This window comes from Streptococcus sanguinis (genome assembly GCF_008329445.1).
Classification (GTDB): Bacteria; Bacillota; Bacilli; order Lactobacillales; family Streptococcaceae; genus Streptococcus; species Streptococcus sanguinis_O.
In genome coordinates this window covers 403,700-460,983 of record NZ_VIBR01000001.1, presented here as the reverse complement: position 1 = coordinate 460,983, position 57,284 = coordinate 403,700, and the positions used below count along the sequence as shown (strand labels likewise).

Annotated in this window: 55 protein-coding genes and 3 pseudogenes (1 of these 58 cut by a window edge); 8 read left to right on the top strand and 50 right to left on the bottom strand. The window is 42.9% G+C overall.

From position 1 onward, the window contains the following. The 8 genes from FKX92_RS02365 to FKX92_RS02330 all read right to left on the bottom strand — a co-directional run. Positions 1-947, bottom strand: partial view of a serine hydrolase domain-containing protein gene (locus FKX92_RS02365; protein WP_125382372.1) — the 5' portion only. 832 nt of this gene lie to the left of the window's left edge; only the first 947 of its 1,779 coding nucleotides appear in the window; its start codon is at positions 945-947; its stop codon lies off the left edge, out of view. 64 nt (positions 948-1,011) lie between these two features. Then, positions 1,012-2,790 (bottom strand): serine hydrolase domain-containing protein, encoded by a 1,779-nt coding sequence (locus FKX92_RS02360; protein WP_149565411.1) that lies wholly within the window; start codon positions 2,788-2,790, stop codon positions 1,012-1,014. Between the two features lie 64 nt (positions 2,791-2,854). Next, entirely contained in the window at positions 2,855-4,636 is a 1,782-nt protein-coding gene (locus tag FKX92_RS02355) for a serine hydrolase domain-containing protein (protein ID WP_149565410.1), read from the bottom strand. 64 nt (positions 4,637-4,700) lie between these two features. Beyond that, positions 4,701-6,488, bottom strand: coding sequence for a serine hydrolase domain-containing protein (locus FKX92_RS02350; RefSeq protein WP_149565409.1), 1,788 nt, complete (start codon positions 6,486-6,488; stop codon positions 4,701-4,703). Positions 6,489-6,590: 102 nt separating this feature from the next. Beyond that, complete coding sequence (locus FKX92_RS02345; RefSeq protein ID WP_149565408.1) at positions 6,591-7,403, bottom strand: CPBP family intramembrane glutamic endopeptidase; 813 nt, start codon at positions 7,401-7,403, stop codon at positions 6,591-6,593. 234 nt (positions 7,404-7,637) lie between these two features. Beyond that, positions 7,638-9,422, bottom strand: coding sequence for a serine hydrolase domain-containing protein (locus tag FKX92_RS02340; protein ID WP_149565407.1), 1,785 nt, complete (start codon positions 9,420-9,422; stop codon positions 7,638-7,640). 64 nt (positions 9,423-9,486) lie between these two features. Beyond that, complete coding sequence (locus FKX92_RS02335) at positions 9,487-11,277, bottom strand: serine hydrolase domain-containing protein (RefSeq protein WP_149565406.1); 1,791 nt, start codon at positions 11,275-11,277, stop codon at positions 9,487-9,489. 113 nt (positions 11,278-11,390) lie between these two features. After that, entirely contained in the window at positions 11,391-11,582 is a 192-nt protein-coding gene (locus FKX92_RS02330; RefSeq protein WP_149565405.1) for a hypothetical protein, read from the bottom strand. Between the two features lie 620 nt (positions 11,583-12,202). On the opposite strand from FKX92_RS02330, the gene FKX92_RS02320 reads away from it, so the two are divergent. Next, complete coding sequence (locus FKX92_RS02320) at positions 12,203-13,729, top strand: ATP-binding cassette domain-containing protein (RefSeq protein ID WP_149565404.1); 1,527 nt, start codon at positions 12,203-12,205, stop codon at positions 13,727-13,729. A gap of 281 nt (positions 13,730-14,010) precedes the next feature. Here FKX92_RS02320 and FKX92_RS02315 read toward each other — a convergent pair whose 3' ends face one another. Continuing rightward, positions 14,011-14,739, bottom strand: coding sequence for a TraX family protein (locus FKX92_RS02315; protein WP_149565403.1), 729 nt, complete (start codon positions 14,737-14,739; stop codon positions 14,011-14,013). 333 nt (positions 14,740-15,072) lie between these two features. Beyond that, entirely contained in the window at positions 15,073-15,708 is a 636-nt protein-coding gene (locus tag FKX92_RS02310; protein ID WP_009755063.1) for a TetR/AcrR family transcriptional regulator, read from the bottom strand. A 191-nt stretch (positions 15,709-15,899) separates the two neighbouring features. Here FKX92_RS02310 and FKX92_RS02305 point away from each other — a divergent pair, with 191 nt between their 5' ends. Then, complete coding sequence (locus FKX92_RS02305; RefSeq protein WP_149565402.1) at positions 15,900-17,303, top strand: MFS transporter; 1,404 nt, start codon at positions 15,900-15,902, stop codon at positions 17,301-17,303. Continuing rightward, positions 17,290-17,877: a DUF4097 family beta strand repeat-containing protein gene (locus FKX92_RS02300; protein WP_149565401.1), complete on the top strand. Its 588-nt coding sequence runs from the start codon at positions 17,290-17,292 to the stop codon at positions 17,875-17,877. The genes FKX92_RS02305 and FKX92_RS02300 overlap by 14 nt, the downstream gene beginning before the upstream one ends. Positions 17,878-17,996: 119 nt before the next feature. On the opposite strand, the gene FKX92_RS02295 is transcribed toward FKX92_RS02300, so the two are convergent. From FKX92_RS02295 to FKX92_RS02245, 11 genes are all read right to left on the bottom strand, one after another. After that, positions 17,997-19,733, bottom strand: coding sequence for an ABC transporter ATP-binding protein (locus FKX92_RS02295; RefSeq protein WP_149565400.1), 1,737 nt, complete (start codon positions 19,731-19,733; stop codon positions 17,997-17,999). Then, entirely contained in the window at positions 19,723-21,465 is a 1,743-nt protein-coding gene (locus FKX92_RS02290) for an ABC transporter ATP-binding protein (protein ID WP_149565399.1), read from the bottom strand. The genes FKX92_RS02295 and FKX92_RS02290 overlap by 11 nt, the downstream gene beginning before the upstream one ends. A gap of 96 nt (positions 21,466-21,561) precedes the next feature. After that, complete coding sequence (locus FKX92_RS02285) at positions 21,562-22,749, bottom strand: MFS transporter (protein ID WP_125341388.1); 1,188 nt, start codon at positions 22,747-22,749, stop codon at positions 21,562-21,564. 155 nt (positions 22,750-22,904) lie between these two features. After that, entirely contained in the window at positions 22,905-24,251 is a 1,347-nt protein-coding gene (gene asnS / locus FKX92_RS02280; RefSeq protein ID WP_002909527.1) for an asparagine--tRNA ligase, read from the bottom strand. A 21-nt stretch (positions 24,252-24,272) separates the two neighbouring features. Continuing rightward, positions 24,273-24,638: a VOC family protein gene (locus FKX92_RS02275; RefSeq protein ID WP_002906354.1), complete on the bottom strand. Its 366-nt coding sequence runs from the start codon at positions 24,636-24,638 to the stop codon at positions 24,273-24,275. A gap of 179 nt (positions 24,639-24,817) precedes the next feature. Further along, positions 24,818-25,168, bottom strand: coding sequence for a hypothetical protein (locus FKX92_RS02270; RefSeq protein ID WP_125407832.1), 351 nt, complete (start codon positions 25,166-25,168; stop codon positions 24,818-24,820). Between the two features lie 9 nt (positions 25,169-25,177). Then, a complete protein-coding gene (locus FKX92_RS02265) occupies positions 25,178-25,771 on the bottom strand; it encodes a hypothetical protein (RefSeq protein ID WP_125407834.1) in 594 nt (197 codons plus the stop codon). A gap of 14 nt (positions 25,772-25,785) precedes the next feature. Next, on the bottom strand, positions 25,786-26,205 hold the full coding sequence (locus tag FKX92_RS02260) for a hypothetical protein (protein ID WP_125407836.1): 420 nt from the start codon (positions 26,203-26,205) through the stop codon (positions 25,786-25,788). 232 nt (positions 26,206-26,437) lie between these two features. Continuing rightward, positions 26,438-26,911, bottom strand: coding sequence for a hypothetical protein (locus tag FKX92_RS02255; protein ID WP_149565398.1), 474 nt, complete (start codon positions 26,909-26,911; stop codon positions 26,438-26,440). A gap of 250 nt (positions 26,912-27,161) precedes the next feature. Further along, positions 27,162-28,343: a pyridoxal phosphate-dependent aminotransferase gene (locus FKX92_RS02250; protein WP_149565397.1), complete on the bottom strand. Its 1,182-nt coding sequence runs from the start codon at positions 28,341-28,343 to the stop codon at positions 27,162-27,164. After that, entirely contained in the window at positions 28,340-28,828 is a 489-nt protein-coding gene (locus tag FKX92_RS02245) for a cell wall elongation regulator TseB-like domain-containing protein (RefSeq protein ID WP_149565396.1), read from the bottom strand. Before FKX92_RS02245 ends, FKX92_RS02250 begins: the two co-directional genes overlap by 4 nt. Positions 28,829-28,942: 114 nt before the next feature. Between FKX92_RS02245 and FKX92_RS02240 the strand changes: the two genes are divergently transcribed. Beyond that, positions 28,943-29,389, top strand: coding sequence for a MarR family winged helix-turn-helix transcriptional regulator (locus tag FKX92_RS02240; protein WP_002900138.1), 447 nt, complete (start codon positions 28,943-28,945; stop codon positions 29,387-29,389). Positions 29,390-29,474: 85 nt separating this feature from the next. Beyond that, positions 29,475-30,023 (top strand): NADPH-dependent FMN reductase, encoded by a 549-nt coding sequence (locus FKX92_RS02235; RefSeq protein ID WP_002895223.1) that lies wholly within the window; start codon positions 29,475-29,477, stop codon positions 30,021-30,023. Between the two features lie 106 nt (positions 30,024-30,129). Here the strand turns inward: FKX92_RS02235 and FKX92_RS12000 are convergent. The 10 genes and pseudogenes from FKX92_RS12000 to FKX92_RS02185 all read right to left on the bottom strand — a co-directional run bounded on the left by FKX92_RS12000 (position 30,130) and on the right by FKX92_RS02185 (position 37,010). Further along, positions 30,130-30,656: pseudogene (locus FKX92_RS12000) on the bottom strand (thiol-disulfide isomerase). 21 nt (positions 30,657-30,677) lie between these two features. Continuing rightward, the gene (locus FKX92_RS02225; RefSeq protein WP_149565395.1) at positions 30,678-31,166 is read right to left on the bottom strand and encodes a hypothetical protein; all 489 of its coding nucleotides are present in this window, start codon (positions 31,164-31,166) and stop codon (positions 30,678-30,680) included. A gap of 39 nt (positions 31,167-31,205) precedes the next feature. Next, a complete protein-coding gene (locus FKX92_RS02220; RefSeq protein WP_149565394.1) occupies positions 31,206-31,871 on the bottom strand; it encodes a hypothetical protein in 666 nt (221 codons plus the stop codon). 302 nt (positions 31,872-32,173) lie between these two features. Then, positions 32,174-32,689 carry a hypothetical protein gene (locus FKX92_RS02215; protein WP_149565393.1) on the bottom strand — a complete coding sequence of 172 codons (516 nt, stop codon included), beginning with the start codon at positions 32,687-32,689 and terminating at the stop codon, positions 32,174-32,176. A 240-nt stretch (positions 32,690-32,929) separates the two neighbouring features. Beyond that, positions 32,930-33,427 carry a hypothetical protein gene (locus tag FKX92_RS02210; RefSeq protein ID WP_149565392.1) on the bottom strand — a complete coding sequence of 166 codons (498 nt, stop codon included), beginning with the start codon at positions 33,425-33,427 and terminating at the stop codon, positions 32,930-32,932. Next, positions 33,424-35,058, bottom strand: coding sequence for a polymorphic toxin type 44 domain-containing protein (locus FKX92_RS11995; protein WP_187759362.1), 1,635 nt, complete (start codon positions 35,056-35,058; stop codon positions 33,424-33,426). The genes FKX92_RS02210 and FKX92_RS11995 overlap by 4 nt, the downstream gene beginning before the upstream one ends. Further along, a complete protein-coding gene (locus tag FKX92_RS02200; protein ID WP_149565391.1) occupies positions 35,049-35,408 on the bottom strand; it encodes a hypothetical protein in 360 nt (119 codons plus the stop codon). Before FKX92_RS02200 ends, FKX92_RS11995 begins: the two co-directional genes overlap by 10 nt. Next, positions 35,408-35,671: pseudogene (locus tag FKX92_RS02195) on the bottom strand (TIGR04197 family type VII secretion effector). Before FKX92_RS02195 ends, FKX92_RS02200 begins: the two are co-directional and overlap by 1 nt. Before the next feature lie 9 nt (positions 35,672-35,680). Then, on the bottom strand, positions 35,681-36,409 hold the full coding sequence (gene yaaA / locus FKX92_RS02190) for a peroxide stress protein YaaA (RefSeq protein WP_149565390.1): 729 nt from the start codon (positions 36,407-36,409) through the stop codon (positions 35,681-35,683). Between the two features lie 16 nt (positions 36,410-36,425). Further along, complete coding sequence (locus tag FKX92_RS02185) at positions 36,426-37,010, bottom strand: VanZ family protein (protein WP_149565389.1); 585 nt, start codon at positions 37,008-37,010, stop codon at positions 36,426-36,428. Positions 37,011-37,139: 129 nt separating this feature from the next. On the opposite strand from FKX92_RS02185, the gene FKX92_RS02180 reads away from it, so the two are divergent. Then, a complete protein-coding gene (locus FKX92_RS02180; RefSeq protein ID WP_149565388.1) occupies positions 37,140-37,601 on the top strand; it encodes a DUF1836 domain-containing protein in 462 nt (153 codons plus the stop codon). After that, positions 37,585-38,232: a PAQR family membrane homeostasis protein TrhA gene (gene trhA / locus FKX92_RS02175; protein WP_002913457.1), complete on the top strand. Its 648-nt coding sequence runs from the start codon at positions 37,585-37,587 to the stop codon at positions 38,230-38,232. Before FKX92_RS02180 ends, trhA begins: the two co-directional genes overlap by 17 nt. A 64-nt stretch (positions 38,233-38,296) precedes the next feature. Here the strand turns inward: trhA and FKX92_RS02170 are convergent, their stop codons facing one another. Beyond that, positions 38,297-38,863: an ECF transporter S component gene (locus FKX92_RS02170; RefSeq protein ID WP_149565387.1), complete on the bottom strand. Its 567-nt coding sequence runs from the start codon at positions 38,861-38,863 to the stop codon at positions 38,297-38,299. After that, positions 38,844-39,710 (bottom strand): pyridoxamine kinase, encoded by an 867-nt coding sequence (locus FKX92_RS02165; RefSeq protein WP_149565386.1) that lies wholly within the window; start codon positions 39,708-39,710, stop codon positions 38,844-38,846. The genes FKX92_RS02170 and FKX92_RS02165 overlap by 20 nt, the downstream gene beginning before the upstream one ends. A 39-nt stretch (positions 39,711-39,749) precedes the next feature. Between FKX92_RS02165 and FKX92_RS02160 the strand changes: the two genes are divergently transcribed. After that, positions 39,750-41,069: an aminotransferase-like domain-containing protein gene (locus FKX92_RS02160; RefSeq protein WP_149565385.1), complete on the top strand. Its 1,320-nt coding sequence runs from the start codon at positions 39,750-39,752 to the stop codon at positions 41,067-41,069. 49 nt (positions 41,070-41,118) lie between these two features. Here the strand turns inward: FKX92_RS02160 and FKX92_RS02155 are convergent, their stop codons facing one another. The 17 genes and pseudogenes from FKX92_RS02155 to metA all read right to left on the bottom strand — a co-directional run bounded on the left by FKX92_RS02155 (position 41,119) and on the right by metA (position 57,237). Continuing rightward, complete coding sequence (locus tag FKX92_RS02155) at positions 41,119-42,858, bottom strand: ABC transporter ATP-binding protein (protein ID WP_149565384.1); 1,740 nt, start codon at positions 42,856-42,858, stop codon at positions 41,119-41,121. A gap of 1 nt (position 42,859) precedes the next feature. Then, a complete protein-coding gene (locus tag FKX92_RS02150) occupies positions 42,860-44,602 on the bottom strand; it encodes an ABC transporter ATP-binding protein (RefSeq protein ID WP_149565383.1) in 1,743 nt (580 codons plus the stop codon). A gap of 87 nt (positions 44,603-44,689) precedes the next feature. Continuing rightward, positions 44,690-45,361 carry an MmcQ/YjbR family DNA-binding protein gene (locus FKX92_RS02145; protein WP_002920907.1) on the bottom strand — a complete coding sequence of 224 codons (672 nt, stop codon included), beginning with the start codon at positions 45,359-45,361 and terminating at the stop codon, positions 44,690-44,692. Between the two features lie 32 nt (positions 45,362-45,393). Then, complete coding sequence (locus FKX92_RS02140) at positions 45,394-46,026, bottom strand: copper homeostasis protein CutC (protein WP_187759387.1); 633 nt, start codon at positions 46,024-46,026, stop codon at positions 45,394-45,396. Positions 46,027-46,090: 64 nt separating this feature from the next. Further along, positions 46,091-46,951, bottom strand: coding sequence for a GNAT family N-acetyltransferase (locus FKX92_RS02135; protein WP_149565381.1), 861 nt, complete (start codon positions 46,949-46,951; stop codon positions 46,091-46,093). Positions 46,952-47,041: 90 nt separating this feature from the next. Further along, on the bottom strand, positions 47,042-47,641 hold the full coding sequence (locus tag FKX92_RS02130) for a hypothetical protein (RefSeq protein WP_149565380.1): 600 nt from the start codon (positions 47,639-47,641) through the stop codon (positions 47,042-47,044). A gap of 203 nt (positions 47,642-47,844) precedes the next feature. Then, positions 47,845-48,891: a dTDP-glucose 4,6-dehydratase gene (gene rfbB, locus FKX92_RS02125; RefSeq protein WP_149565379.1), complete on the bottom strand. Its 1,047-nt coding sequence runs from the start codon at positions 48,889-48,891 to the stop codon at positions 47,845-47,847. 213 nt (positions 48,892-49,104) lie between these two features. Next, positions 49,105-49,698 carry a dTDP-4-dehydrorhamnose 3,5-epimerase family protein gene (locus FKX92_RS02120; protein ID WP_149565378.1) on the bottom strand — a complete coding sequence of 198 codons (594 nt, stop codon included), beginning with the start codon at positions 49,696-49,698 and terminating at the stop codon, positions 49,105-49,107. Between the two features lie 4 nt (positions 49,699-49,702). Then, positions 49,703-50,572, bottom strand: a complete 870-nt coding sequence (gene rfbA, locus FKX92_RS02115) for a glucose-1-phosphate thymidylyltransferase RfbA (protein WP_125337089.1) — start codon at positions 50,570-50,572, stop codon at positions 49,703-49,705. 135 nt (positions 50,573-50,707) lie between these two features. Next, positions 50,708-51,531, bottom strand: a pseudogene (gene tmpA / locus FKX92_RS02105) (ZIP family manganese transporter TmpA). A 22-nt stretch (positions 51,532-51,553) separates the two neighbouring features. Continuing rightward, complete coding sequence (locus FKX92_RS02100) at positions 51,554-52,024, bottom strand: 8-oxo-dGTP diphosphatase (RefSeq protein WP_149565377.1); 471 nt, start codon at positions 52,022-52,024, stop codon at positions 51,554-51,556. A 1-nt stretch (position 52,025) separates the two neighbouring features. Further along, entirely contained in the window at positions 52,026-53,120 is a 1,095-nt protein-coding gene (locus FKX92_RS02095; RefSeq protein WP_149565376.1) for an NAD(P)/FAD-dependent oxidoreductase, read from the bottom strand. Between the two features lie 11 nt (positions 53,121-53,131). Then, positions 53,132-53,929 carry a Nif3-like dinuclear metal center hexameric protein gene (locus FKX92_RS02090; protein ID WP_149565375.1) on the bottom strand — a complete coding sequence of 266 codons (798 nt, stop codon included), beginning with the start codon at positions 53,927-53,929 and terminating at the stop codon, positions 53,132-53,134. Beyond that, on the bottom strand, positions 53,916-54,605 hold the full coding sequence (locus FKX92_RS02085) for a tRNA (adenine(22)-N(1))-methyltransferase (protein WP_149565374.1): 690 nt from the start codon (positions 54,603-54,605) through the stop codon (positions 53,916-53,918). The genes FKX92_RS02090 and FKX92_RS02085 overlap by 14 nt, the downstream gene beginning before the upstream one ends. Positions 54,606-54,750: 145 nt before the next feature. Further along, positions 54,751-55,539, bottom strand: coding sequence for a glutathione-dependent disulfide-bond oxidoreductase (yghU, locus tag FKX92_RS02080; protein WP_149565373.1), 789 nt, complete (start codon positions 55,537-55,539; stop codon positions 54,751-54,753). 67 nt (positions 55,540-55,606) lie between these two features. Next, a complete protein-coding gene (locus tag FKX92_RS02075) occupies positions 55,607-56,287 on the bottom strand; it encodes a DnaD domain-containing protein (protein ID WP_149565372.1) in 681 nt (226 codons plus the stop codon). A gap of 8 nt (positions 56,288-56,295) precedes the next feature. Beyond that, the gene (gene metA, locus FKX92_RS02070; RefSeq protein ID WP_149565371.1) at positions 56,296-57,237 is read right to left on the bottom strand and encodes a homoserine O-acetyltransferase MetA; all 942 of its coding nucleotides are present in this window, start codon (positions 57,235-57,237) and stop codon (positions 56,296-56,298) included. Positions 57,238-57,284 lie beyond the last annotated feature (47 nt).

Sequence of the window (57,284 nt, the reverse complement as noted above, 5' to 3'; positions counted from 1 at the left end):
CTGGCCCAGAAGCCATGAGCATTACGAACGATGTCTGTATTAGGATAGGTTGCTGTCGTTGAATAAAGAGTCGTCCAAGTCTCCGACCGAGTAAAGAGACTTTTACGACTTAGCAGGGCCTGAGCAAATTTTTGAAAATCACTCAATGTTCCTGTTGCCCGACCAATAGGATACAGTCCGACTTCATAAAGTGCATCGCCTAACAGGCTGCCATCTGTCGCATATCCTTTTACTTCCTTGCGCTTGGCTTGGACATAAGCATTGTCAGACAAGTCTTGAGCTATAGCCGTTCTCTCCATGTCCAGAGGCTGGAAGATATGCTCATGAACATAATCAACAAAGAATTGCCCAGAAATTCGCTCCACAATATAGGCTGCTAACCCCGTACTGTAGTTGGAATAAGCTGTCGTTGTTCCCGGCTCAAAGGACTGAGCGGGCTGATATTGGAGCAGCAAATCCTCTAAACTCTTGCCCCCTTGCATATAGAGAGGGGCTTCATCAAAACCTGACTGATGGTTCATCAAATCTAGCATAGTAATGGGCTTGTTATAGCGGAGATTTCTAAGAAAGCCTTCTGGCAGATAGGTGCGAATATCTTCTTCTAAGTCAATCTTACCTTGCTCCCAGAGCTGCATAACAGAGACCCAGACAGTCAGCTTAGTCACGGAGCCCCATTCAAAAACGCTGTCATCATCGGCTTTGATTCCCTTTTCCTTATCCATATAGCCGAAGTTTCCTTGATAGATAGTGCCGTCTTTGTCAAAGACAGCTGTCGCCATGCCGGCTGTTGTCTTTTCGTGCTCTTTGACATAGTCTTGAATCTTCTGGCCAATTTTGTCTCGGTCTGTACCAGACGGCAACTTCTGCTCTTCAGCTAGCGCAGTGACTGGGCGAAAAAGCCCCAATGTCAAAATAGTTAGCAGTGTGAAAATAAATATTTTTTTCATGAGAGACTCCTTTGCAGAATTATGCAAGCAAAGCCCGCCTTCCCAAAGGAAGACAGGCAACTTATCACATCACCCACCACTGGTAAAGAGACCAGTAAAGGATGTTAGCTACTATGGCGAGTGCAGATAGACTAGTCAGAACTGTCAGGAAGAGGCGACCTTTTCCGAGGCCTTTTCGCACTTTGCTAAAGAGCGGATAAACCGCACAGCCTGCTAAGAATAGGCCCAGACCTGCAAAGACCATATAGCGCCACTGAGCAATCTCGCTAAAATCTCCTGAAGCTTGCGCCACGAACATTAGAAAGAGATTAATCGGAAAAACCAAAACCCCAACAGCTGTTAGAATGTTCCAGACTTTCCACACGTGGTCTGGCTGTTCTTGTTTTTTACGGAAGATGAGTCGATAGGCTCCTAGAATCAGACTAATGAGGAGTAGACCGAGGGCATAGATGATACCAAGTCCACCAGAGCCAAGAACAATAAAGTCTTTATAGAAATCAAAGTCAGAGATTTTCTCATAGTCTGCGACACCTAATGCAATATGGGGCTTGCCTTTGCTCTGATAAATGGTCCAGAAGTTATTTAACAATCGTTGATCTTCAGATGGTTTTTGCCAATTATTTGCAAAGCCTGAAACTATTTTAAAGATAGCCAGCGGTCCTTGATTAAAGTTGCGTAGAGTGCGGTAATAGCCTGGACTGAACTGCTCTTGGGTTTCCTTGCTGGCCGTTTTACGTGGCCCAAAGACGAGCTCTGGCATTTGGAAATTATAATTTTGCTCTGTACTCTGATTAGTCATGACGACATAGCCGATACCATGCTCCAAGTCCAATATCATCCGTGAGCTAAAGCCAAGTGTATTACCACCGTGTCCTAGCACTGTAGTGCCATATTCGTTAGCCCAAAAGCCATGAGCGTTACGGGCAGTATCTGTTCCAGGATAGGTCAGGCTTGGGCTGTAGAAGGTACTCCAAGTCTCTGGACGCTCAAAGAGCGTCTTGCGAGCCAGCAGGGCTTGGGCGAACTTCTGTAAGTCTTTCAAGGTACCGGTAGCCGCACCGATAGGATAGAGGCCAACGATGTAACTATCCTTGCTCAGAACTTTTCCTTGGATGTCATATCCTTTGGCTGCTTGACGTTTTTTCTGGACGTAGGAATTGTCTGATAAATCTGGTAAAATAGCTGTCTTGTCCATGCCCAGCGGTTGGAAAATATGCTCATGGGCATAATCAACAAACTTCTGACCGGAGATCCGCTCGACAATCAATGCAGCCAAGCCAGTACCGTAATTTGAATAAGCTGTGACTGTACCGGGTTCAAAGGACTGGATAGGTTGTTGTTCTTTAAGGATTTCTTCGATACTTTTATCGCTTCGCATGTACAAGGTAGCTTCGTCAAATCCAGACTGATGGTTCATCAAATCTAGCATAGTAATGGGCTTGTCATAGCGGAGATTTCTAAGAAAGCCTTTTGGCAGATAGGTGCGAATATCTTCTTCTAGGTTAATCTTACCTTGCTCCCAGAGCTGCATGACAGAGACCCAGACGGTCAGCTTAGTCACGGAGCCCCATTCAAAAACGCTGTCATCATCGGCTTTGATTCCCTTTTCCTTATCCATATAGCCAAAGTTTCCTTGATAGATAGTGCCATCCTTGTCAAAGACAGCTGTTGCCATGCCGGCTGTTGTCTTTTCATGTTCCTTGACAAAACTTTCGATTTTTTGACCGATTTGGCTGCGCTCTGTACCAGACGGCAACTTCTGCTCTTCAGCTAGCGCATTGGCTGGGCGAAAAAGTCCCAATGTTAAAATAGTTAGAAGTGTGAAAATAAATGTTTTTTTCATGCGATTCTCCTTTGCAGATTTATGTAGACAAAGCCCGCCTTCCCAAAGGAAGACAGGCAACTTATCACATCACCCACCACTGGTAAAGCGACCAGTAAAGGATATTAGCTACTATGGCCAGGGCAGATAGACTAGTCAGAGCCGTCAGGAAGAGGCGGCCTTTTCTGAGACCCTTTTGAGCCTTGCTAAAGAGCGGATAAACCGCACATCCTGCTAAGAATAGGCCTAGTCCTGCAAAGACCATGTAACGCCAAGATTGAACAATTGAGTAATCCTGATTCATGGCAGCCAGTAAAAGCAGAATGAGATTGCCAGCAAACAGCAGCATCCCTAGAGAAGTCAGGAAATTCCAAATCTTCCAAGAGCGAGGAGCCGAACTTTTTGCTTTACGCAGAATGAGACGGAAACCGCCAATCAAAGAACTAATCAAGACATTTCCCAAAGCAAACACGAGCGCCAGAGCTCCGAGAAACACGACCAGATAATGCCTAAAGAGAACTGAATCGGAAATCCTTTCTGCATTAAGGACACCGAATTCGAGGCGGTCAGCACCTTGGCTTCGGTCAATAGTCCAGAAAGTGCTCAGCAGATCCGGCTGATCTGAGACTTTGTTGATCTTTTGGATAGCCCCGGGAATCATGAGCATGAAGGACAGCGGCCCCCTATTATAGCTTCTCAGATAGTGGTAAGAGCCAGGCTTGAATTGCTTTTTAGTAGCTTCGCTGACAGTCTGCATCTTGCCAAATATCAGCTCCGGCATTTGAACATTGTAAACTTGTTCATACAGTTGATTGGTTAAGATGACTTGGCCGATGCCATTTTTCAGATCTAAGTAGAGATAGCTAGAAAAGCCATCAGCATTACCACTGTGTCCCAGCAAGGTAACACCGTAGTGACTGGCCCAAAAGCCATGAGCATTACGAACAATATCCGTACCAGGGTGGGTAGAGGTTGTTGAGTAAAGCTCGGTCCAAGTTTCTGGACGATGAAAGAGCGCCTTACGTTCCAGCAAGGCCTGGGCGAATTTCTGCAGGTCTCCTAGAGTCCCCACAGCCCCTCCGACTGGGTACATCCAGAGCTTAAATGGTGTATCACCCAAGAGCTTACCTTGGTCATCATAGCCCTTGTCCTCCTTGCGCTTTTCCTGTACATAAGCGTTGTCCGATAAGTCAGGCAAGATAGCAGTCCGATCCATGTCCAGCGGCTCAAAAACATGCTCATGGACATAGTCTACATACTTCTGCCCAGATATCCGCTCCACGATATAAGATGCCAAAGCCGTGCTGAAGTTAGAGTATGATGTCGTCGTACCCGGCTCAAAGGACTGAATAGGCTGGTAATCGCGGAACTGCTCTTCCAAGTCGCTCTTGTCTCCCTTTTTATAGAGTGGCATTTCATCAAAACCAGCCTGATGGTTCATCAGATCCAGCATGGTGATAGGCTTATCATAGCGAAGATTGCGGAGAAAGCCTTCTGGCAGATAAGTTTTGATGTCTGCTTCCAGGTCTATTTTGCCCTCTTCCCAGAGCTGCATGACCGATACCCAGACCGTCAGCTTAGTGATTGAAGCCCATTCAAAAACACTGTCATCGTCAACTTTGAATTTGTTTTCCTTGTCCACATAGCCAAAATTTCCCTTGTAGATTGTTCCGTCTTTATCAAAGATTGCTGTTGCCATGCCGGCCGTTGTCTTTTCATGTTCCTTGACAAAGTCTTGGATTTTCTGACCGATTTGGCTGCGCTCCGTACCAGATGGCAGCTTCTGCGAGTCAGCTAAAACAGCGCTCGGTCGGAAGATTCCTAACGTCAAAATGGTTAAAAGAATGATTAGAATAGATTTTTTCATGAGATGCTCCTTTGTAAAATTATGCAGACAAAGCATACATACCTTCAAGAAGACGGGCAACTTATCACATCACCCACCACTGGTAAAGAGACCAATAGAGAATATTGGCGACAATAGCCGACGCAGATAGACTAGTCAGAACTGTCAGGAAGAGGCGGCCTTTTCCGAGACCCCTTCGAGCTTTGCTAAAGAGCGGAAAAACTGCACAGCCTGCTAAGAATAGTCCCAAACCGGCAAAAGCTATGAAGCGCCAAGACTGAATCATTGAATAATTTTGAAATGGATTCATGGCAGACAGTAAAAATAGAATGAGATTGCCCCCGAAAAGGATAATACCAATAGAGGTCAGGTAATTCCAGATCTTCCAAGAGCGAGGTGCCGAACTTCTTGCTTTACGCAGGATGAGACGGAAACCGCCGATCAAAGAACTAATCAAGACATTCCCCAGTGCAAAGACAAGACCCAAAGCTCCGAGAATCAGAACCAGATAATGCTGGAAAAGCTCCGTATCCGAAAGCTTTTCTGCATCTAGGACACCGACTTCTATACGATCAGCACCCTGACTCTGGTCAATTGTCCAGAAAGTAGTCAGTAGGCCCGGCTGGTCAGTTAGCTTACCAAACTTCATGATAGTGCCGGGCATCATGAGCAGGATGGACAAGGGGCCATTATTATAGCTGCTCAGATAGCGGTAAGAGCCAGGACTGAACTGCTTCTTAGTCTCTTCGCTGGCAGTCTTCATCTTGCCAAAAATCAGTTCTGGCATTTGCATATTGTAAATTAGTTCATATTGTTGATTGGTCAGGATGACTTGACCGATACCATTTTCAAGATCCAGATAGAGATTGCTAGAAAAGCCATTTGAATTGCCGCTATGTCCTAGCAAGGTGACGCTATAGTGGCTGGCCCAAAAGCCATGGGCATTACGGGCATTGTCCGTACCTGCATAGGTGGATGTCGTTGAGTAAAGGGTAGACCAAGTCTCCAGACGCTTGAAGAGGGTTTTGCGGCCCAGCAGGGCTTGGGAAAATTTCTGCAGGTCATCCAGAGTTCCCACTACTCCCCCTTCTGAGTAAAGACCAACTTTATACGGTACATTGCCTATAAGCTTGCCTTGACTGTCATACCCCTTAGCTTCCTTGAGCTTGGCTTGGGCATAGGCATTGTCCGATAAGTCCGCCAGAATGCCAGTCCGATCCATGCCCAAGGGCTGGAAGACATGCTCATGGACATAGTCCACATACTTCTGCCCGGAAATCCGCTCCACTATATAGGAGGCCAGAGATGTGCCATAGTTAGAATAGGCCGTCGTCGTTCCCGGCTCAAAGGACTGGATAGGCTGGTAGTCCAAGAGCAACTCCTCAATCGTTTTGTTATCACCTTTATTGTAGAGCGGTGTCTCGTCAAAACCGGGCTGGTGATTCATCAGATCCAGCATGGTGATAGGCTTATCGTAGCGAAGATTTCGCAGAAAACCCTCCGGAAGATAGGTTCGGATGTCTTCTTCTAGGTTAATCTTGCCCTCTTCCCAGAGCTGCATGACGGAAATCCAGACGGTCAGCTTAGTGATGGAAGCCCATTCGAAAACGCTGCCATCATCAGCCTTAACCTTGTTTTCCTTGTCCATATAGCCAAAGTTGCCCCGGTAAATAGTATTGCCCTTGTCAAAGACAGCTGTTTCCATACCAGCGGTTGTTTTTTCGTGTTCCTTGACAAAATTTTCGATTTTCTGACCGATTTTGTCTCGGTCTGTACCAGACGGAAGCTTCTGCGACTCAGCTAACGCAGTAGCTGGCTGGAAGAGTCCTAGAGTTATAATGGTTAGAAGTGTTAGAATAAATGATTTTTTCATAGCATTTCCTTTCTGTTCGACTCAAAGATTCACATGAGCTAAGTTCAGATAATTTGTACTGTCTCCCTTTAATTTTAGAATCAGCTTATTCTTATTTTTTAGTCATGCGTTTTTCTCTTCCTTATCCGCCCGATACCAGAGATAAATACTGTAAAGGGTCAGAATGCCCAAGCCGCCAAGGTAAAAGAGAGAGTTAACCTGAGAGAAATCAAACTTATCAGCTAGGTTGATGCCGACAAAGGTTTCTATCAGAATATCTAGTAGGGCATGGAAAATCATACAGGCAAGGACAGATTTCGTCTTCTTATGCAGTGCAGCAAACCAGATGGATTGGATGATACATCCAATGATAAAGACTAGAAAGGGATTCTGACTTCGATCATAAAAGCGGTCATAAAACCAGAGAGGAATATGCCAGCAAGCCCAAGCTAGTCCAGTTATCGAGGAGGCGATAAACATAGAGAACTTCTTTTCCAAAGCCGGCTGCAGAAAGCCTCGCCAGCCAGGCTCTTCCATGCCACCAGCCAAGGTCATAAGGTAGATAAAGGATCCAATAAATGAAAGCAGAGCCCCGTCTACCAGCTTGCCTCCGGAAGCTAATGCAAAAATCACAGCCAGACCTCCACTGAAGAGTAGGAGATAGAGCCATGTCCCTTTCTTGCTTGAGAAGATAAAGGAACAGATGGCTTTGAAGCCTTTTATTTTCAGCACTATTAGGCTTGCTATCACCGGTCCGAACATACTGAGACTCGTTAGGAGGCCTTCCAGAGCCAGATAGAGTATAGGTGGATTTTCCGGCCAGAGATTTTTGAGAATGATTGCTAGCAACATAAATCCCCAAGTCCAGCCGAAGTTCCAGGCCAAAAATGGCCAGACTAGTTTTGGTTGTGGTTTGCTTCTTGTTTCATTAGTCATCGAATTTTCTCCTTTAAATGGTTTGATTTTATCTGCTTGCTTTTTGTAGTCTGATAAGGTCCTAGATTTTTTGCCTCATTTAGCCGCGCTCTGTATAAAAGACAGCTATTGTACTTCAGCTCCTGTTGAAAAATCACTAACCTTAAGATTGTAAAAAGAATTAATCAAACGATTTACCTCATGAGATATTCCTTCACAAGATTGTCCATTCCCCCAGAAAAGACAAGAAAATAATCACAATGCCCACCACTGATAAAGTGACCAGTAGAGAATATTGACAACAATAGCTAGAGCTGACAGACTAGTCAAGACAGTTAGGTAGAGTCGGCTCTTACTCAGCCCTTTTCTTGCCTTGGTCAGAAGTGGGAAGACTGCACAGCCAGCCAGAATCAATCCCAGACCAGCAAAGACAATGTAGCGCCAGCTAGCTAGAAAGCTCAGATCGTCGGTAGCAAATGTGTTAAAGAGGAGGAGGAAGTTTATAGCCACACCTACTCCAGCTAAAGAAGTTAGATAAGTCCAGATGCGAAGATGTTTTGGTGTTTTAGATTGGCCTTTTTTGAAGACCAAGCGGAAGAGATCCAGTCCGCCCCGTGCCAAAAAGAGAATGATACTGAAAACAATTCCGACTGCCGCTGAAATAAGCAAGGACCAGTCTTTCAGAATCTCGCTATCCTTGACTCTGAAGTTATCGCCATAGGAAGCTGTTACCTTAGTCTCGTCTCCACTACCGCTGACTACTGAAAAATTCTGACTCAAAAGCGGATTGTCCTTGGATTTCTTCACAAACTGAGTGTAAAGCAAGATTCTGGAGATAGACATAGGGCCACTGGCAAAGGAGCGAGCAGATCGGTAATTGCCAGACTGGAATTTATCAAAGGTGGCTGAGTCCGTCTTTTTCTTAGGTCCAAAAACCAAGGCTGGCATTTCATAGTTATAAATCAACTCATGATCTTGATTCGTCATAATGGTCATACCTATACCATTTTTCAAGTCCAACAGAATATAAGATGAGTAGCCAGTCGAGTTTCCTCCATGGCCAACAAGCGTCGTGCCGTACTCCCGTGTCCAAAAACCGTGCATATTGAGCGGCATATCCGTTCCTGGATAATTCGATGTTGCAGTGTAGAGAGTTGTCCAAGTCTCAGCGTGCTTAAAGAGCTTTTCTTTCTTCAAAAGCGCTTGGGCAAACTTCTGGAAGTCAGCCAGAGTGGAGACGGCATTCCCTGCTGGGTAAAGCCCTAGATGGAAATAGCTAGTTCCCATAGATGTCTGACCGTCCGCCCGATAAGAGATCTGCTCCATCCGCTTCTGGTAAATCTTTGGATTTTCCTTAAAGTCGGCTGATAGAGCAGTGTCTTTCATCCCTAGTGGTTGAAAGATATGCTCATGGACATAGGCCGAGAAGTCCTGACCGGAGATTCTCTCAACGATATAGGCTGCCAGACTAGCTGAAAAGTTCGAGTAGGCTGTCATGGTGCCTGGCTCGTAAGACTGTTCTGGCTGATTAACTGCCAGAATCTCCTCAACAGACAAGCCCTTATCTTCCTTGTAGGCATGGGTAGACTCGCCAAAGCCGGCCTGATGGTTCATGAGGTCTGTCATAGTAACGGGCTTTTCGTAGCGCAAAGTCTTCATAAATCCCTCTGGCAGATAGGTGCGAATATCTTCGTCAAGGTCAATCTTGCCCTCTTCCCAGAGCTGCATAACGGAGACCCAAATAGCTAGTTTCCCGACTGAGCCCCATTCAAAGACGCTGTTATCGTCGGCTTTAATGCCTTTTTCCTTGTTCATATATCCAAAACTGCCTTGGTAAATAGTCCCGTCCTTGTCAAAAACGGTTGTTGCCATACCGGCTGTTGTCTTTTCATGTTCCTTGACAAAGTCTTGGATTTTTTGACCGATTTTGTCACGGTCCGTACCAGACGGCAGCTTCTGTTCTTCAGCTAGCGCAGTGGCTGGGCGAAAAAGCCCCAATGTTAAAATAGTTAGCAGTGTAAAAATAAATATTTTTTTCATGCGATTCTCCTTTGCAGAATTATGCAGACAAAGCCCACCTTCCCGAAGGAGGACAGGCAACTTATCACATCGCCCACCACTGGTAGAGTGACCAATAAAGAATGTTAGCTACAATAGCGAGAGCAGATAGACTCGTCATGATTGTCAATAAGAGCCGACCTTTGCTAAGTCCCTTTTTAGCCTTACTCAAGAACGGGTAGATGGCACATCCTGCTAAGATTAAACCTAGAACTGCAAAGACTATATAAGGCCATATGCTATAGGGGTAACTACGATTACTTGCTAGAAAAGCTGCAACAAGGCCATAGAAATTTAAAGCCACTCCTACTGCCGCTAAAGAGGTCAGATAAGTCCAAATCCGAAGTTTCTTAGGTGTTTTAGGCTGACCTTTTTTGAATACCAATCGGAAAAGATCTAAGCCACCCCGTACCAAAAAGAGAATGATACCGAAAACAATTCCGACTGCCGCTGCAATAAGCATGGCCCAGTCTGCCAAAATTTCGCTATCCTTGACTCTGAAATAACTTCCATAAGGAGTTGTCACCTTGACCTTATCTCCGCTGCCACTGACTACTGAAAAATCCTGACTCAAAAGTGGATTGTCCTCGGATTTCTTGACAAAACTAGTATAGAGGAATAAGCTTCTAGAGATAGACATAGGACCACTGGCAAAGTAGCGAGTAGATCGGTAATTTCCAGACTGGAATTTGTCAAAGGTGGCTGAGTCCGTCTTTTTCTTAGGTCCAAAGACCAAAGCCGGCATCTCATGGTTGTAGACGAATTCGTGTTCTTGATTCGTCATGATAGTCATACCGATGCCATTTTTCAAGTCTAGCAGGATGAAAGAGGAATACCCCAAGGTATTACCGCTATGGCCGACAACAGTCATGCCAAACTCTGTAGCCCAGAAACCGTGCATATTGAGCGGCAGCTCTGTCCCTGGATAGGTCGAGGTCACTGTGTATAGGGTCGCCCAAGTCTCAGCTCGCTGGAAGAGCTTCTCTTTCTTCAAAAGCGCTTGGGCAAACTTCTGAAAGTCAGCCATGGTAGAGGCAGCATTTCCCATTGGATAGAGCGCTGAGTATAAATAGGCAGTCCCCTTCGAAGTCTGACCATCTGCACTATATGACAAGGCCTCCATTCGTTTCTTATAAACCTTAAGATTATCCTTCAAATCTGAAGACATAGCTGTATCATTCATCTCTAATGGCTGGAAGATATGCTCATGGACATAGGTAGAGAAGTCCTGTCCGGAGATTCGCTCGACGATATAGCTCGCCAAACCGGCAGAGAAGTTTGAGTAGCTGGTCATGGTGCCTGGTTCGTAGGACTGGGTTGGCTGATTATTGGCTAAGCTTTCCTCAATTGTCAATCCTGTCTCTTCCTTAAGGCCCTGAATTGACTCGCTAAATCCCGCCTGATGGTTCATGAGATCAATCATAGTGATCGGCTTATCATAGCGAAGTTTTTTTAAAAATCCCTCTGGCAGATAGGTGCGGATGTCTTCCTCTAGGTCAATCTTTCCCTCTTCCCAGAGCTGCATGACGGAGACCCAAACCGTCAGCTTGGTAACCGATCCCCATTCTAAAACGCTGTTATCATCCGTTTTGACTTTCTTTTCCTTGTTCATATAGCCAAAGTTTCCTTTGTAGATGGTGCCATCCTTATCAAAGACCGTCGTCGCCAAACCAGCTGTTGTCTTTTCATGTTCCTTGACAAAGTCTTGGATTTTCTGACCAATTTGGCTACGCTCCGTGCCAGACGGCAACTTCTGCTCCTCAGCCAATGCTGTAACCGGTCGGAAGAGTCCTAGAGTTATAATCGTTAAAAGTGTTAGAATAAATGATTTTTTCATGATATTTCCTTTCTATTTAGCTTCAACAATCGCATAGGCGATACTTCTGTACACCATTCGGATAAAAATTCTTAACATAGCTTTCTCCTTTCTTAAGCAATGATTTGCATCATCTAATCAAAAGTCACAGTTTCTACAGCTACCCTTGCCGCTTCATCTTTCTTGACATGGTCCTGAATTTTTTGGCTAATCTCAATGACCGCCGCGTTAGACTTCAAAGATTGCTCCATCGTCTTAGCTTGAGGCGTTTTTACCAGTCCTAAGCTTAGGACTGTCAAAAGCCAGAGAAATAACGTTTTTGGCATGGTTTCTTACTCCTTAGATACAATTTAAAATGACGACTGAAATCTATCCCATTCCAGCTCTTCTTATCTTTTACAAATTTTAGGCCTATTTGTATAATCATTTTATATATATATATAAATTTTATATACAAGAATATTATATATAATTTTCTGGTATATGTCAAATTTTTATATAATTAAAAAATTATATATTAAAATCAGCTTAAAAGCCTTGAAATCAATATTCTTAGAAAGTTTATAAAATAGTATCCAAAAAACTTTTAAAAATTTTTATTTTTTTGAAAGCGCTTGACGAATCTACTATCTTTTGCTAGACTTAAGACAGAACTATTTCGGAGGTACACGGAGACATGAAAAATTAAGTCTATTTTTTAAAGGAAACTTTATTTAGTAGATTTTGTCATGTTTCTGCATATCCGCGGGATGTTCGTTTTCGGTGCTTTCTAGCTTCTATTTGCTTATCTTTAGATTAATCCTGTCGCTCCTATGACAGTGTAAGCTGGAAGCCTATGAACGAATAATCCTACTTAGACACTCCTGTGTCTGCTTTGTGCAACTAAAAACAGCTCTGCTAAATAAAGCAGGGCTGTATTTTGTGTTATAAAATGAAGGAGACATCTATGCTTCAAATAAGAAATCTAACGATTACCCACCTAAAAGACCTGAAGGAGTTAGTCAAAGATTTGTCACTGACTGTCAATCAAGGAGACAAGGTCGCTATTATCGGTGAGGAGGGCAATGGCAAGTCCACTCTGCTCAAGCTCTTGCTAGACGAACGACTGGTCAGCTCCTATGTCAGCTACAGCGGACAGATTGATAAGTCCTATACTGCTGCTGTTTATCTGCCCCAGCAGTTGCCTTCAGAGGATGCCTTGTTGACCCTCAATGACTATTTCTTTGCTGATTTTGAGATCGAACTGGAATATGCCAAGCTCTACCGCTATGCTGGAGAGCTCAACTTTGACAGCCAGCGTTTTGCCAGTCAGCAGCGACTCTCTAGCCTATCTGGAGGAGAAAAACTCAAGGTCCAACTCATCAAGAAACTAGCCAGTGATTGGGATATTCTCTTTCTTGACGAGCCCTCCAATGACCTTGATCTTGAAACTCTGACTTGGCTGGAAAACTTTATCAGCCACAGCAAGAGAACGGTCCTTTTCGTCTCTCACGACGAGCACTTTCTCGCTCAAGCTGCGGCCAAGATTGTTCATCTGGAGCGAATCAAAAAGAAGCAGGAGGCTAGAACCAGCGTCAAGAGTCTGGACTATGAAAATTACCGCCATCAGCGTCAGGAGGTCTTTGAAAAACAAGGTCAACTAGCACGAAAAGAGCGGGAAGAACACGCCAAGACCATGGAAAAACACCGACGGGTTAATCAGAGTGTGGAGCATACTTTACGAAACACCCATGATGCTACTGCGGGGCGACTAGTGGCTAAGAAGATGAAAAACATCCTCTCACAGGGAAAACGATTTGAAAAGGCAGGCGCTGAAATGACCGAAATCCCGATACAGGAAGATGCCATCAGCCTTCACTTCTCAGACATAGAAGCTCTGCCATTGACCAAAAGAATCCTCAAATTAGAAGGAATGAAACTGGAAACTGACGAACGACAATTGGCGGAGAACCTGACTCTGGAGGTCTGCGGTCAGGAAAAAATCGGACTGATTGGTGCTAATGGTGCAGGAAAATCCACTTTGCTTAAGGAAATATGGAAGATCCTGCGTGAGCGGACAGATATGCGAGCCGGCTACATGCCCCAGCATTATGGCGACTTGCTGGCTGATGAGAGCAGCCCTTTGGATTTTCTGGCTCACTCTGGCGACAAGTCCCAGGAGGAGAAAATCCTGACACATCTAGCCAGTCTCCAGTTCACGCGCGACGAGGCCCGCCACCCGATTGGGCAGCTTTCCGGTGGCCAAAAAGCCAAACTCCTCCTGCTCAAACTAGTCTTAGACCGCCCCAACGTCCTCCTTCTGGACGAGCCAACCCGCAACTTCTCTCCCACCTCTCAGCCTCAGGTTCGCCAGCTTTTGGCGACCTATCCTGGCGCCATTATCGCTGTCTCCCACGACCGGATATTTCTCAAAGAAGTCTGCCAGAAGATTTATAAACTGACGGAGACAGGGTTGGAAGAACTTGAACTATAAGCAAAAAGAGGCTGGGACAAAAGTCTGACCTCAAATATAAAAAGCAAACAAAACTAGTTTTCTGGTAATCAGAATTCTGCTTTGTTCGCTTTTCGCATTTAATTATAGATTAGAAGGGCTTAATAATTAAGATTTTTAAAAATTGAAATTTTTTTGTCTCAAACTCTTTTTTGTAGCAAAGAGACTATTGTCCCAGACTCTTTTACTCTATTATTGAGACTTACCAAAAGAAAAATTAACTTAACAGGTATTTCTACTGCAACTTTTAACACATTCATTAACTACATTAGAAATAAGAGAAAGGTAATTCGAAACAGAGACAGGGCGAGCAAATGAAGGGGGTAAAACCAGTAAAATACTTTTCCAATATTGGCCCCTTTTTGACCGTTGTAGAAAGAGGTCACGAGGAGAAACAGAAGACAGGTGGCAGCCAGATCAGCCAGACCATCATAGGAGAAATTGAAGGCCAAAATTAGGATTTGCACACTGTTCAGTACCAAGACACCGCCAATTTTTCGGAAGATTGGGTCTTTAATCTTTGCAAAGGCATAGATACCAAAAACTCCTCCCGTCAGTCCACCGTCAGCGATAATGGACAGAGTAAAACAGAGTAGAATAATTAGAACTTTTCTCCAGGTTGCTGTTTGCTGATCACTGTAATAAAGAGCACAGAGCCCCAAAAAGAGAGTAACAACCGTATTTTGCATGATAAAGCCAAGACCAGTAACCCAGCCCATCAGAGAGAAAGGGATGATACTGATAAGAGCCAGCAGCCCCAATCGTCTCATATACTTGCGCACATCATGACTGTGCCGATATCCTTCCGCGATACAAAAGGCAAAGACTGGAAAAGCCAGGCGGCCTATTATGTGCATACTATTGGCCGGCCAGTTAGGAGAGAGAATATTCATATTGGTAGCCAGTGGAAAAGATACCCAGGCGATATGGTCAATCAGCATGGCAAGCATAGCAAGCAGTTTCAAACTGCTATTGTCAATTATTTTTTTCATAGGATCCTCCTTTTTCCTTTCCTAGGATACAAGAAAGAGGTTCTTTTTTCCATTTCTTTAGCTTACATTTCTCTCATTTTTCTTACAATTTTGTAAGTTGGAATTTCACCTTTTTACCTCATCGATGAATACTTCTGATTTTTTCTTGACAAATAAGACTGAACGAGGCTGGGACAAAAAGATTTTGATTTTAGGAATTCTTTATTATAAATTTTTAAAATCGATAGATTAGACAAAAAAGTGAACAAGACAGACTTCTGAGTGTCAGATAACTCCGTTTTGTTCGCTTTTTATATTTAAGGTTAGACTTTTGTCCCAGCCTCTTTTATCATTTTAACTATAAAGTAAGTTTTCTAAGATTAGAGCTATGCAATCTAACGATGTCTTCCTTAAAACAGTTATCTCTTCGTCTGAATGCGAGGAATACAAAATTTCATCTACAATAGAGGTGATAAAATTAAATAGGATATTAGAAATAGATTTTAGATTTGTTATTTCTTTATTACCTACATAATGTTTCAAACATTGATAAGTGAGTTCTTTCATTTTATCATTGTGCTGATCCTGTATTTCCTTAACCTCAGGAATGGAATAAGAAAGCATCTCAATTTGCGCATGAAACTCTTTATCTTCTAAACTAATTAAATTATCAATTAATTTTTCAATCCAGCCTTTGTAATCACTACTGAATAACTCCAAATTTTCACTAGTATTCAGTTGGTTAAAGATTACAATAAACGATTCATTGTAGTCTTTTAATATTAAAGATAAAATCTCTTCTTTATTTGAAAAATAAGAATATAGTGTCCCTATTGAAATCCCCGCTTCTTTTGCAATTTCATTTGTGGTAACATTAAAATAATTCTTTTTTGCAAATAATTCTTTCGAAACAGCTAAAATCGTGTTTAATTTATCTAAACTTCTTTTTTGAACAGGTTTTCGAACTAGTTTCTTCGACAATACTTTCATCCCTTCTAAGCAATCTTTCTCTTATGATATCACACTTCCAGTAAAAATTCTTTTAAATGCCATGAATAGCAATAATATACTATTTTATTTTTTAAAAAAATGAGTAAATACTCATTTTTGCTTGACAGAAAAATAAAAAGGAGTACAATTAAACATGAGTTAAAACTCATGTTTAAGAAAGGAGAATTGCAATGAATAAAAGAACTATAATAACTATTGCAATGTGTTTGGCTATTTTCTTAGTCATGCTTGACACAACTATCATGAACATTACGTTGCCTGCTATACAGAAAGGACTAAATGTTGGACTTGACAGTTTATCTTGGGCTTTAAACATTTATACCATTATTTTTGCTACATGTACTATCCCATTGAGTAAATTAGCAGATATTTACGGGAAAGGGAAAATTCTTATTATTGGATTAGTACTCTTTGGTATCGGAAGTTTAATTTCTGGATTGGCAATGGAATTTTATCAGCTTATTTTAGGTAGAGTTATTGCTAGTCTAGGAGCATCAATCTTATTACCAGTAGGAAATATACTAGGAATTTCTTCTTGGAAAGTTGAAGATAGATTTAAAATCGTTGCCGCTTTAGGACTCACTCAAGGAGGAGCAGCTGCAATTGGTCCTACACTTGGAGGTATTATTACCGATAGCTTATCTTGGCATTGGATATTCTTTATCAATATTCCCATTGTTATAATTGCTCTTCTATTATTGATAAAATCTTTTGACTTTAAAAAAGATACTACAGTTTCAACCAGAATTGATTGGAATGGTAGTTTGATTTCTATGATATCACTTTGCTTATTGACTCTCGGGTTAATTAAAGTAAGAGATTGGGGCTTCAATGACTGGAAGAGCATCACCTGCTTTAGTATTTCTATCATCACAGGTTTTCTATTTATTATTATAGAAAAACAAAATTCCTCTCCAATGATTAATCTGAATTTATTCAGGATCAAAGAATTTTCATCTGCCTCATTAGTCGCATTTATTGCTCAATTTTTCTACATTGGCGTTATTGTTATTCTACCAACCTTCTTTACTACTGTTCAAGGGAAGAGCGAATTAGATGCTGCTCTAATACTACTCCCTATGTCATTAACTGTTTTCATTTTTGGAGGCTTGGGAAGCCTAGCAATTAATAAACTTGGTCCTCGCTTATTGGTATTTACTGGTCTGCTAGCAATTCTAATTTCTTACATATTATTGATAACATTAGATCCTAACAATACACTAACCATGAGTTTTTCAACATTAGTTTTGGGGATTGGCTTTGGTATTATTGCAGGGCCTATTAATGTTTTAGCAGCTTCTACATTAGATGGAGAATTGTTAACGGCTTCTCAAAGCGTCATTAGTGTTGTAAGGCAAATTGGATCAGTTATAGGAGTTTCCGTATTTATCTCTATACTTACAAATAATATCAAAATTCTAACAGTCCATACTCCTCAGAAAATATCCGAAGCCTACCTATCAATCTATAAAGTATGGATTCCTTATCTATTCGCCCTACTTCTCCTTTCCTTATTATTTGCAAAACGGGATATTTATTTACAAACAAAGGATATAAAACATGAAAAGAATTGAAATTGATGTAAGCCGAACTGACTTTGAAGTAAAAAAAGGAAAAGAATTCAAATTATCCTTTAAAAATTGCTCCCGAGACGATTATAAAATTATAATCGATGATTCCGAATTTATCCTGAAAGAAATGAATGTACTTAAAACAATCTGTTTCTGGATGATTCCCAAAATCACTATTTCGATTCCTTTCAACAAGGTTGAAACTTACAACGTTAAAGTTGAAGATAGCTCAGCAACATTTCAATGGCTCAAAGCTGATGATATTAATCTATATACAGCTAGAGGGAGTGTTTTTATTAACAATCTAGAATGTAATACTTGTAATTTAGCTTGTGGCATGGGGAATACATCGCTTCAAGGTACTATTCAACAGAACGCTAATTTCACATGTGATATGGGAAATATAATTTTTTCGGGATATCAGATATCCTCCTCTTACAAACTGAAAGTCAATAGTGGCCTTATCACTGTAAATGGTCTTAGCTATACGAATACCTCTCATAAGCAAAAAAATACCAATTGTGAGTCTCCTATCTTTGATCTAAACTGCAATATGGGAAATATAACTATTTCATAAACTGATTTTTAGCAGAAAACAAGTTAGGCAAACTTGGACTATAAGCAAAAAGAGTTGGAATTTCCAACTCTTTTAGTTTTGTTTAGCATCAATCTGTGAACTTTAATAAATCTCCCCTTCTACTCCTGCGCCGTCTGCATTTGGTAATAAACACCTCTGGCTGCCATGAGCTCTTGGTGATTACCATGTTCGACAATATCACCATCTATCATGACGAGGATGATGTCAGCATGTTGAATAGTAGATAGGCGGTGGGCGATGATAAAGCTAGTCCGTCCCACCATGAGCTTGCTGAAGGCCTCCTGAATCAAGACTTCTGTCCGGGTATCAATGGAGGAAGTCGCCTCATCCAAGATTAGGATTTTAGGAACAGCAAGGAAGACACGGGCAATAGTCAAGAGCTGCCGCTGACCTTGAGACAGGGAGTCCCCGGCATCCGCCAGATAGGTGTCATAACCCTGAGGAAGCTGCTGGATAAAGAAATGAGCATTGGCTGCCTTAGCAGCTGCAATGACCTCTTCTCGGCTGGCGTCTGGCCGACCAAAAGCTATGTTATCATGAATGGTCGCAGTCTTGAGCCAAGTCTCCTGCAGTACCATACCGAACTGCTGACGATAAGAGGATCTGGTGTAATGACTGATAGGAATACCGTCTAAAGAAATAAGACCACTATCAACATTGTAAAAGCGCATGAGGAGATTGATTAAAGTGGACTTGCCAGCACCGGTCGGCCCGACAATTGCGACCTTGCTAGCTGCTGGAATCCTTATATTCAAATCCTGAATCAGCTCTTTGCCAGGCTCATAGCCAAAAGCCACATGCTCAAAGCTAATCTGTCCTTTAACATCTTCAGACTGAAGAATTTCCTGACCAGACTCTGCTATTTCTTCTTGATCTAAAACGCTGTAAATCCGCTCTGCACAAGCTAAAGCGCTCTGCAATTCCGACATGACTGACGATATATCATTGAAAGGCTTGGTGTACTGGTTGACATAGTTGAGAAAAGTTACCAGCTGCCCAACCGTAAAACCTGTTCCCTGAATGATTCGTACAGCCCCAAAGCCCACAATCAAAGCATAGATCAGGGCGTTGATAAAACGAGTCGAAGGATTAACCGTAGAAGAATAGAAAATAGCCGCCTGCGAATAATCAGCATAGGTTTGATTACTGTGAGTAAAAGCTGAGTCAAACTGCTCCTGAGCATTAAAAGCCTGAATCAAACTTTCCTGAGTCAGACTTTCCTCAATCAGCTGGGTCTGTGCCCCTCTAGCCTGCGTCTGCCGTTGGAAAAAGCTAAAACTTTTCCTAGCAATAAAGCGAGCTAAGAAGAGAGAAAGGGGCGTCAAAAGCAGAACCAAAAGCAAGAGGAAAAAGTCCAACTGAGCCATACTAATGATGGTCACTAAGATTGTTAGCAAACCCACAAAAAACTGATTAAAAACCATAAGTAGGCCATTGCTGAGCTGCTCCAAGTCCGTCGTCACCCGACTAACCAAGTCGCCGGTTCCCTGCCGATCCAGATAAGCCAAAGGCAGATAATGAACTTTCTTAATGACGCCTTGACGGAGCTGCTGGCTATAGCGATAGACCAGCTGATTATAGAGCAAGGGATTGATCCATTGAATCAGCGTATTGGCTAAGATAACCAGCAGCATCTGGCCCAGAATCGGAATCAAATGCTGCTCTGCTTGAGGAAGAAGAACGCTATCAATCGCATTCCCAATTAAAACTGGGAGAAGAACAGTCAGAGCCACTTGAGCCACCGTTCCCAGACTAGCTAGGAGAAAGAGCCAGCGCGCCTGCAGCAAATCTCGAGTCAAACGCCTCAAGCTGCTAGGTGATGTCTTATGCTTCATGCTTGTCCTCCTCTCCTTGAATATGCTGTGAGTGATGGATTTCTCGGTAAATGGCGGAGCTGACTAAGAGTTCCTCATGGCGACCAAGGGCCACCTGCTCTCCCTTATCCAGCACTAAGATTTGATCCGCTGAGCGCAAGCTATTGGTTCGCTGAGAGATCAAGACCAGACTGGTCTCTGTCAATTCATTCTTAATAGCCTGCAGGAGTCTTGCCTCTGTCAAATAGTCCAGAGCAGAGGTTGCATCATCTAAAACCAAGAAAGGCGCCCTCCGCAAGACAGCTCTGGCAATGGTTAAACGCTGACGCTGACCACCAGAAAAATTCCGACCAAAGGCCTCTACAGTCGCATCCAAGCCACCTTCCTTCTGAGAGACAAAGTCCGCCGCCTGAGCAATCTCTAAGGCCTGCCACAAGTCTGCATCTGTTGGCTTGCTTGACAATCCTAAAGTCAGATTGGAGCGAACAGTTCCTTGGAAAAGCTCCGCTTTCTGAGGCACCAGACTAATCCAAGACCGCCATTCACTCAGATTTTTAGGACTGCGTCCTTGGAAAAAGATGGTCAACTGACCAGCAGCCACAGGATAGAGATGAGACAGCAGCTGAACCAGAGTAGACTTCCCTGAACCTGTCCCACCAATAACACCCAAAGTCTGACCGCTTTTCAAATCAAAAGTCAGACCAGTCAAAGCAGGACTAGCTGCATTTGGATAGGAAAAGCTGACCTGCTGGACTTTAATGGCTTGATCCAGCAGAGCTGTTTTCTGCACTAATTCCTGCAGGACATCTTCTTCTGCTTGCTCGAAGACCTGACTGATACGACCTGCACTGATATAGCTTTGATTGAGTGAGTTGACCAGCATAGCCAGCTTGAGCAATTCCACCAAAATTTGCAATAAATAATTGACCAAGGCCACTAGCATCCCCTGGGTCAGCAAGCCCTTGCCTATAAAGGTATTCCCCTGCCAAATCACAGCAATCAGAGTACCATTGACCGTAAGAAAGGTCAGGGGGCTAATCAGACTAGCCAGAGCTCCCGTCCTGATTTGCCAGGTTTTATAGAGCTCATTGCGATTGCGAAAGGTCTGAACCTCGCGCTGGGTCTGACCGAAAGCTCGTATAACCCGCATGCCCTGCAGCTGCTCACGAGTCAAATTGACCAGCTGATCTGTCAATTGGCGAATCTTAGCGTAGAGAGGATTCATCAGACGAGACATGAAAACGATAATAGCCGTTAAAATTGCTACCATGAGCAAGAACCACAAGGTAATGACCGGACTGATAGTAAAGGCCATAATGATAGAGCCAAAAACGATGATGGGCGCCCGCAGAAAGAGACGAAGAAATTGATTGATGCCCGTCTGAATCTGATAGGTGTCGCTCGTCAGTCGAGTCACCAAGCTAGAAGTCGTCAGCTCATCCCGACTAGCCTTAGGCAATCGCAGAATCTTTTGATAGAGGTCACCTGTCATCTGACGAGTAAAGCCCACTGCCGCCTTTGACGAATAATACTGGGCCACCACTGCTACCACCACGCCCAGAGCAGCCAAGCCCATCAAAAGAAAAACCATCCAGTAGAGATGGGAGCTGTCGTGTCTAGGGATGGTCTCATCCACAATCCCCGCAATCAAAAGCGGAACCAAGAGTTCAAAACTGGCTTCCAAAAGCTTGAACAAGGGCCCCAGCAAAGACTCCCTGATATAGCCCTTGAAATATTTCAATAAATCTTTCATACCGCCTACTTCTCCATTAAACTGTATTTATTTTACCATAATTTTCAAAGGGTAAAAAATATTCTCCTTCTGACCAGCAGAAAGAGAACATGAATATTAGACTTCTTGTAAGTTCTGGCTTATTTTCTTTAGACTCATATACAAAAGTGGCGTTACGGCTAATAAGAAGCCGCCTAAAGCTATAAAAGTCCAGTCGAAGCCAAAGCAATCGATCAACCAGCCCGTTACAGGGAAGATGACAATCATACTCAGGCTGAACATCATAGAATAGACACTAAGCATGGTCGCCCGTACTTCACTTGGCAGCTTCTTTTGTAAATCGTTGTCAAAAATCGGCTGGAAAAGAGCATACAAGGCGTTGCTGATTAGATAAATCAAAATATAGATGATTGGCGTTCCAAAATAGGACAGCAGGTAGCTTACTCCAGTTAAAAGAACTACTGAAGGAAAGAGTTTTAAGGCAGAATATTTCTTTCCAATCATACTCGCCAGATAGACCGCTAAGATATTCAAAGCACTGCCAATCAGCATAACTACCGAAATCTGCCAATCTTTTAAGTCAGGCAATTGATTTTGATAGTAAAAATAAAACATACACATGAGTGTTCCGATGATTTGGGAAAGAATCATCCAGATAAAAAGGCTGGGATTTCTTTGCAACTCCTCTTTGACAGCCCAGATAATCTTTTTCATGGTCAGACATTCTGCTTTCTCTGTTTTGACACTTGGCTCCTTCAACATCCAAGTCAAGAAAAGAACGATGATAGAGGTCCCAATCATGATATAGTAGGTAAGATGCAGTTGGCCATGGACAAAAAATCCAGCCCAGACCGTTCCCAAAGACCGGGTCGCTTCGGCCACTCCAGACATAAAGCTGGAGATGGATAAGTAACGTTCCTTGAGTCCGGCCTCCACAGATGAATCATAGACCATGGCTGCGCTTGTCCCCGAATCAAAATTATAGGACCAAGCACTAATCACCATAGCCAACGCATAAACCCAGAAGTTCCCCTGCCCAACTAACATGAGAACAGAAGACACAATCCCAGCTATCCGACTCAGATACAGATTAGTCTTGTAGGAAAAGCGATCCGCCAACATCCCAGAAGGAATTTCACAAATAACGCTAGTCGCATGAAAAATACTTTCCAAAAGCCCAATCTGCCAAAGGGACATACCGTTTTGACTTAGAAATAAAATCCAAAAACTAGTAATGCCTAGAAAGGCAAAAAATTCAACTCCGGCCATAAGGCCGATATTTTTCCGATAACTTCTTTTAAACATATTTTCTCCTTTAACAAGTGTTTTTTAATTTCATCCTTTATCACTTGTTGATCTGCTGTTTACATGACTCCTACCTCTTCTTTCTCTAAAATTCTGTATTTGGATTATTTCATAGTTTACTGTTGAAAAAACGCCACATGGGCGTTTGATTCGTTTTACGGTTTAATACGGTGTAGCATACGTGGGAATGGAATGGCTTCACGGATATGCTTGGTCCCTGCCACAAAGGTTACCATACGCTCGATACCGATACCGAATCCACCGTGCGGAACTGTTCCATACTTACGAAGATCAAGGTAAAATTCATATTCTGTCGTATCCATACCAAGGTCATTCATCTTAGCAACCAAAGCGTCATAATCCTCCTCACGCATAGAACCTCCGATGATTTCACCGTAGCCTTCTGGTGCAAGTAGGTCTGCACAAAGGACACGATCTGGATTTCCAGGAACTGGCTTCATGTAGAAAGCCTTGATAGCTGCTGGGTAGTTCACGACAAAGGTTGGTACACCAAAATGGTTTGAAATCCATGTTTCATGCGGTGAACCAAAGTCATCCCCATGCTCCAGATGCTCATAGTCAGCATCTTCATCATTCTCATGGGCTTGCAAAAGATCAATCGCTTCATCATAGCTAACACGCTTGAAAGGCTCCGCAATATAGCGTTTCAAAAGTTCTACATCGCGTTCCAAGGTTTCCAAAGCTTGAGGAGCACGGTCAAGAACACCTTGGATCAAAGCTTTAACATAAGCTTCTTGCAAGTCGAGTGACTCATCATGCGTCAAGTATGAATACTCTGCATCCATCATCCAGAACTCCGTCAAATGACGACGGGTTTTTGATTTTTCTGCACGGAATACAGGACCAAAGTCAAAGACGCGACCAAGAGCCATGGCACCTGCTTCCAGATAAAGCTGACCTGACTGACTCAAGTAAGCTGGAGTTCCGAAGTAGTCTGTTTCAAAGAGCTCAGTTGAGTCTTCTGCTGCATTTCCTGACAAGATTGGGCTGTCAAACTTCATAAAACCATTCTTGTCAAAGAATTCATAGGTAGCGTAGATGATGGCATTGCGGATTTGCATCATAGCCACTTGCTTACGAGAACGCAGCCACAAGTGACGGTTGTCCATGAGAAAGTCCGTTCCATGTTCTTTCGGCGTAATTGGATAGTCATTTGACTCACCGATGATTTCGATGTCTGTGATATCCAGCTCATAACCAAATTTTGAACGCTCGTCTTCCTTGACAATCCCTGTCACATAAACAGAAGTTTCTTGGCTAAGCTTTTTAATCGTATCAAACTTCGCCAATCCTTCTTCTTCGCCAAATTTCTCGATGAAGTTAGGCTTGAAGGCCACCCCTTGGAAGAAGGCTGTTCCGTCACGCAGCTGTAAGAAAGCAATCTTACCCTTACCTGACTTATTGGCAACCCAAGCACCAATGGTCACTTCTTGACCAACATAATTTTTCACATCAATAATTGTTACGATTTTCTTTGACACGTTTTTTCTCTTTTCTATTTTTTATTCTTTATGACAGACTGCCTCGACATTATTACCATCTGGATCCAAGACGAAGGCTGCATAATATGATGAAAGGTTCCCCCGATAATTTGGCGCACCGTTGTCTTTTCCCCCTGCCTTTAAACCAGCCTCATAACAAGCTTGAACCTGCTCATGGTTTTCTGCCAAAAAAGCAAAGTGAATCGGAGACTGCTCTCCCTCTCCCAACCAAAAATCTCCACCAGGATGTGGGCTGTTGGGAGCAACAAAACTGAGTAGAGAACTACTTCTAAAAGCCAATTTGTAGCCTAGAGGAGAAAGAAAACTTGTATAAAAGTCTTTTGAAATTTGTAGATTCCTGACCTTTATCTCAAAATGATCAATCATATCTGCCTCCTAGATTGGTTGCTAAATGTCACTTTATTTCAAGACAAATCTTTTGGACATCTGTTCTATATTTTACCATAAAGCGATTGCAATAGCTATCCTTGAAGAGTCTAAATCTCAGAAAAATTAAAAAACCAGCCTCCTAAAGGCTGGCGGATAACTCTCTCTGAATAAGAGGACTAATTTTTCGTTCCATATAACAGTCGATCAACCATGTCATCATCATAGTTCAAGACTTTTTTCAAAGCCATCTTAAAGCGCTGATCACTGAGAATCTGACCTCCAGGACTCTGGTCAATCGTCGCATAATTCCCCTCCCCATCCTGAGTAAAGGCTACAGTGAGCTCTTGGTCAGGATCTTCACAAACATTTCTCTGAGGATCTTTAGAACTGGTAGACGGTCGAAAGTCCATTCTTTGCAGACGAAACGACAGTTCTTTATGAAAAGCCGCAATGTCCTTCTGACGATTGGCCACTGGCTCATGTTTGTCCAACCAAGTCAAAACATCTTCTTTTGTAATATATATCATCTTCCCCTCCTAAACCAAATCAAAGTTCGCCCTGTAAATAACCGTATCATAGCTTGGGCTAGCTGCTGAGAGAGCCGCTTGAATGATATGGAGCACGCGCTGCTGTTGACCTTCGAAAGCCGAGGGCAGGAGCATATTAGAGACATTTTTGACAATCACTCCCTTAGTGAATTCCCCATCTTCATAAGAAAAATCCTGCTGATGAAAAATGGTCTTGGTCTTAAATTCAATCACCTGTCCTTGCAAGATTAGCTTATAAGTCTTCTTCCAGTTGGTTCTGCCACCAAAGCGATAAAGGACCAGATAAATCCCCAAATCATGATCTGCAACCCAATCGCCCGTCTCAAAAACTAGCTCGTCATCAATACCAGCTTCCTTTAAAATCTCAATCCCTTCTTCAGAAATCATCTCGTGCACGAACTTCCAACTTCCTTCCTGGGGAAGAGTCGCTGTTCCCTCAGTCTCCTTCTGAGGGCTACTACTGACTGCTTTATGGGGAACTCTTTTAGGGGTAAATTCTTCCTCCCAAGTCATATCTTCTTCTATGTCACTGACAGCCCGCCTAGTCGGTAAAAAATCCAGACACTTTTCTAATAATCCCATATCCTATCTCCTCTTTATCTGTACTCCACGTGGTTTACTTCCCTTATCTTCGTATCATAATAAGGGTTAATCTGCGACAGGGCATGTTGAATCACTGTTACGATCTTGTCCTCTCGTCCCTTTAAAACCTTGGGAATCACAAGCTGGGAGATTGTTTCTGTTGATAGACCTTTTACACTTTGATCTTCCTCATTGCGAACTGGATATCTATCGGCCCGCTCTTCTTCTAGGCGAAATTCAAGCAAGTGCCCACCGAGAATCATGACTAAGACTTGATATTTCCCTTCCCCAATACGAAATTGCTTGACGCAGAGAAAAATTCCTCTCTTCTCATCCTCTAGTAAAAATGGCAGAGCCAGTTCTTTTTCTTCAATAGAAAAATCCTCGAGAAGCTTCTTCTCTCTTTCCCCTATTTCCTTTCTGATAAAACCCATTTTATCTCCTTTTGTACAAAATAATCTTCATCCCTATTATTACTTAAGTAAAAAGACCATGAGGAACACACTGCAAGTCAATGGAACGCAGGGCTAGACCAAATGGACTTCTTTTATTATACACCGAAACACCATCGTCTTCAACTAAATACTCCTCAAATTTTTAAGTCGTCTGGTGATTCCTATCGGAAAGTGACTTATACATAGTTAATCTAGCATTTATAGCTGCTATTTAATCAATAGGCGGATTATCCTTTACCTCTTCTTCTGTCTTCCAGTAGGTCATACTGCTCTTCTCAGTATCTACCTCCATCTTTTTATTAAGTCTAATATCGACCTTATAATAGGCGCGTTTAATTAAAAACTTTTGACTGTTCTCTGCAGAACCCCAAGTTCTACAAACCATCAAAAAACTTGCAGAGCCCTGTCCGGATATCTCTTCTTTAGTGTAAGAACCAGGAGCAGTTGGGCGTTCTAAGATTCTCATATTTAAATTCATTTCTGGCTGATAATCGTTCAAATACCAGTCTATTCGGGCAGAGTCATTCTCATAATATTGGATACGGTAGCGATGACCTTTGGCTTGCAGACTATAGCCATTGGATTCGGAAATAGTGGTCCAACCCTGCTCTGAATCAAAGAAAACATAAGCTCCTAGTAAGACTAGGCCGCCTAGCAAGAATAAGAAAATCAAACGACGTTTCATATTGTTCTCCTTCCACTATTGTTTAAATCCTTTATCAGCTGAATTCTAAGCGAAACCAGTTCACATTTATCCATGCCAAAGCTTACTAATTTTGACTAGAGTGGAAACACTTCCATCTCTTTCTATATTATTTTACCATTTTATTTAACTCATTACTAGTACAGTCAAAAATAAATTGAAAAGGACGAACTCTGAGTCCATCCTTATCTATTGTTTATAAATCTTCGAAAGTAGTGTAAGATTGAGAGCTTTATTTACTCTCCATAAATTGCTGCAAGCGCTGAACGGCTTCTTTGAGCGTGTCCAAATCTGTCGCATAGCTAAGACGGACATTTTCTGGAGCACCAAATCCTGCTCCAGTCACCAGAGCCACACCAACTTCTTCTAAAATTGCTGTCGTAAACTCGGTCACATCTGTGTAGCCTTTCATTTCCATGGCTTTCTTGACATTTGGAAAGAGATAGAAGGCCCCTTGCGGCTTGACCACTTCAAATCCTGGCACCTGAGCCAAGAGTGGATAGATGGTATTAAGACGTTCTTCAAAGGCCTGGCGCATGGTTTCAACCGTTTCCTGACTGCCAGTCAAGGCCTCGATTGCTGCATATTGAGCCGCTGCTGTCGGGTTAGAAGTCGTCTGACCTGCAATCTTACTCATGGCCGCAATAATCTCCGGCTCACCAACTGCATAGCCAATCCGCCAGCCTGTCATGGAGTAGCTCTTAGAGACACCATTGATGACCACCGTCTGCTTGCGAATCTCCTCAGATAGACTGGAAATTGGTGTGAATTTATTACCGTTATAAACCAGCCGTCCATAGATGTCATCTGCCAAAATCAGAATATCATGCTCTACAGCCCAGTTCCCAATCGCCCGCAGCTCATCCGCTGTATAAATCATACCCGTCGGATTGGACGGCGAGTTCAAAACCAAAACCTTGGTCTTATGAGTACGAGCAGCTTCCAGCTGTTTCACCGTTACCTTGAAATTATTTTCCTCTGTGGCTTGAACAAAAACAGGAATCCCCTCGGCCATCTTAATTTGGTCGCCGTAGCTTACCCAATAAGGCGTCGGAATGATAGCCTCATCACCTGGGTCAAGCACACTCATAAAGAAGGTGTAGAGGGAGAATTTAGCTCCGGTTGCCACCGTCACTTGATTCGGCTGGATTGTATATCCGTAATAGTTGGCAAAATACTCTACCACTGCTTCTTTTAGCTCTGGCAGACCGCTAGTAACTGTATAAAAGCTAGCACGCCCATCCTCAACAGCTGCTACAGCAGCGTCTCGGATGTTCTTAGGCGTTGGAAAATCTGGCTCTCCCAGAGTCAGAGACAGAATATCCCGCCCCTGTGCTTTCAAAGTTTTAGCACGCGCTGCTGTTGCCAGAGTCACGCTTTCTTCCATCTTTAAGACACGATTTGATAATTTCATAGTCCCTCCTTGCTGACCAACTCTCCGCTTTCAAAACCAATCAGGTAGTAGGTGCCTCCCGACTTGACTTCCCAGATGGGCTGATCCTGAAAATAGCCCATGGTCACCTTATCAATAGTTCCTGCTCCATTTTCCTTGGCAATGCTCTCTGCTTTAGACTGACTGACACCTTGGTCCAGTCGATAGACCCGAATCTCATTGGAATCTTTAGCAATCAAAACAGCTTTTTCGACACCTTTACTTGTCTTGCCAAGCAGACTGTAGTAGGATTCCTGCCCATTGTAGATGGCAAAAGAATCCACTTTTTCAAGATCTGCATATTCCTTGGCCAAGCGTCTGCTTGCTTCCTTAGCCGACTGTCTCGGCTGCATAGACACTTGCAAAACTGCAAAAAATGAAAAGACAAGAACGCTGAGAACGATAAAAATACCGATAAGGTACTGCCAAATTGGAAAACTGGCTTTATTTCTATTTTTATATTTCACTCCGTCATTATACTACAAATACTCCTATTTTTCTATCTTTTTTTGATGAGAATATTCTCATAATTCTAAAGCAATATCCTTGCATATGATACTATTTATTGGTAAAATATTGTTATGAAGATTACAGACGATTTAAGCAAAGAAACTCTGCTTGATTTGAAAACCATGATTGTCTTTCATAAGGCAGAAAGAACTATCCGTGCTATTGAAGCCCAAATTTTTAAAAAGCATGATTTGACTCCTACTCAGTTTTCCGTCTTAGAAACCCTATACAGCAAAGGAGAGCTGCGTATTCAGGACTTGATTGACCGTATACTGGCTACTTCTGGCAACATGACTGTTGTCATCAAAAATATGGAACGCGACGGCTGGATTGTCCGAACCTGCGACCCAAATGACCGCCGGGCTTTTTTGATTGGTCTGACGAAACAAGGTAAAGCTAAAATTGAAGCCGCCCTGCCTGATCATATCAAAAATATCCAGCAAGCTCTGTCCATTCTCGAAGAAGACGATAAGCAGGATTTGATTCGTATTTTAAAAAATTTCAAAAAATTGAGCTAAATAATTGCTAACTAGTAATTAATGTTGTAACATATATCGTAACAAGAGAAATATCTCTTTATTTTATAAAAAAGGAGACAATGCAATGTCTAAAGTATTATTCATCGTCGGCTCGCTTCGTCAAGGTTCTTTCAACCACCAATTGGCTGAGCAAGCTGAAAAAGCTTTGGCTGGCAAGGCAGAAGTTTCATATCTTGATTACAAAGATGTACCATTCTTCAACCAAGACATCGAAAGTCCTGCTCCAGCTGCTGTTGCTAAGGTTCGTGAAGAAATTTTGGCCGCTGATGCCATCTGGATTTTCTCACCTGTCTACAACTGGGCTATTCCAGGAGTAGTGAAAAACCTTTTGGACTGGGCTTCACGCGCTCTGGATCTGTCAGACCCAACTGGCCCATCTGCTCTGAATGCTAAGGTTGTTACTGTTTCATCTGTAGCTAACGGCACATCACCAGATGAAGTATTCAAGCACTACCGCAGCCTGCTGCCTTTCATCCGTATGAATGTGGTGGAACCATTCACAGGTGTTGGCATCAACCCAGAAGCATGGGGAACTGGTCAACTGACTGTCGCAGAAGACAAACTTGCTGAACTCTCAGCACAGGCTGATGCTCTTTTAGCAGCCCTTAACTAAAAAGAGAAGATTATAAAAAGAAAAGAAAACTTATAAGACACTAACCCCCCGCAAATAATTGCGAGGGGTTTTAGTTTGCATTATTGACAAGACCAATTACACAGCCTTAATCATACAAAGTCTGATACATTTTTTTCATAAAGCCATCAATCTCATTTTGAACAATTTTCAACAAGCGGGCTTCTTAGGATTGTGGGATGTTCACTTGCTCATTTATATTTTGTTTATTTATGTGAGAATAGTAACTGCGAACTATGTTCAGATTGTCATTTAAAACATACTGACAATTTATTATTGTCCCATCAAACTCAGTTTCAAAAAAACTGTTACTCCGTTACTGCCTGGGTACGCAATCTTCAAATTTAAATCCCCTTCTATTTCTAAGGGATTGATTCCCCCATCCAAGCGAAAAGCTCCATCTGGCGGAATAATATAGCCTGCTTTGCGAATGTCAGATGCATACTTTTCTGATGCCAGCAAATGTTCTAAGACTACTATTTTGTCGTCCTATTTGAAAGATTCTTTCAATTGAAAGAATTCTTGCTGACTTTGATAATTGAAATAAAGTTTAATTCCAACGACTAGAGAAGCCACAGAACAAATAAAAATTAGCATATTTTTAAATCTCAGCATTTTTTCTCCTAACAAAGATTATTACTTGTCCACCACTTGAGCTTCAAATTTAGCCGGTTTATTGTCTACATTGGTGATGGTGATAGTATAGGGTTTGTTATTCGTGACGTCAAAAACTTTTTCTCCCTGATAATTAACAACAATCTCATCTTTTACTAAATGAATACCTTTTTGATTGTTGGGTAACTCTTCATTATCATTTTCTGAATAGTTTCGTTTAAAGAGTTTTTGCTCTTCAACTCCATAAAAAATCTCACCATTTACCTCAAACCAAACTCCTGAACCTGATAATTTAAGCTTATTATTATCATTTTTCTTCAAAATTAATACAGAATAGTATTCCACATTCTGTATCCGAGGATTGACCGTTAGGCTGATCGACTGTCCAGGTTGTAGGGTATATTTACCAAGATTTTGTGCCCATAAATAAAAGAGAAAAGCAGATGCCAGAACTCCAACAAGCAATAAACTACAACCTAAATTCCAATTCCATTGTTTTTTCAAGGTCATTTGAGAATCTCCTTATAGACCACATATCATATTAGAACTCTATCCATTCTGCAATATTTCGTTCTCTTTTCTTTTTCTATGCTGACCCGACCACTTGATACACAGCAACAGTACTATCATACGAAGAATCAAATAGACCAAACGAAGGATTCTCATCTTACCAAGAGCAGACAAAAACTCCTCCCTTGCATGTCCCACTTCTTGACCTAACTGTTCAACCGTTTTGCCTGTTTCCTCTTTAATAACAGCTGCATTCTTTGAAATCAAATAATAATTTTGCTCTAAACTAGTTGTATAGGCTCTGGATATTGGCTCGTCTAAGAAAAAATATACTCTATCAGCATACTTATCTTCAGACAAAGTATAGTATATTTCAGCTTTGCTCTCCCATTTTTTAGGAAAACTAGTTATTTTTATCTTTTCATAGTCCAGATGCATAATGCCATCTAATACGTCACTAGTCCATTCTTCCGCATAGTGGTATAGATTCGCCTTTCTATCTACTATTGGCCAAACCATAACATACCGACTATGCATGAATTCCTTAGTCAGAGCCGAGTTGCTAGCCAGACTGGTCGCACCAATCTCATATACTGACCAAATAAGAACTATGAGCATTAAGAAAGCTTGGGTAGGTTTTGTTTTGAAATAATTCTGAAGTAAGCTAACCTTAGTATTAGTTTTCCTATTCTGTTTTCCAAACATCTCTAAATTTTACTTTTCCCTCAATTCTATAAACTAAACGAAACAAATAATTGTTTTTTTCTTCATCCAATCACCTCAAGATATCCAGTTGTTTTTTGTTCATAAGCAAAATAGGAAGGAATAAGGATCAGAAGTAAGGACAAAACAATAGTCAGGAATTTATAGCGTTTGAATTTAACGAACATTTGTATCAGCCCCTCTTTCAAAATAGTCAAAAAGTATTCCTGATTTTTCCTCTTCAACAGTTTTGCCATGCTCTACAAGAAAGGCTTCACTCTTACTTGTTCATAACATCTCACACTTTATTTAGAAGCTAGTTGCTGTTCCATTTTTTCAAAGAACTGATTCAATTCTGTTTGAACCTGATGTAGTAGCTCTTTTTCTTGAGTCTTATCTATTTCAATTTTTTTCCCAGTATCATCTTCCTCTATAGAATCATAACCCGAATCAATTAAATTTAATTTTTTATCTAAGAAAAACGCTACATCTATTTCTTTACCATCAATTGTAGTAGAAAAATGAATCAGAAGCTCACTGTCTTCCAAACTAGTCGGTGGGCGTACATCCAAGTTTAATTTACCAGGTATTTTAAGTTCATTTATTCCCCATCGCTGAATCACCGGGTCATCCGGAATTCCATAGCCAGCATCTCGGATAATATCCTCGTTATTACCTGCGAGAATACTTGCCAGTAGTTCAATTTTATTGGCAGAAGAAAAATCTGGTTCAGGTTTATCATCAGGGCCAAAGAGCAACCAAATGACAAAAGCAGTTATTATCAAAAGTAGGATGCTTATTATTTTTTTACGTACCGACATTTTTATCTTCTCCTCGCTTCAAATAATCATAAAAATCTTCTTTTGATTTTTTATGCTCATCCGTATCTGGTTTCCATAAGAAATCCCATCTTTTCTCGTGCTTAATAAATTGGCCACCTGCTGTACAGGCTTCTTACATGAGTTCTCCAGAGGCTAGAGTAGCTATTAGGTAGTCACGTTCTTTTGGCAGGCGATCTGTTACTTGATTGCTAATTTATAAGTTGTTGCCAATGTTTTGCCTTACCTATCCACCACTTGAGCTTCAAAGCGTGCTGGTTTGTCGTCCACATTGGTAATGGTAATCGTGTAGGGGATTTCTTCCGTCACCCCAAATACTTCCTTTATTTCCCCTTGAACCACTATTCCATCACCCTCTAAATAGATACTTTTACTCTTATCATTCGGTAAGTCTTTGCGTTCTGTTCCATCTTTAGAAATAATAATCTCAGTTATTGACTGCTTCTCAACATTATAAACCGTATTACTTCCTTTCATCCCCCAGCCTTTTCGGCCCGATAATTTTAATTTAGCATCATCTTTTTTTTCTAAAATCAATTCCGAATTATACTCCAGCTGCTCTGTTTTAGAAAAAACTTTCAATTCAACACTTTGACCTGGTTGCAAAGTGTACTTACCAATGTTTTTTGCCCATAAATATAGTCCAAAAATGCTAGTTGCTAGGATTAATATTAGCAAGCCACAACCTAATTTCCAGATTTTTTTCTTCCTATAGGTCATTTGTAATTCTCCCTATAATCGTTAATACCATCTTGAATTGTCTTAGCATCTCCTGGATTATCTCCATAATTTCCATTAATAACGTTCTCTAAATATTTCAAAGGATTCTTATCTGACCATCCCTGAGCCATTCCTGCACCAACTTTCAAATATGTATCACTAGATTCTAAATAACCTTTACCAACATAGCCAAAAAGATAATTCCCAAGGTAGTCAGACTCCATTCCTTCTTCCCATTGCCGACTCCAAATTGAAAAAGGGTAATCTTCTCTATAAACTCGTGTTTTTAAATCCAAAGGCTGGCCTGTGTTCACCAACTCCATAAAATTTAAATTATCAGCAGGAAGAGCTCCCCACTGTGAACCGACAGCTATGGCATTATCTACTAAACCATTATCTCCTGGGCTTTTCCATGTGCTTCTACCCCTTTGAATCAAATCGTATTTCTTTTTATCCTCTATTTTTTTAACATCTAATACATCGTCTCCCATCCTTGCTACAATTTTTCTTATATTTTCTCTATTTACTGATTCCAAGAAAATTCCCTCAGTTTCTCTAATAAATGGATTATCTGAGTATGGATCCCACTTACCATTGTATGCACTACGTATTCGCCAATATTCTTCAAAGGCTTCTCTGTTATTGTAGAACAGATAATCTTCATAAGCTTTGACGATTAGGTTTGCTTTTTCGGTCGAAGTTTTATCACTCTTTTTGATTTTCTCAACCTTTTCCTGTAGTTTCTCTGGATTAGCTCTATTAGTAGCTTCTGTCATCAGCTTGTTGGTGACAATTTCTGGTAACTGAGCTTTCGGATAACGTCGAGCATAAGATTCTAGGGTTTCAAATTCCTTATCACTCAGCTCTTTGCCCTTTTCCAACTTGTCTAAAATACTTTGATACTCTTTATGCAAGTCTTTGGTTTTCTTAGAAGAATCATATTTTATGCTCTCAATCTTCTGCTCTTTCATCTTCTTGACCCAGCTCATATCCACTCCATCAACATAGTGATTACCGTTGCTGTCTACTAGGACTTGGCTTAGCTGGCTAGCTCCTTGGATAGCTAGACGGAGGACTTCCAGACTATCACTGAAATATTGAGAAACTTGAGCGACAAAGAACTCCAGCTTTTCAATCTTCTCTTCCAATTCTTTGATTTGTGATTCAATTTGCGATTCTGCACTAGAAAGAATCACCAGAGACTGCATGTGAGAAACGATATTAAATGTAGTAATAGACTTCATGCGCTCTAAGAATGATTCTTTTGCTTCAATAGCCTTTTTGACAGAGGCTAGCTGCTGCTCTCTCAACTCTTTTGTCTTCTTCAGCTGATCCAGGTCGAGGTTTCCATACTCAGCTACCTGAGCATCAGCAGTCCTATATGAATTCAACTCCGTTTGAATGTCGTCCACTGCAGCCTGTAGCTTCTTAATGGCAGGAATGATAATCTCTGAAAAGAGACCCTTTCCTGCTGTATAGGCTGCTCCCATGAGTTCTCCAGAGTCTAGGGTAGCTATCAGGTGGTCACAGCCCTGAGACAATCGGTCTGTCACCTCATTGGCCACTTGAATATTACTAGACATGGCCTCCATCAGCTGTGAAGACTCTGACGCACTGTACTTTACTCCCATGGTAAAGAGTTCCTTTCTTTCGTCAATTTTTCTCGATTTTCATCTAATTTTTGCTGAACTTTCCTTGTTTGTTTGGAAACATTGTCCAACTCCTGCTCTACGTAGCTATCAATTGCTTGTTGCAAGGCTTGGTTTTCTTCCCATATTTTACGATTGGTAGAACTAGTCTCTGATACGGTATCTATCAGATTTTCTATTTGGGCATTCATCGTCCAAATATCTGTACGAAAATCCATTACCTTCTCTTCATAACGCCTTTTGAGAACTAAAAGATCTTCTTCTTGATTCTCAAGCTGAATGATTTGCTTATGTAGTTGCTCACGTCTTTCTTGATTTTTATCTTTTATCATCAGTTGCTCCAACGTTGTGCCTGCTCTACATCACGCTTTTCAATTTTATAAGCTATATCAGGAAATTTATTAGCCTGAGCCAAAACAGCTGCGCTAAAGTCACTGACAGCCTGCAGCATTTGATTGCATACCTGACGGCCTGCTTCCATTCCAGCAATCACTGTAGTTTAGCTAAATTCTACCTGCTGATTTTGCCTGTCGCTTGTATCTACTCCAACCAATTCACTGATAGCATTCTGAGCAGAGATAGTACTTGACTCGATTTTCCCTTTTCACACTTCCTTGACATAAACCAACTCTTGGTCACTGGACAGGTCAGGTCGGTAAGTAAAGCTAGCAAAACTTAATTTTCTCATCTGTTCGACTTCTGTTACTTGGTTAGTTATTAGAGCAGTTAAAAACTCACCACGCGCTTTTTTAGAAATGGTCGAATGGACTTTCAGCTTGCCGCCTCGGTCTTCCAGAAACTTGAAGCCTATCATGCGCTGGCGGGTTTCCTTGGAAAAGACTGTTTCAAACTCGCTGGACAGGAGGGAGAAAATTGACTCATCTTTTGCCAGAGCTTGGTCATAAGCTTCTTTCCAAAATGCCTTGAGACTCTTCCCATCTAGCTTAAGCGGCATCATAAAGTCCAAGCGATGGGGCGCTATGGGCTCCAGGGCTGGGATGACTCCGTAAAGCGCTGATGTGATGGCAAGGTGGTTCTCGATATACTGACTTTCCTCCTTGGTATAGTCCTGCCTCTTGATATGGCGGTACATAAGGCCATCAAAAAGATAGAGGGCTGGAGCATACTGCGCAGTTCCTTTTCGTAAAGCCTGAATGGCTTGCCACTCTACCTCTGCTCTTTCTGGGGAGATTTTATAAAATGATGCCAAGTCAGCTACTGACATGGTTGCCAACTCATCCAACACAGCCTGAGTTTGTTCTGAAAATGGATTAGGGATTGCAGATGGAGCAGTTAGATTCAACTCTTTCGCAGTTGGGATAAGAATTTTCATAGTTTCCTTCTTTCATTTAGTGAATATGGCGGACAACCCATTTACCCAAGGCTGTCTCTAGTAGATAGCTGCCGATGATGAAGCCTAGCAGATTAGTCAAGATATCACCCAGGTCAAAAATGCCCAGGTGAAAGAGATACTGGCTCCCCTCAACCAGACTGATAGCCAAGGTAAAATAAGCCACATGTTTCCATGACAACTTGCAGAGAAAGCCTAGCGGAATGAACATAATGATATTCATGGTGGGTAGCAGCTTATCTCCATAAATCCAATTATAGGTAAAAGACTGAAGGTCCAGACTGAAGCCCTGCCTGCCAATATTTTTCAAAAAGAGGGCATAGAATAGAATGAGAAAATAGAGGGTGTAACTGGCTAGCACCAGCCAACGAGGAATGTGCCGACTGTAGAGGCCGCGAATAAAAAGCGAGCTGATAGCTGTCAGAGTCAGGATGATAGAAGCTGGTATCAGCAGGTTCCTCTCTGGCTGATTCTTGTAAAAGACGACAGCTACATAGGCATAAAAAAAGCGCATATAGAGCCAAGACCAAAAAATCAGACTGCCTAGGAAGGCTGCCATATCAAAGATTGTTTGTTTTTTCATCTGAAACCTCCCTTTCTTCTTTTTAAAATTATATCAAATTTCAATGGGACATTCTATTTTTTGCTTGACTTTGATTTACAGAGATGTTATCATCTAGTTATAAAGACTAGATAAGAAAGTGATAAAGATTTGAACGCTCAACAAGTTTTTCCCAAGTGGGACGAATTACCAGAACTGGACCTATATTTAGACCAAGTTCTGCTCTATGTAAACAATATCTGTGGCTCTTCTATTTCAGCTGCTGACAAGGGACTGACTGCTTCTATGATTAACAACTACGTCAAGCATGGCTATATTGCTAAGCCGGTCAAGAAAAAATATCAACGTCGCCAAGTAGCTCGCTTGATTGCCATTACGACCTTAAAAACGGTCTTTTCTATCCAGGAAATTTCAGCTACTTTAAATATGCTGCATAAAGAAGCAGATTCGCGAGAACTCTATGACGACTTTGTAGACTATATGAACGGCAGCAAGCTGGAGGTGGCACCCATCATTTCCACTGCCTGCCAGACAGTCAAACTCTATCAAAAGACCTTATCCCTAATCCAAGTACCAAGTGAGGAGGAAGAAAATCTTGAACTACGCGCTTAAACTCAGTAAAAAACTATCCTTCGGTGAGGAAATTGCCAATGCTGTTACCCATGCGGTAGGAGCTGTTCTGATGCTGATTCTGCTGCCTATCTCAGCCATTTATAGCTATGAAGGGCACGGGTTGGTGGCTGCTATCGGAACTTCTATCTTTGTCATCAGCCTCTTTCTCATGTTCCTCTCTTCAACTGTCTACCATTCAATGTCCTATGGCTCGACCCACAAGTATATCTTGCGCATTATCGACCACTCCATGATTTACATCGCTATCGCTGGCAGCTACACGCCAGTCGTGCTGTCGCTGATGAATAACTGGTTTGGCTATCTCATCATTGCCATCCAGTGGGGCACGACCATCTTTGGCATTCTTTATAAGATTTTCGCTAAGAAGGTCAATGAAAAATTCAGCTTGGCTCTCTATCTGATTATGGGCTGGTTGGTTGTCTTTATCATTCCGCAGATTATCGGTCAAACCGGACCTGTCTTCTGGGGGCTCATGCTGGCTGGTGGCCTCTGCTATACTGTAGGAGCTGGCTTCTATGCTCAAAAGAAGCCCTACTTCCACATGATTTGGCACCTTTTCATTCTAGCGGCTTCTGCCCTGCAATACCTTGCTATCGTTTATTTTATGTAAGAGAAAAACACAAAAACCGTCTTAGGATTTTCAGACGGTTTCTTTGTTTATGCTGATTATTGATTCATCCCTGCTTTTCCAGAGGACTTCTTTGCTTGTGCGCTTTTCTGACTTGCTTAAAGATTGGATATAAGATTGGGACAGCAATGACTGTCGCTAGACTGGAGCCAAATGTACCAGTAATCTTAGCTACTGCCAGTAAAAAGGCTGCTGGTAAACTACTCCCGCCAAACAGTGTCCCTGTCAGAGTGTACTTGAAGATATTGAGCACAATTTTCACCAAAGCAGCTGCTACTGCTGTCACAAGAATATTTCTTAGTCGATCCTTTCTCTGAAAGAGTCCTTCATACAGAAAATGAATCACCACTGCCACCGCAAGTGCTTCTAACAAGATAATTGGGATTTCCACTGCGTAACCATTCAGCAAGTCAAATATTCCCAATCCGATAGCAGCCGCCAAAAAACCGAGTTTACTGCCAAAAATCAGACAACCCACCACCACCAGTGCATTTCCAAAGTGAATAAACTGAGCTCCCACAGGAATTTTAAAAAACTGAATGCTCAGAAAAATCAAAGCAGCAAATAAACTAATCATGGTTAAGGTTTGCAAATCAAGTGTTTGTTTCTTCATATTTTTCCTCCATTAAGGCTTGAAAATCAGCGAAAAGCTCTCCTAGATAGGGCTGGTAAAAAACGCCCTTCTTTGGATCTATTTGCTCTTTAAAACTAAGTACCAAACTCTTTTCAATAAATTTCAAAATCACAGGCAGGGCTTGCTTGATGTCAATCTCCTGAACAAAAGCCGCAGCTACAAGAGTCGTCAATATATCACCCGTTCCAAAAAATTGCTGGGGCAGAGCTGGACTGGAAAAGAGGTTAAACTCCTCTGTTGCCGCATCAAAATAGGCCACACCAATCTGATTCTCTTTCATCGGCAAGCCAGTCAACAAGACCTTGCTCGGTCCTAACTCAGCCAAACGCTTGCAGTAGTCCTCCCATCTATCTTCTGATAAACTCTCTTCGTAGGATTCTTCTAACAACAAACAGGCTTCCGTCAAATTGGGCAGAACCAAATCGGCATGTTGGCAGAGGCGACGCATATGGTCTAGATGGGCATCTGAAAATCCCTGATAAAATGTTCCCTTATCCCCCATGATAGGATCCACGATAAGGGGCAAGCTTTTTTCCTTCTTAAAGCGCAGCAAATTTTCCACCTGAATATCAGACTTCAAATATCCTGTTATCAGAGCTGAAAAGTCGAACTCCAAGCTCTGCCATTGTTTCAAAAAAGCAAGCATCCCATGCGTGTAATCATCTATATAGACGTCTGGAAAACCGCCTGTATGGGACGATAAAATCATGGTTGGCAAGAGGGCAACCTCTAGCTGGCAAATTGCAAAGAGTGGCAGGGCAGCTGTTGCGGCAACCTTACCTAAGCCAGAAATATCTGTGGCCAGAATGACTGTTTTTGTTTTCATGACTCCTCCTACTTGCTCTCTATTGTAAAATATCTGAAAATGAGTTACAATATGAAAAAATCAAATCTGTATGGGGACAGTTTTATGACCAAGGCAAAATACCAACGCATCGTTGATAAGATTACTAAGGATATTAAAGAAGGAAAATTGGCAACTGGTCAGAAAATCCCTTCTGTCCGAAAGCTTGCAGAGCTTTACCACTGCAGTAAGGATACTGCGCAGAAGGCTCTGATTGAGCTCAAATATCAGAAGTATATCTATGCCGTTCCCAAAAGCGGCTACTATGTGCTGGAAAATGCTCAGGAAGAAAAGCAGGATTTGGAGTTACCTGTGAGGGATGACCGTCACCAAGCCTACGAAGATTTCCGACTCTGTGTAAATGAAACTCTGATCGGTAGGGAAAATTATCTCTTCAACTACTACCCTCAGCAGGAAGGACTGGAGGATTTACGTCGCTCTGTGCAAAATCTAATGCTAGACTCTGCTGTTTATGCTTCTAGGGATCAGTTGGTACTGACTTCCGGCACCCAGCAGGCCCTCTATATCCTTTCACAGATTGACTTTCCCAATCAAAAAGAGCGTATCTTAGTAGAGCAGCCGACCTACCATCGGATTAATGATCTTCTGCTAGCGCAAAAACTTCCTTATGAAACCATTGAAAGAACTCCACAAGGTATTAATCTACGAGAACTTGAGAGGATTTTTCAAAGCGGAAAGATCAAGTTTTTCTACACTATCCCGCGTTTTCACTATCCCTTGGGCCACTCTTACAGTCGGCAGGAAAAGGAAGAGATTCTTCGACTGGCCCAGCTCTATGATGTCTATATCGTAGAAGATGACTACCTATCAGACTTTGATAGCCGGCGGGAGCTAACCTTTCATTATCTAGACAATAGCCAGCGGGTCATCTACATCAAGTCCTTTTCAACAAGCCTTTTCCCAGCCCTGAGGATTACCGCCCTGCTCCTTCCGCCCCAGATTCAAAAAACCTTCATCGCTTACAAAAGCGCCGTGGACTATGACAGCAACCTCATCATGCAGAAGGCTCTATCTCTCTACATCGACAGTCTCATGTTTGAAAAAAATAGGCTGGCGCTGCTGCAGCTTCAAGAAGAGGAAGTAAAAAATGCACAGACACTGCTAGAACAAGCTCAGCTTCCACTATCCAGCTATCTGACCAAGGATGGCATTCTGTTAGACTTGAGGTCACTTTCTTCCGTCAGTGCTCTCAAACACAGCAGCCTGCCGCTTGACTTCTTTGAACAGAGTTACCTTGCTAGCTGTCCTTACCAGTATGCCAAGCTGCCTTATGATAACTTAGAAGAAAATGTAGAGAAACTAAAAGACTATTTAAAATAGGTGTAGAATTCCAAATGAATTCTACACCTTTCACTTATAATCAGGCTTTTCAAGACTCCATCATCCCAGCCTGCAGTTGGTACATTTTCTTATAGGTTCCATCCTGTGCTAACAATTCTTCGTGGCTGCCGGATTCGATAATGCGGCCCTTGTCTAAGACATAGATGCAGTCGGCATCCTGAATGGTAGATAATCGATGGGCTATGGCAATGGTTGTCCTACCCTGCCGCATTTTTCTCAGTGAGGCTTGAATCAGCTCCTCTGTTTCCGAATCAATATTGGCTGTCGCCTCATCCAAAATCAAGATTTTAGGTTTGGTGGCGATGGTTCTGGCAAAGGCTAGAAGCTGCCGTTGACCGCTGGAAAACGTCGCTCCCCGCTCAGTCACAGGGGCATCATAGCCTTGAGGGAGCTGATTGATAAAGCCATGAGCATCTACAAACTTAGCCGCTTCTATAATTTCTTCTCGCGTCAACTGATCTTGGTAAAGCTGAATATTGGAAGCAACGGTACCGTGATAAAGGAAGGGATCCTGTAAAACAAGACCAATCTTTCGCCGTAGCTCCTCCTGACTATAGTCTTTAATATCGCGTCCATCAATCAAAATCTGCCCCCGCTCAAACTCATAAAAACGAAGGAAAAGATTGATAATGGAGGACTTGCCAGAGCCAGTCGAGCCCACAAAGGCAATCGTCTGGCCTTTTTTGACAGAAAAGGAAATATCCCGCAAAACATCACGCTTACCATCATAAGAAAAGGAAACATGCTTGAATTCGATGTCGCCATCTTGGATTTGCAAGTCTTGGTTAGCCTGCTCAGGCTCATAGTCTGTGCGGTCCATGATTTCAAAAACCCGCTCCGCAGCAACCATAGATGTCTGTAAAACAGAGTAATTCTGCATGACATCAATCAAAGGATTAAAAAGTTGATTGACATACTGGATAAAGGCATACATAATACCAGCAGTAATTCCCGCCACTTGCCAAGTCAAGCCAAAGTAAGTCAGAATCACTCCATAAGCCAAGATTTTCAGCAGGGACATGGCCGGTCTCAGAAAGAGACTATTGATATTGAGATAGCGATTGGTAAAGCCTAAATGCTGACCGTTAATTTCTTCAAATTCCCGCAGCAAGCGCTTCTCTTGCCCAAATGCCTGAATAATCCGCATCCCTTCAATACTCTCAGATAGCTTGACATTCAAATCACTGAGCTTATTCCGAACCTGCTTCAGCTGACGATTAGATAAATGCTGATAGAGCAAGATAGAGGCTGCCATCAGAGGTAAAAAGAGAGCAATCATCAGGGTCAATTGCCAGTTGAGGGCAAACATAGCGCTCAAAGTAACAACTAGAATCAGCAAAGAGCTCAAAAAATTAGAAAAAATCTCACTGAACATATCTGCGACTGCTTGAGTATCATTAGTCAGGCGGGAAACAATAGCACCTGCCGGTGTTCGATCAAAATAAGCCATTTGCAGACGCTGGATATTGGCAAAGCTTTCCTGTCGCAAGTCCCGAACCACACTTTGAGCCACACGCGCAAAGAAAAACTTTCCCAAGAAGGTAAAAAGTACCCGCAAGAGGAAAAGGCCATAGTAAAGAGCCAGCAAAGGCAGGCCAGCCCAGGCTTGGTTACGGCCGATAAATTGATCAATAAAATAGCGGGCCAAGAGCGGCAATGCTGTTGTGACCAGAGTCGTCAGCAGAATGAAGGTCAAGGCCATGCTGCTCACTATCCTGTAGCGCCACATGTAGCCAAGGAGGCGATGAAAAGTTGCTTTCTTTTTCATGTTAATCTTCCTCCTTCAAGCTTTCTGCCAGCTGCTGATTGTGATAAGTCTGAGCATACCAACCCTTTTGCTCCAACAGCTCTTGGTGGGTGCCCCGCTCCTTGATCCGTCCATCTTCCATGACCAAAATCAGGTCTGCATGTACCAAGGCTGACAGCCGATGAGCTGTGATAATGGTTGTCTTGCCAGCACGCTCAGACTTCAGATTTTCTAAAATCAGATGCTCTGTCTTAGCATCGACAGCCGACAGGGAATCATCCAAAATCAGAATTTCAGGATTGGTAATAATAGCCCGACTCATTGCCAAGCGCTGCTTCTGCCCGCCAGATAAGGACAAGCCCCGCTCACCAACAACTGTATCCAGCCCCTCTGGCATAGCCTGAATATCCTCATACACACCGCATAGTTGAGCGGCAGCTAGAACCTGGCTATCTGTCAGCTGGGGATTAGCAAAGCGGATATTGTCCCGAATGGACAGAGCAAAGAGAATCTGTTCCTGTGGTACATAGCCGATAAGACGGCGCAAGTCTTTGAGGCGGTACTCCCGGATATCATGTCCATTCAGATAGATAGCCCCCTCCTGAATATCCTGCTCCCGCAGCAGCAAGCGCAGAAGAGTGGTCTTCCCTGAGCCCGTCTGACCGACAATTCCCAGTGTCTGTCCCTGCTCAATGGAAAAATGAATATCCGATAAACTAGTCTCCTCTGCATATGCAAATTTCTGAATGTCATAATCCAATCGACCATTTTCCGCATGAGAAAGAGGCTGTTCAGCTTCCTTGACATCTGACTCCTGAGCCAGCAGTTTCTCAATCCGTTCATAGGAAACAGCACCTCGCTGGCCGATGTTAAAAAGATAGCCTGTAGCCTGCAGCGGCCAAACCAGCATATCCAGATAAGTGATAAAGGTAACCAACTCTCCTATGGTAAACTGCCCTTGGGAGATAAAAATTCCACCGAAAATCAAGGTCAAAACATAAGAAAGACCGATAAAAAGCAAAACCAAGGGGTCAAAAAGAGCATCGTACTTTGCAGCCAAAACGTTTTTTTCGTAGACCTCCTGATTGGTCTTAGCAAAAGACTGAGTCTCCGCCTCCTGATAGCCAAAGGACTTGGTCACTCGAATCCCTGAAACACTCTCCTGAACCTTATTGTTCAAATCCGAAAATGCCTCTTGAGCAGCCTTAAAACTTTCATGATTTTTTCGGCCAATCAAGCCCGTACCCCACGACAAGAAGGGCATGGGCACAATGGCAATCAAGGTTAGCCGCCAGTCCAAAACGAAAAACATAGTTAGCAGGGTCACCAGGGCTGTAATAGAAGCATCCACAGCTGACATGACTCCACCCCCAGCCAGACTGACAATTGCATTGATATCGTTGGTCGCATGAGCCATCAAGTCCCCTGTACGGTATTTCTGATAAAAAGAGGGAGACATGTGAGTAAAGTGCTCGAACAATCGAGAGCGCAGAATCCGTCCCAGATTATTGGACGTCCCTAAGATATAAAGGCGCCAGACATAACGCAGGCCATACATGATAAAAGCTGAAGCAATCAGCAACAGCAAATTAAAGAGCAGCTCTTGAGAAGTCAGGTGTTTGCTAGCAATTCGGTCAATAACCTGACCGATGACTTTGGGCGGTATCAGATTGAAGACACTGACCAAGGACAAGGCCAAGATACCGATGATATAGCGCCGCTTTTCCAACTTAAAAAACCAGGCTAATTTTCTAATGAGGTTCATAATTTCTCCTATTCTTACTAGTCTTTTTATTATACTGTTTTTTGAGGAAAAATGAAACACAGCGGATTGGAGCGCTGTGCTTCGATTCTATTTTTTACTGGTCAGCTGGTAACTTACAGCCAGTAAATCAAAGATTTCCTGATCGCTCAGGCTATCATCCAAGGGCAGACTGAGCCAATATTTCTTATTCATGTGAAAGGCTGGATAAATCCCCTTTTTCTGAATCAGTTCTGCTACATGATCATTCTTAACATTTAGCACCTCAATAGCGCCGCTTCGCTCTGCTTCAAACTTAGACCAGTCTGTGGTCAGAAAAGCCCCATACCATTTTTTACTGTCCTGGTGGCGGAAAACTCCAGCCTTGGTCGAGCTCTTTCTGGACGACTTCTCCCAGAGGTACTCTATTTGCCCCTGATAAACCTCAGCCGCATGATCCCGCAGTCGCTTACTCTGCTCATAGAGAAAGCCAACCTCGTCAAAACAGTGCTGACGGATAGCCAGCAGTACTGCCTGACAAGCTTCACGGACCTGACCGACAAACTCCCCCGTCACCTGCTCCATCTTGACCTGCAGATAAACATCATCAGTATCGCAGTCAAAGACCTGATAGTCCAACTCCCCATCTCTGATAGTTACTTCCAAGCGAAAGTCACCCTTCATAATCTTCTGCGAGAAATGGTAAACTCCATCAGACTCCTTAAAACCGTAAGTCTGAAGCTTATTTGGATTAGACTTGTATTTTTCAAATAGTTCCAACATTTTATTAGGAGCCGCTAGAGCCCTTCTCCTCCTTAAAATACAATTTTAGTCCCATGCAGCTGGTCAACTGCCAGACTGTCTATAATTTGCTGACGATTGCCCAGATGAATGCCACCGCCCGGCATAATATCAATCCGATCAGCAGCATGCTCGATTAATTCGTCCAGCCAAGCAAAATGCTCCTCAATTGGCTCACTGTCAGGTCCTCCGTGGGTCAAAATTCGCTGGACACCGTTCTCAATCAGCCAGTCCATTTCGCCAAACTGGTATTCAGCCGGTATCGCATCAAAAGCCATGTGAAAGACTACTTCCAGTCCCTTGCATGCCTCCAGCAGGCGCTGCATCTTCGGAACATCTATTTCGTTCTTCTCCGTCAAGACACCAAAAACGACTCCCTGACTGCCGGCTTCCTTGGCCTTTTGGATATCAGCTAGCATAATCTCAATTTCAAGATCAGTGTAAACAAAATCACCGCCCCGTGGCCGAATCATGGTCATCACAGTCGCACCATAAAGCTTGGCTAAGTCAACTGCTGCTCGAATTACGCCGTAGCTGGGCGTCGTACCACCGACAGCCAGATTATCACAGAGTTCAATCCGTTGGGCCCCCGCCTTCATAGCCTTTTCTAACAAGGTTACATTTTCCGCACAAAATTCATAAAGCATCATCTCACCTCTGATTTAATATATTGATTTCCTTTATCTATTATAACACAAGAGCTTCGCGATATCAGCTCTTATCAAATTTTCTAGCTTCTCTCTTACACCAATCAAGCCAATTAGTCTGATAGTCTTCCTTGGACAAGATGCGGTTCTGTAAATCAGCTATCGAGAAGATGCCTCTTTCTTGACAAGCCTGGACACAGTATCGATAAAAGACCCAGTTAAGCTCGTCCCTATCATAATAGATGGGAATATGAGAGAGGCCAGCCTGATAAGCCTTAAAGGCTCTGCTATGTCCATCAGTAAAGAAAATTTTGCCATCCATGCGCTTAACAGGTAAAGCTTCAAGTTCTTGTTGGTCAAAATCAATGCTAATCCTGCCCAGCTTTTCGCGTGAAAGATAGAATTGACTGGGCTGGATCTGCGCTATGGGCAAGGTCAAATCAAGTGTATAGGACCTCCCTTTCTCCCTAGCAAGAGTTGGATAGAAACCAAGCGACTCAAATAGACTGCGAGAGGGCTGATTGAAATCATAAATTTCTTGAACTGTTAGTTTCTGATAGCCTAGATTGTGTGCGCGCTGTATCAAAGCAGAAAGAACTTTCTTGCCAACTCCTTTCCTACGGTAGTCCGCATTTCCGATGATAATAGGCAAATCATCTTGCCAAAAGGTCACATCCCCAATGGCCAGCCAGCACTCCTGCTCCAATACTTCAATAAAATACACTTCACCTTGCGAAGCCAAATACTCATACATCCTTTGAACTCGCTCCGGCGAATAGGGCTCTCTACTGCCATCAATCATATAAATCATATCTGGATCTGGGTACCAGTCCAAGGCCAACTCAAACTGTCCATCATAGGCCCGCAAACGCAGATTGTCGTCAATAACAATCAGCTCCTCTTGCTGGATATTAGGAATAGGCATCTTTTCTCCCTTACAATGCTATTGCTCAAATAATAGTATAAAAACTCCATTTGATTCGGAAGGCTTCTTCCTCAAATGAAGTTTTCTTTTTTAGATTCCATAACCCATGCTGAACTGGATTTTCGCAGCACCGTTCTGGAAGCTGATTTTATTAATGCTAAATTGACTCTGCGGCAGAGCTAGAAGAAAACTATCTCCCTCCGTTGTGATAGATGAATTAGAGGCCTGCATTTGTTGCTTCAGCATGCCTGTCACCCAAGATTTAGGGATAGAAAGAGAGCCTAGCTTGGCACTATCAATTGTGATGTGCAAAACATTATCCCTCACCGTCACATCCACCTCTAGGTCTAGCTTACTGTCAATAAAGAGCAGTTTGACTGGATACTGGATGCGCAGCTTATTGCCTTCAATACTGTAAACACTGTTCAGCAGCTCCTGATTCTCAGAGTCAGTCAGAGAAGACTTGAGCACCTGATTAAGCTGGACGCTATTGAGAGAAACCTCCGTGCTGACTCCCTGAGCCGTCACATTGGCATTGCTCAAAGCTGGCTCAATAATACTCATCCAGGAAGCACTGCCTTGAACATTTTTTAATTGTTCACTTTGATTAACAGATGCAGGGACCAGAAACAGCACTGCTGCAAGCAACAGCACCAAAGCAATTCCCACTACTCTTTTTACCATTTTCATGTTTGTATTCCTTTAATTTGAGAAAATCCCTTTAGCCAAAAACACAGAAAGGATTTATTTTATTTTACACTATTTTTGCATAATTTTCTGTAACAAACATATTAAAAAGCTAACAATCCTGTGAGAAAAGGCTGGGATAGTTAATCCCAGCCTCTCAATCACATAGCGCTAGTTTTACAAGGCTCATCATAGATAGCCTATTCTTATTTAATCACTTCCTGAGTCTTAGCATAGTTGGCTTCGACTGCTTCTTTTTCAGATTTCCACCATTCTTGGTTGTCTGTATACCACTTAATGGTCTCTTTGAGACCTGCTTCAAAGTTGGTAAACTCTGGCTTCCATCCTAGCTCATCGCGGAGCTTGCTGGCATCAATGGCATAGCGGAGGTCGTGGCCGGCACGATCTGTCACATGGTCATAAGCATCTGCTGGCTGTCCCATTTCCTTGAGAATCAGCTCCAGCACTTCCTTGTTGTTCTTCTCACCGTCAGCACCAATCAAGTAAGTTTCACCGATTTGTCCCTTGGTCAGAATCGTCCAAACACCTGATGAATGGTCATTGGTATGAATCCAGTCACGGACATTCTTGCCTTCACCATAGAGTTTTGGCTTGATACCGCTCAAGATATTAGTGATCTGGCGCGGAATGAACTTCTCGATGTGCTGGTAAGGACCATAGTTGTTTGAGCAGTTAGAAATAGTCGCTTTCACTCCAAATGAGCGAACCCAAGCTTTGACAATCAAATCTGAAGCTGCCTTGGTTGAGGAGTAAGGCGAGCTTGGATTGTACTTGGTTTCAGCGGTAAATTTCTCACCTGGACCTTCTCCATGACCTGGCAGATCTTCACGCAAAGGCAGGTCCCCATAGACTTCGTCAGTTGACACATGGTGGAAACGAATGTCGTATTTACGAGCTGCTTCCAAGAGTGTGTAAGTTCCGATAAAGTTGGTGTGGATAAACGGACTCGGGTCATTGAGTGAGTTGTCATTGTGGCTTTCTGCCGCATAGTGAACGATAGCATCAGCTTCGGAAGCCAGCTTATCTACCAAGTCTGCATCAGCAATATCTCCAACAACCAACTCAACGCGGTCGCCTAAAATTTCTTCAATATTAGCTCGATTACCCGCGTAAGTCAGCTTGTCCAGCACTGTCACATGGACATCTGGAAAGTTATTATAAACATAGTGGACAAAGTTAGAACCGATAAAACCAGCTCCACCTGTCACGATAATTTTTTTGTATTCAGTCATTGATTTATTTTTTCTCCATAAGAAAACAAAATAAGGAATTATTTGTTTCGTAAAAAATAGTAATTTTGAAATTATATAAAGGGCTAAGAAAATAAACAAAAAGAGGAGAACCATCATCAGAATGAATCCTAATGGTCCTAGAGAAATAAGAAAATAGAATATAATCAGCAAGAAATAGATAATATATTCAAACACTTGTTCTATTCACTCTTCTTACAAATCTTCTTTTCTTAGAGGTTTTACATCCTTGAGTAATGGATGGTTCTTGTCTGCTTCTGAGACTTCTGCTGCTTCTAGGTTTTCCCACTGGATGCCCAAAGCTGGGTCTGCATAGTTGACAAAGGCATACTTAGGTTTGAGTTCCAAAGCCCAGTAGTCGTTTACTAGATAGCTATAGGAAACAGTGTCAGAAAGGACTTGGAAGCCGTTGGCTACACCACGCGGCACAAAAATCCCCTTGCTGGCATCGATGACTGTCTGGTAGGTGTTACCAAAGGTTTCACCCTCACGTAAGTCTACCCATGAGCCTAGTACTTTACCATCGTCAGCGACTGAAATGTACTTATCCCATGGCTCAGCATGAAGACCACGCAGGACATTTTTACGAGAAAAGCTGACATTATTTTGCAATTTTCCTTCTGCAAAAAAGCTTTCAGGGAAGCCTAGCGGCAGAATTTTTTCCTTTTGGAAATTCTCCTTAAACCAGCCTCGGTTGTCCCCGCGTACAGGGATATCAAACTCCAGCATTCCAGGGATTCCAGAAACCTCACGCGCTGCTAATTCCTTATCAAAAAATTGTTCCGTCATCTTCTTATTCTTCTCCAATCAAGCGCAAGAGGTAGTGGCCATATTCATTTTTTTTCAATGGCTGCGCCAATTCGTGCACTTGCTCTTTAGTGATATAGCCCATACGATAGGCAATCTCTTCCAGATTTGCCACCTGAACATTCTGCATACGCTGAACTGTTTCGATATATTGAGCAGCTTCTAAGAGACTTTCGTGGGTACCTGTATCCAACCAAGCAAAACCACGTCCCATAAGCTCAACAGACAAATCGCCACGTTCCAAGTAAGCCTTGTTGACATCTGTGATTTCCAGTTCTCCGCGAGGACTTGGCTTAATATTCTTGGCAATCTCTACAACATCGTTATCGTAGAAATACAGTCCTGTCACTGCATAGTTAGAGCGCGGCTGTTCTGGTTTTTCTTCTATGGAAATAGCATTCATATTCTCATCAAATTCTACTACACCAAAGCGTTCTGGATCCTTAACATGGTAGCCAAAAACTGTTGCCCCTTTTTCCTTAGCCGCAGCATTTTGGAGCATTTTACTCAAACCTGGGCCATGGTAAATATTATCCCCAAGAATCAGCGCCACGCAGTCATCTCCAATGAAATCAGCACCAATGATAAAGGCTTGTGCCAGCCCATCTGGACTTGGCTGCTCTGCATAAGAGAGCTTGATACCAAACTCAGAGCCGTCACCCAGAAGATCCTCAAAACGAGGCAAATCCGTCGGAGTGGAGATAATCAAGATGTCCTTGATACCAGCCAGCATAAGAGTTGATAGTGGATAATAAATCATGGGTTTGTCATAAACCGGCATGAGCTGTTTTGACGCAGCGCGGGTCAATGGATACAAACGTGTACCAGAACCACCTGCAAGAATAATACCTTTCATATGAGTTTCCTCTCTTAATGTATTCTCCTTATTCTACCATTTTTGAAAGCGGATGTCATCCTTTTCACTACCCTATAAATAAAAGAAAAAGAGTGGAAATTCCGCTTTCTTCCACTCTTTGATTCCAAGTTGGCATCAGCCCAAAGCCACATCCAAGACCATCATGAGAACAAAGCCCACCATGAGACCTAAAGTCGCTACATCTGTATTGCCATTGGTCTGTGAATCGGGTATCAGTTCCTCTACCACCACGAAAATCATAGCACCCGCTGCAAAGGATAGGGCATAGGGCAGAATAGCTGTCATGGCCATAACAGCTACCGCTCCTAGAACAGCCCCGATTGGTTCTACAATCGCAGACATGGAACCCCAGTAAAAGGCTTTAAGCCGAGACTTGCCGTCCGTCCGAATCGGAATGGACAGAGCCGCTCCTTCTGGGACGTTCTGCAGGCCAATTCCCAAAGCTAAGCCAATTGCGCCGACAAAGGCTTCCGGACTAGGATTGGCCGCCAAAGCACCAAAGGCTACACCTACTGCCAAACCTTCTGGAAAATTGTGAATGGTAATGGCTAAAAAGAGCAGGGATGTCTTGGACAGCTTCTTTCGGCTATGCTCAGGAACACTCTCTGCCTCCGAAATATCTTTGCTTAAGTGCAAGTGAGGTACCACTGCATCAATCAGCCGCAGGAAAAACCTCCCACTAAAAAACCAATAGCTGCTGGCAGCCAGGACAACTTGCCATAAGAACTTTGCGCATATTCAATCGACGGTGCCAGAAGTGACCAAAAGGAAGCCGCAATCATGACGCCTGCCGCAAAACCCATCATAATATCTAGCAGCTTGCGGCTGACCTTTTTAAAGAAAAATACAACAGCAGAGCCTACAATGGTACACCCCCATGTAAAAATCCCAGCCAAGAGTGCCTGCATAACCACAGGCTGCGATCGTAACCAGTCCATAACTTCTCCTTATCCTCTGAAATCAATCATACAAAATCGTCTTGGTTTCCCCGATACAGTGCTTTTCCTCATTCCAGTAATGAATCCGCTCGAAAGAGCCTTTCCGCCAGTAGAGAGGCAAACGTTCACGTATGTCGTCCTGCATATCTATTTGGCCAAGTTCCGAAATCTTCCACCATTTTGGCTCCCCTTCATGATCGTTTCCCCTGACTTGTCCTTCAAAGGCGGTACAAAGAAAATCGTAATACACATACCGTTCTTTTTTACTCGGATTGGTGAAGCCTGAAATCCCCTTCAATTCCAAGTTTAGAGCAGTCAGCCCCGTTTCTTCTTTTAATTCGCGCCTTGCAGCTTCAAAAAAAGATTCTGGAAACTCCACTTTCCCGCCCGGTTGTATCCACCCTTTAAAATTATCATGCTGGCGATTAAGCAGTAGGATTTCTTTATCTTTTTTTACACAAATATTGACCCAATTCAAAATAGTTTCTGTCATATCAAACCTTCTTTACATACCGCTCGATAGGATAGTCAGCTGGATTCAGCAGCCACGCTTCTCCTAAAGCCATCTGAGCCAATTGGCGTCCGATGAGCGGGCCAGTTGTCAGACCAGAAGAGCCTAATCCGCTGGCAGCGTAAACATGCGACAAGTTTGGAACAGCTCCAAAGAAAGGAGCAAAGTCGCTGGTATAGGCCCGTGTTCCCACGCGCTCACCTAAAATCTCTGCAGTAGCCAACCTCGGCAAGTAAGTTTCCGCTTCTTGCTGCAACTGATTCAGCACCGTCTTATCTACCGTCAAATCAAAGCTCTGATTATTTTCATGACTGGCACCAACACTGACCTTGCCCGCCAGAAAGGGAATGATATCCAGCTCGCCCTCAGGCATAACAACAGGGTAGTCATCTGTCTGCTCAGCCAGCTTGAAATCACGTAACTGTCCCTTTTGCGGCCGAACATCTGTCTTATAGCTCAGTGGCTGCAAGATTTCTCCTAGCCAAGCACCCACAGCTAAGATGACACAGTCAAAGTCGTGTCCGTCCACAAGAAGTTGCTCTCCTTCTACTGTCAAGCTTACCTTTTTTTCAACTAGCTCTGCTTTGCTGGCTTTCAGAAGCGTCTCCGTCAAGAGTGCCCCCTCCACACGGGCACCGCCGGAAGCATAAAGAAGTTGATCAAAGCCTTGCAAGCCTGGAAATTTCTCCTGAGCTTCCTGACGGCCGAGAAGACTCAAGTCCCCTATTAAGGGCGACTCTTCCCGGCGATTTGCAGCCAAATCATAAAGTTCCTGCAGCTTGCTTTCATCCTTTTTCAGCAGATAAACACCTGTCTGTTGGTAAAAGTCTGTCTGGATACCAGCCGCTTTCAAATCCGTAATCAAGTACTGATAAAAATCAGCGCCCAAACGCGCCATCTTGTACCAAGCCTTGTTGCGACGCTTGGAAAACCAAGGACTGATAATACCAGCAGCTGCCTTGGTCGCCTGCCCCTTGCCGTCATCAAAGACAGCCACTTCCACATCTGGGGATTTGGACAGATAGTAAGCCGCTGTTGAGCCAACAATCCCAGCTCCAATCACTGCTACTTTTTTCATGTCGCTCCCTCTCAAATATGTCGGAAAGGATTGGTAGAAGACTGACTAGCCAGAATCTCAATCTCCCATCCCTCTTCTGCCTTCCAAAGATCAAATTTTTCTTTCAATTTTTCCGTAAAAAGAACCTCAATATGATGTCCAGGATCCAGCGCCAAAAGACCTTCTGTCAGCATTTCCTGAGCAGTATGATAGTAAATATCACCTGTAATGTAGACCTGCGCTCCCTTGGCAATGGCCTCCGGATAAAAGGGCTGACCGCTGCCACCACAGATAGCCACACGCTCAATGACGCGTTCGAGGTCTGCTTCTTCATAAGTGACCATACGCAAACTATCTAGTCCAAAACTTGCCTTGACCTTAGCCGCAAAGTCCCCAAAGGTCTGAGGAGCAATCTTCCCCACGCGACCAATACCGTGATCTGGCCCCGTCTGACTGAGAAAACTTGTCTCCTCAATCTCTAAAAGCTGACAGAACCAGTCATTTAGCCCGTCTTCCACGACATCAATATTGGTATGGCTGACATAGACAGCAATATCATGCTTGATGAGGTCTAAAATCATTTGATTTTGCGCCTTATCCGCCACTAGGTCCTTAAGAGGGCGAAAGATAGGCGCATGCTTAACGATAATCAGTCCAGCACCTGCCTCAATAGCCTCCGCCACTGTCTGCTCACGAATATCCAGCGCCACTAGAACCTTGGGTACTTCTTTATCCAATGTCCCGATTTGCAGGCCTGAAATATCACCCTCCATGGATAGTTCTTGCGGGCAATAGGCTTCATAACGGGCGATGATTTCACTTGCTAGCATGGAGTACCTCCTTGATACTTTCAATTTTTTGGGACATAGCAGAGCGTTCTAGCTGATTTCTTTCTGGGATATGAGCTAGAGCTCCTTCAAGTTTCTTCAGTTCTTTCTGCCATCTTAACTGAAAAGTAGTTGACTGTAGCTTCATCAGAAAAGGACCAAAACGCTTTTCTTGCTCTGTTAAAGTTTGCTGGCCAGCTTCTGCTACCAGGATTTCGTAAAACTTACCAGCCTCTTCTAAGATATCCTCAGCCAGCAAGCGAAAGCCCTTAGATACCAGCCAGCTGCGGAGCTCATCCTCTCGGTTATTGGGCTGCAAAATCAAGCGGGAAATAGACCCAAGCTTAGCTCTGCCATTTTCCAAAATCTCCGAAATCAAGCGACCACCCATGCCAGCGATAACGATGGTGTCAATCTGATCTTCCACTTCAAAAGCCGCCAGACCATTGGCCAAGCGAACCTCAATCTGCTTCGTCAGCCCATGCTCTGCCACATTTTTCTGGGCAGACTGAAAAGGCCCCTCTACCACTTCACTGGCCAGAGCTTTCTCAATCCGTCCCTGCTGAATCAGGTAAATAGGCAGATAGGCGTGATCGCTCCCAACATCCAGCAACTTAGCCCCATCCGGCACAAAAGCAGCTACTCGCTCCAAGCGTTGGGAAATAGTCTTTTTTTGCATCGCTTACTCTTTTCTAAACATTCTTCTATTCAGTATATCATTTTTAAGGGCATAAAAAAAGCAGCGGAGGAAAAATCAGCTTGTTGATAAACTGATTTTGTCTCGCCACTTGATGATGGGGTGTTTGTTCCTACCCGACACTTATTTATTTGATTTCCTGATACTCAGCAGCTAAACCGCGCTGGACTGCCGGACGAGCTGCAATCTTCTCCGCCCAAGCAGATAGATGTTTGTAGGATGCAGCATCCAAGAACTCAGCTGCGCCTGGATAGAGCTTATCCTGAACTAACTGACCATACCAAGACCAGATAGCAATATCAGCAATACTGTAGTCTTCTCCAGCGATATAAGCTTTCTTAGCCAATTCTTTGTCTAATAAATCCAGCTGTCTCTTGGCTTCCATGGTAAAGCGGTTGATAGGATATTCTAGCTTTTCTGGAGCATAGTTAAAGAAATGACCGAAACCACCGCCCAAGAAGGGCGCCGCGCCTGTCTGCCAGAAGAGCCAGTTGAGCACCTCAGTCCGACCGGCCAAATCTGACGGAATCAGCTTTCCAAACTTCTCTGCCAGATAGAGCAGGATATTTGCTGATTCAAAGACAGGAATCGGCTTATGACCTGACTGGTCCAACAAGGCCGGAATCTTGGAGTTGGGATTGATTTTCACAAAATCTGAGCCAAATTGGTCGCCGTCCATAATGCTGATCTTATAGAGGTCATAGGCTGACTCTGTCACCCCTGCTGCCAGCAGTTCCTCCAGCATAATCGTCACCTTGACTCCATTAGGAGTCCCAAGCGAATAAAGCTGAAAAGGCTCTCTACCAACAGGAAGCTTCTGCTCAAAGCGAGCACCTGCAGTAGGCTGATTGATACCTGAAAATTTTCCTTGGTCGCTGTCCGCAGCAGACCAGACTTTTGGCAATTGATACGTCATACTTTTCTCCTTTTTTATAAAACCAAGGGCCTGTCATATCTAACAGGCCACTATAAATCTAATAAAGTCAGTCCTTCCACAAATTCATGGCATTGAGGAAATCATCTGAAACGGTCACATTTTGAGGATTAGCTGCTTCACGTTCTTCCCGTTTGGCATCTACCTGAGCAAGCGTAGTGATGCCTTCCTTGCGCCAATTGCGCAAGATAGCCTGAATATACTTCCAGTTGGCCTTGCCATTAAACACAGCCTCACGAAGGGCAGCCTTGACCAAGTCAGGATTGGTTTTATCGTCTTGAACAGTCTTGGTCAAATCCTCAATTTCAAAGGGTGTCAAGAGACGGCCCAGCTCCTGCTGGAAAGTCTCCACCAAGTCTTTCAAGACATTCTGAGGCGCCTTTGCCACAGTCTGCAGACCGCTTTTGGCTGCCAGCAGTTCATCTAGCTTTTCTAAAGCTGGTGAAGCATCAAAGATAACCTCTGTCTCTCCATTCAGTTCAATGGTTTTATACTGCAAGAGACCTTTCTCCGTCAGATGGGACATAGAGCGATTGACTTCTGACAGAGTCTTGCCAATATGCTCCGCAATCTGACTAGGCGCTAGCTCTTCCAAGGAAGTCGTATTTTGCAGATAGAAAAACTGCCAGACCAAAAAATCATCGCTGGAATCAAAGATGTCCTTAAAATGTAAAAGAAGGGCGCTCGGGATTACTAGATTACCCGATTTAAAAGCTGATAAATAAGTCATGTCACCTCTTATAGATAAGCAAAAAACGATACATCATTTTCAGGACTTTCCCAGTCAAAAGGTGTCTCCTGATAGACAGCATAATTAACCCAATTGCTGAAAAAGAGTGCAGCAGCCGAACTCCAGCGTAAGACCGGTGTCGCATGGACATCATCGTTTTTGAAATAATTCTCTGGAATGTGTGGATTCTTCCCTGCCTTCAAGTCGCGGAAATACTCCTTGGATAGAGTATCGCGGTCGTATTCCATGTGACCGAAGCTATATACTTCTCGCAAGTCTCGGCTAGCCAACACAGAGAGGCCCGTATCCTCTCCATATGAGAGAATTTCCAGATTGGTCAGATTGACAATATCTTCCTTCAGAACTTCAGTATGACGGGAATGCGGCGCATAAAACTCATCGTCAAAGCCACGAAAAAGCAGATTGCTGCTGTCAGCCGACTGGCTATAAACACCCGATAATTTGCGCGTCATCTGGTGCTTGTCCACGCCGTAGCGAGCGTAAAGTCCAGCCTGAGCTCCCCAACAGATATGCAGAGTCGAAAAGACATGGGTCTTGGACCATTCAATCACCTGCTGGAACTCTTCCCAGTAGTCCACCGATTCAAATGGCAGATGTTCTACTGGCGCACCAGTGATAATCAAGCCATCAAAATAGCGATTTTTGACCTCATCGAAAGTCTTATAGAAAGTCTCCATATGCTCTGCACGTGTCGTTTTAGACTGATGAGAGCTCATGTAGAGGAAGTCAATAGTCAACTGCAGCGGAGTATTAGCCAAGTGGCGCAGTATCTGAGTCTCTGTCACCATTTTCTGGGGCATGAGATTGAGTACCAGAATATTCAGAGGGCGGATATCCTGATGGTCCGCCCTGTCGTCATCCATGACAAAGATATTCTCAGAACTTAAAATGTCAACAGCTGGCAGTTTCTTATCAATCTTAATTGGCATGAAAATATCTCCTTCAATCGTTAGAAAGGCTTGGAAATACTTTTCCA

What these genes read in the sequence shown, in the direction of transcription:
- FKX92_RS02215 (WP_149565393.1), bottom strand. Translation starts at nt 32,689, where the DNA reads ATGTCGGTACGTAAAAAAATAATAAGCATCCTACTTTTGATAATAACT.
- FKX92_RS02130 (WP_149565380.1), bottom strand. Translation starts at nt 47,641, where the DNA reads ATGAAAATGGTAAAAAGAGTAGTGGGAATTGCTTTGGTGCTGTTGCTT.
- FKX92_RS02225 (WP_149565395.1), bottom strand. Translation starts at nt 31,166, where the DNA reads ATGACCTTGAAAAAACAATGGAATTGGAATTTAGGTTGTAGTTTATTG.
- FKX92_RS02275 (WP_002906354.1), bottom strand. Translation starts at nt 24,638, where the DNA reads ATGATTGATCATTTTGAGATAAAGGTCAGGAATCTACAAATTTCAAAA.
- FKX92_RS02295 (WP_149565400.1), bottom strand. Translation starts at nt 19,733, where the DNA reads ATGAAGCATAAGACATCACCTAGCAGCTTGAGGCGTTTGACTCGAGAT.
- FKX92_RS02360 (WP_149565411.1), bottom strand. Translation starts at nt 2,790, where the DNA reads ATGAAAAAAACATTTATTTTCACACTTCTAACTATTTTAACATTGGGA.
- FKX92_RS02170 (WP_149565387.1), bottom strand. Translation starts at nt 38,863, where the DNA reads ATGAAGAAACAAACACTTGATTTGCAAACCTTAACCATGATTAGTTTA.
- FKX92_RS02140 (WP_187759387.1), bottom strand. Translation starts at nt 46,026, where the DNA reads ATGCTTTATGAATTTTGTGCGGAAAATGTAACCTTGTTAGAAAAGGCT.
- FKX92_RS02300 (WP_149565401.1), top strand. Translation starts at nt 17,290, where the DNA reads ATGAAAAGAATTGAAATTGATGTAAGCCGAACTGACTTTGAAGTAAAA.
- FKX92_RS11995 (WP_187759362.1), bottom strand. Translation starts at nt 35,058, where the DNA reads ATGGGAGTAAAGTACAGTGCGTCAGAGTCTTCACAGCTGATGGAGGCC.
- FKX92_RS02155 (WP_149565384.1), bottom strand. Translation starts at nt 42,858, where the DNA reads ATGAAAAAGAAAGCAACTTTTCATCGCCTCCTTGGCTACATGTGGCGC.
- FKX92_RS02290 (WP_149565399.1), bottom strand. Translation starts at nt 21,465, where the DNA reads ATGAAAGATTTATTGAAATATTTCAAGGGCTATATCAGGGAGTCTTTG.
- FKX92_RS02320 (WP_149565404.1), top strand. Translation starts at nt 12,203, where the DNA reads ATGCTTCAAATAAGAAATCTAACGATTACCCACCTAAAAGACCTGAAG.
- FKX92_RS02160 (WP_149565385.1), top strand. Translation starts at nt 39,750, where the DNA reads ATGAGTTACAATATGAAAAAATCAAATCTGTATGGGGACAGTTTTATG.
- metA (WP_149565371.1), bottom strand. Translation starts at nt 57,237, where the DNA reads ATGCCAATTAAGATTGATAAGAAACTGCCAGCTGTTGACATTTTAAGT.
- FKX92_RS02330 (WP_149565405.1), bottom strand. Translation starts at nt 11,582, where the DNA reads ATGCCAAAAACGTTATTTCTCTGGCTTTTGACAGTCCTAAGCTTAGGA.
- FKX92_RS02090 (WP_149565375.1), bottom strand. Translation starts at nt 53,929, where the DNA reads ATGCTAGCAAGTGAAATCATCGCCCGTTATGAAGCCTATTGCCCGCAA.
- FKX92_RS02310 (WP_009755063.1), bottom strand. Translation starts at nt 15,708, where the DNA reads ATGAAAGTATTGTCGAAGAAACTAGTTCGAAAACCTGTTCAAAAAAGA.
- FKX92_RS02210 (WP_149565392.1), bottom strand. Translation starts at nt 33,427, where the DNA reads ATGACCTATAGGAAGAAAAAAATCTGGAAATTAGGTTGTGGCTTGCTA.
- FKX92_RS02185 (WP_149565389.1), bottom strand. Translation starts at nt 37,010, where the DNA reads ATGAAAAAACAAACAATCTTTGATATGGCAGCCTTCCTAGGCAGTCTG.
- FKX92_RS02100 (WP_149565377.1), bottom strand. Translation starts at nt 52,024, where the DNA reads ATGACAGAAACTATTTTGAATTGGGTCAATATTTGTGTAAAAAAAGAT.
- FKX92_RS02240 (WP_002900138.1), top strand. Translation starts at nt 28,943, where the DNA reads ATGAAGATTACAGACGATTTAAGCAAAGAAACTCTGCTTGATTTGAAA.
- FKX92_RS02345 (WP_149565408.1), bottom strand. Translation starts at nt 7,403, where the DNA reads ATGACTAATGAAACAAGAAGCAAACCACAACCAAAACTAGTCTGGCCA.
- FKX92_RS02145 (WP_002920907.1), bottom strand. Translation starts at nt 45,361, where the DNA reads ATGTTGGAACTATTTGAAAAATACAAGTCTAATCCAAATAAGCTTCAG.
- FKX92_RS02150 (WP_149565383.1), bottom strand. Translation starts at nt 44,602, where the DNA reads ATGAACCTCATTAGAAAATTAGCCTGGTTTTTTAAGTTGGAAAAGCGG.
- FKX92_RS02120 (WP_149565378.1), bottom strand. Translation starts at nt 49,698, where the DNA reads ATGACGGAACAATTTTTTGATAAGGAATTAGCAGCGCGTGAGGTTTCT.
- FKX92_RS02165 (WP_149565386.1), bottom strand. Translation starts at nt 39,710, where the DNA reads ATGAAAACAAAAACAGTCATTCTGGCCACAGATATTTCTGGCTTAGGT.
- FKX92_RS02285 (WP_125341388.1), bottom strand. Translation starts at nt 22,749, where the DNA reads ATGTTTAAAAGAAGTTATCGGAAAAATATCGGCCTTATGGCCGGAGTT.
- FKX92_RS02340 (WP_149565407.1), bottom strand. Translation starts at nt 9,422, where the DNA reads ATGAAAAAAATATTTATTTTTACACTGCTAACTATTTTAACATTGGGG.
- FKX92_RS02255 (WP_149565398.1), bottom strand. Translation starts at nt 26,911, where the DNA reads ATGAAACGTCGTTTGATTTTCTTATTCTTGCTAGGCGGCCTAGTCTTA.
- FKX92_RS02095 (WP_149565376.1), bottom strand. Translation starts at nt 53,120, where the DNA reads ATGAAAAAAGTAGCAGTGATTGGAGCTGGGATTGTTGGCTCAACAGCG.
- FKX92_RS02305 (WP_149565402.1), top strand. Translation starts at nt 15,900, where the DNA reads ATGAATAAAAGAACTATAATAACTATTGCAATGTGTTTGGCTATTTTC.
- FKX92_RS02085 (WP_149565374.1), bottom strand. Translation starts at nt 54,605, where the DNA reads ATGCAAAAAAAGACTATTTCCCAACGCTTGGAGCGAGTAGCTGCTTTT.
- FKX92_RS02265 (WP_125407834.1), bottom strand. Translation starts at nt 25,771, where the DNA reads ATGGGATTATTAGAAAAGTGTCTGGATTTTTTACCGACTAGGCGGGCT.
- FKX92_RS02235 (WP_002895223.1), top strand. Translation starts at nt 29,475, where the DNA reads ATGTCTAAAGTATTATTCATCGTCGGCTCGCTTCGTCAAGGTTCTTTC.
- FKX92_RS02220 (WP_149565394.1), bottom strand. Translation starts at nt 31,871, where the DNA reads ATGTTTGGAAAACAGAATAGGAAAACTAATACTAAGGTTAGCTTACTT.
- rfbA (WP_125337089.1), bottom strand. Translation starts at nt 50,572, where the DNA reads ATGAAAGGTATTATTCTTGCAGGTGGTTCTGGTACACGTTTGTATCCA.
- FKX92_RS02135 (WP_149565381.1), bottom strand. Translation starts at nt 46,951, where the DNA reads ATGCCTATTCCTAATATCCAGCAAGAGGAGCTGATTGTTATTGACGAC.
- FKX92_RS02200 (WP_149565391.1), bottom strand. Translation starts at nt 35,408, where the DNA reads ATGATAAAAGATAAAAATCAAGAAAGACGTGAGCAACTACATAAGCAA.
- FKX92_RS02250 (WP_149565397.1), bottom strand. Translation starts at nt 28,343, where the DNA reads ATGAAATTATCAAATCGTGTCTTAAAGATGGAAGAAAGCGTGACTCTG.
- FKX92_RS02355 (WP_149565410.1), bottom strand. Translation starts at nt 4,636, where the DNA reads ATGAAAAAATCTATTCTAATCATTCTTTTAACCATTTTGACGTTAGGA.
- FKX92_RS02270 (WP_125407832.1), bottom strand. Translation starts at nt 25,168, where the DNA reads ATGATATATATTACAAAAGAAGATGTTTTGACTTGGTTGGACAAACAT.
- FKX92_RS02315 (WP_149565403.1), bottom strand. Translation starts at nt 14,739, where the DNA reads ATGAAAAAAATAATTGACAATAGCAGTTTGAAACTGCTTGCTATGCTT.
- yaaA (WP_149565390.1), bottom strand. Translation starts at nt 36,409, where the DNA reads ATGAAAATTCTTATCCCAACTGCGAAAGAGTTGAATCTAACTGCTCCA.
- FKX92_RS02260 (WP_125407836.1), bottom strand. Translation starts at nt 26,205, where the DNA reads ATGGGTTTTATCAGAAAGGAAATAGGGGAAAGAGAGAAGAAGCTTCTC.
- FKX92_RS02335 (WP_149565406.1), bottom strand. Translation starts at nt 11,277, where the DNA reads ATGAAAAAATCATTTATTCTAACACTTTTAACGATTATAACTCTAGGA.
- FKX92_RS02350 (WP_149565409.1), bottom strand. Translation starts at nt 6,488, where the DNA reads ATGAAAAAATCATTTATTCTAACACTTCTAACCATTATAACTCTAGGA.
- yghU (WP_149565373.1), bottom strand. Translation starts at nt 55,539, where the DNA reads ATGACGTATCAATTGCCAAAAGTCTGGTCTGCTGCGGACAGCGACCAA.
- rfbB (WP_149565379.1), bottom strand. Translation starts at nt 48,891, where the DNA reads ATGACTGAATACAAAAAAATTATCGTGACAGGTGGAGCTGGTTTTATC.
- FKX92_RS02075 (WP_149565372.1), bottom strand. Translation starts at nt 56,287, where the DNA reads ATGACTTATTTATCAGCTTTTAAATCGGGTAATCTAGTAATCCCGAGC.